Source organism: Asaia astilbis JCM 15831 (genome assembly GCF_000613845.1).
Taxonomy (GTDB): domain Bacteria; phylum Pseudomonadota; class Alphaproteobacteria; order Acetobacterales; family Acetobacteraceae; genus Asaia; species Asaia astilbis.
The window spans coordinates 56,781-112,610 of sequence record NZ_BAJT01000012.1 but is presented as its reverse complement, the minus strand read 5'-3'; the positions used below and the strand labels follow the sequence as shown (position 1 = coordinate 112,610).

The 55,830-nt window shown below is 57.2% G+C and carries 59 protein-coding genes, 1 tRNA gene and 6 pseudogenes (2 of these 66 running past the window's edge); 44 read left to right on the top strand and 22 right to left on the bottom strand.

What is annotated here, in order from left to right; genetic code table 11:
* From JCM15831_RS10395 to JCM15831_RS21520, 12 genes are all read right to left on the bottom strand, one after another.
* On the bottom strand, positions 1-382 hold the beginning of the coding sequence (locus tag JCM15831_RS10395) for a phage major capsid protein (RefSeq protein WP_025824221.1). Its footprint begins 1,556 nt before the window's first position; 382 of the gene's 1,938 nt are visible here — the first part of the coding sequence; it begins with the start codon at positions 380-382; its stop codon lies off the left edge, out of view.
* Positions 379-1,851, bottom strand: coding sequence for a phage portal protein (locus JCM15831_RS10390; RefSeq protein ID WP_269530441.1), 1,473 nt, complete (start codon positions 1,849-1,851; stop codon positions 379-381). Before JCM15831_RS10390 ends, JCM15831_RS10395 begins: the two co-directional genes overlap by 4 nt.
* A 92-nt stretch (positions 1,852-1,943) precedes the next feature.
* Positions 1,944-2,432 (bottom strand): hypothetical protein, encoded by a 489-nt coding sequence (locus JCM15831_RS18275; protein ID WP_025824219.1) that lies wholly within the window; start codon positions 2,430-2,432, stop codon positions 1,944-1,946.
* Positions 2,429-4,348 carry a phage terminase large subunit family protein gene (locus JCM15831_RS10380; protein ID WP_269530440.1) on the bottom strand — a complete coding sequence of 640 codons (1,920 nt, stop codon included), beginning with the start codon at positions 4,346-4,348 and terminating at the stop codon, positions 2,429-2,431. The genes JCM15831_RS18275 and JCM15831_RS10380 overlap by 4 nt, the downstream gene beginning before the upstream one ends.
* Before the next feature lie 40 nt (positions 4,349-4,388).
* Positions 4,389-4,916 (bottom strand): terminase small subunit, encoded by a 528-nt coding sequence (locus JCM15831_RS10375; RefSeq protein WP_025824217.1) that lies wholly within the window; start codon positions 4,914-4,916, stop codon positions 4,389-4,391.
* A 366-nt stretch (positions 4,917-5,282) separates the two neighbouring features.
* Positions 5,283-5,669: a hypothetical protein gene (locus JCM15831_RS10370; RefSeq protein ID WP_025824216.1), complete on the bottom strand. Its 387-nt coding sequence runs from the start codon at positions 5,667-5,669 to the stop codon at positions 5,283-5,285.
* Positions 5,659-5,853, bottom strand: a complete 195-nt coding sequence (locus JCM15831_RS10365; RefSeq protein ID WP_025824215.1) for a hypothetical protein — start codon at positions 5,851-5,853, stop codon at positions 5,659-5,661. Before JCM15831_RS10365 ends, JCM15831_RS10370 begins: the two co-directional genes overlap by 11 nt.
* Positions 5,850-6,032 carry a hypothetical protein gene (locus JCM15831_RS10360; protein WP_025824214.1) on the bottom strand — a complete coding sequence of 61 codons (183 nt, stop codon included), beginning with the start codon at positions 6,030-6,032 and terminating at the stop codon, positions 5,850-5,852. The genes JCM15831_RS10365 and JCM15831_RS10360 overlap by 4 nt, the downstream gene beginning before the upstream one ends.
* Positions 6,033-6,189: 157 nt before the next feature.
* Complete coding sequence (locus JCM15831_RS10350) at positions 6,190-6,669, bottom strand: glycoside hydrolase family 24 protein (RefSeq protein WP_025824213.1); 480 nt, start codon at positions 6,667-6,669, stop codon at positions 6,190-6,192.
* The gene (locus tag JCM15831_RS10345; protein WP_025824212.1) at positions 6,657-6,908 is read right to left on the bottom strand and encodes a hypothetical protein; all 252 of its coding nucleotides are present in this window, start codon (positions 6,906-6,908) and stop codon (positions 6,657-6,659) included. The genes JCM15831_RS10350 and JCM15831_RS10345 overlap by 13 nt, the downstream gene beginning before the upstream one ends.
* Positions 6,905-7,207, bottom strand: coding sequence for a hypothetical protein (locus JCM15831_RS18270; protein ID WP_025824211.1), 303 nt, complete (start codon positions 7,205-7,207; stop codon positions 6,905-6,907). The genes JCM15831_RS10345 and JCM15831_RS18270 overlap by 4 nt, the downstream gene beginning before the upstream one ends.
* Positions 7,204-7,566, bottom strand: a complete 363-nt coding sequence (locus tag JCM15831_RS21520; protein WP_156938826.1) for a helix-turn-helix domain-containing protein — start codon at positions 7,564-7,566, stop codon at positions 7,204-7,206. The genes JCM15831_RS18270 and JCM15831_RS21520 overlap by 4 nt, the downstream gene beginning before the upstream one ends.
* Positions 7,567-7,931: 365 nt before the next feature.
* On the opposite strand from JCM15831_RS21520, the gene JCM15831_RS21045 reads away from it, so the two are divergent.
* From JCM15831_RS21045 to JCM15831_RS22745, 17 genes and pseudogenes are all read left to right on the top strand, one after another.
* Entirely contained in the window at positions 7,932-8,759 is an 828-nt protein-coding gene (locus JCM15831_RS21045; protein ID WP_025824209.1) for a BRO-N domain-containing protein, read from the top strand.
* 172 nt (positions 8,760-8,931) lie between these two features.
* A complete protein-coding gene (locus JCM15831_RS10325) occupies positions 8,932-9,462 on the top strand; it encodes a hypothetical protein (protein WP_035774255.1) in 531 nt (176 codons plus the stop codon).
* Positions 9,463-9,934: 472 nt separating this feature from the next.
* Positions 9,935-10,873: a KilA-N domain-containing protein gene (locus tag JCM15831_RS20285; protein WP_025824206.1), complete on the top strand. Its 939-nt coding sequence runs from the start codon at positions 9,935-9,937 to the stop codon at positions 10,871-10,873.
* A gap of 147 nt (positions 10,874-11,020) precedes the next feature.
* Positions 11,021-11,221: a hypothetical protein gene (locus JCM15831_RS10310; RefSeq protein WP_025824205.1), complete on the top strand. Its 201-nt coding sequence runs from the start codon at positions 11,021-11,023 to the stop codon at positions 11,219-11,221.
* Positions 11,222-11,384: 163 nt separating this feature from the next.
* Positions 11,385-12,092, top strand: a complete 708-nt coding sequence (locus JCM15831_RS20280) for a hypothetical protein (protein ID WP_025824204.1) — start codon at positions 11,385-11,387, stop codon at positions 12,090-12,092.
* A 3-nt stretch (positions 12,093-12,095) separates the two neighbouring features.
* Positions 12,096-12,989 (top strand): ParB/RepB/Spo0J family partition protein, encoded by an 894-nt coding sequence (locus tag JCM15831_RS10295; protein ID WP_025824203.1) that lies wholly within the window; start codon positions 12,096-12,098, stop codon positions 12,987-12,989.
* Positions 12,973-13,392, top strand: a complete 420-nt coding sequence (locus JCM15831_RS18250; RefSeq protein ID WP_025824202.1) for a VRR-NUC domain-containing protein — start codon at positions 12,973-12,975, stop codon at positions 13,390-13,392. Before JCM15831_RS10295 ends, JCM15831_RS18250 begins: the two co-directional genes overlap by 17 nt.
* A complete protein-coding gene (locus tag JCM15831_RS10285; protein WP_232228123.1) occupies positions 13,334-15,928 on the top strand; it encodes a topoisomerase in 2,595 nt (864 codons plus the stop codon). The genes JCM15831_RS18250 and JCM15831_RS10285 overlap by 59 nt, the downstream gene beginning before the upstream one ends.
* A pseudogene (locus tag JCM15831_RS23990) lies at positions 15,904-16,305 on the top strand (DEAD/DEAH box helicase family protein); the annotation flags it as partial. The gene JCM15831_RS10285 and the pseudogene JCM15831_RS23990, both read left to right, overlap by 25 nt.
* A gap of 263 nt (positions 16,306-16,568) precedes the next feature.
* Positions 16,569-16,832 (top strand): annotated as a pseudogene (locus JCM15831_RS23985) (DEAD/DEAH box helicase); the annotation flags it as partial.
* Positions 16,833-17,141: 309 nt separating this feature from the next.
* On the top strand, positions 17,142-17,309 hold the full coding sequence (locus tag JCM15831_RS22755; RefSeq protein WP_232228126.1) for a hypothetical protein: 168 nt from the start codon (positions 17,142-17,144) through the stop codon (positions 17,307-17,309).
* Positions 17,306-17,533, top strand: a complete 228-nt coding sequence (locus JCM15831_RS10275; protein WP_025824200.1) for a hypothetical protein — start codon at positions 17,306-17,308, stop codon at positions 17,531-17,533. Before JCM15831_RS22755 ends, JCM15831_RS10275 begins: the two co-directional genes overlap by 4 nt.
* Positions 17,530-17,997, top strand: coding sequence for a hypothetical protein (locus JCM15831_RS10270; RefSeq protein ID WP_025824199.1), 468 nt, complete (start codon positions 17,530-17,532; stop codon positions 17,995-17,997). Before JCM15831_RS10275 ends, JCM15831_RS10270 begins: the two co-directional genes overlap by 4 nt.
* A gap of 31 nt (positions 17,998-18,028) precedes the next feature.
* The gene (locus JCM15831_RS10265) at positions 18,029-18,352 is read left to right on the top strand and encodes a hypothetical protein (RefSeq protein WP_025824198.1); all 324 of its coding nucleotides are present in this window, start codon (positions 18,029-18,031) and stop codon (positions 18,350-18,352) included.
* Positions 18,353-18,488: 136 nt separating this feature from the next.
* Positions 18,489-18,737, top strand: coding sequence for a helix-turn-helix transcriptional regulator (locus JCM15831_RS10255; RefSeq protein ID WP_025824197.1), 249 nt, complete (start codon positions 18,489-18,491; stop codon positions 18,735-18,737).
* A 284-nt stretch (positions 18,738-19,021) separates the two neighbouring features.
* Positions 19,022-19,591 carry a tyrosine-type recombinase/integrase gene (locus JCM15831_RS22750; protein WP_373277637.1) on the top strand — a complete coding sequence of 190 codons (570 nt, stop codon included), beginning with the start codon at positions 19,022-19,024 and terminating at the stop codon, positions 19,589-19,591.
* On the top strand, positions 19,588-19,782 hold the full coding sequence (locus JCM15831_RS22745; protein WP_232228120.1) for a site-specific integrase: 195 nt from the start codon (positions 19,588-19,590) through the stop codon (positions 19,780-19,782). The genes JCM15831_RS22750 and JCM15831_RS22745 overlap by 4 nt, the downstream gene beginning before the upstream one ends.
* A 34-nt stretch (positions 19,783-19,816) precedes the next feature.
* On the opposite strand, the gene JCM15831_RS10245 is transcribed toward JCM15831_RS22745, so the two are convergent.
* From JCM15831_RS10245 to ssb, 5 genes and pseudogenes are all read right to left on the bottom strand, one after another.
* A tRNA-Lys gene (locus JCM15831_RS10245) sits at positions 19,817-19,892 on the bottom strand.
* Between the two features lie 97 nt (positions 19,893-19,989).
* Positions 19,990-20,462 (bottom strand): annotated as a pseudogene (locus tag JCM15831_RS18235) (peptidylprolyl isomerase).
* Positions 20,463-20,468: 6 nt separating this feature from the next.
* Positions 20,469-21,035: a pantetheine-phosphate adenylyltransferase gene (gene coaD / locus JCM15831_RS18230; protein ID WP_232228119.1), complete on the bottom strand. Its 567-nt coding sequence runs from the start codon at positions 21,033-21,035 to the stop codon at positions 20,469-20,471.
* Positions 21,019-23,858 (bottom strand): annotated as a pseudogene (gene gyrA, locus JCM15831_RS18225) (DNA gyrase subunit A). Before gyrA ends, coaD begins: the two are co-directional and overlap by 17 nt.
* A 68-nt stretch (positions 23,859-23,926) precedes the next feature.
* A complete protein-coding gene (ssb, locus tag JCM15831_RS10225) occupies positions 23,927-24,466 on the bottom strand; it encodes a single-stranded DNA-binding protein (RefSeq protein ID WP_025824196.1) in 540 nt (179 codons plus the stop codon).
* A 170-nt stretch (positions 24,467-24,636) separates the two neighbouring features.
* Here ssb and uvrA point away from each other — a divergent pair.
* Positions 24,637-27,569: pseudogene (gene uvrA / locus JCM15831_RS18220) on the top strand (excinuclease ABC subunit UvrA).
* On the top strand, positions 27,566-28,549 hold the full coding sequence (locus JCM15831_RS18215) for a 2-hydroxyacid dehydrogenase (RefSeq protein WP_198024296.1): 984 nt from the start codon (positions 27,566-27,568) through the stop codon (positions 28,547-28,549). Before uvrA ends, JCM15831_RS18215 begins: the two are co-directional and overlap by 4 nt.
* Positions 28,550-28,583: 34 nt before the next feature.
* Here JCM15831_RS18215 and JCM15831_RS10210 read toward each other — a convergent pair whose 3' ends face one another.
* The 4 genes from JCM15831_RS10210 to JCM15831_RS10195 form a co-directional block, all read right to left on the bottom strand.
* Positions 28,584-30,194, bottom strand: coding sequence for an efflux transporter outer membrane subunit (locus JCM15831_RS10210; RefSeq protein ID WP_025824195.1), 1,611 nt, complete (start codon positions 30,192-30,194; stop codon positions 28,584-28,586).
* The gene (locus JCM15831_RS10205) at positions 30,191-31,372 is read right to left on the bottom strand and encodes an efflux RND transporter periplasmic adaptor subunit (protein WP_025824194.1); all 1,182 of its coding nucleotides are present in this window, start codon (positions 31,370-31,372) and stop codon (positions 30,191-30,193) included. The genes JCM15831_RS10210 and JCM15831_RS10205 overlap by 4 nt, the downstream gene beginning before the upstream one ends.
* Positions 31,372-34,536, bottom strand: coding sequence for an efflux RND transporter permease subunit (locus JCM15831_RS10200; RefSeq protein WP_025824193.1), 3,165 nt, complete (start codon positions 34,534-34,536; stop codon positions 31,372-31,374). The genes JCM15831_RS10205 and JCM15831_RS10200 overlap by 1 nt, the downstream gene beginning before the upstream one ends.
* A gap of 467 nt (positions 34,537-35,003) precedes the next feature.
* Positions 35,004-35,396 (bottom strand): helix-turn-helix domain-containing protein, encoded by a 393-nt coding sequence (locus tag JCM15831_RS10195; protein ID WP_025824192.1) that lies wholly within the window; start codon positions 35,394-35,396, stop codon positions 35,004-35,006.
* A gap of 111 nt (positions 35,397-35,507) precedes the next feature.
* Between JCM15831_RS10195 and JCM15831_RS10190 the strand changes: the two genes are divergently transcribed.
* The 25 genes and pseudogenes from JCM15831_RS10190 to JCM15831_RS10070 all read left to right on the top strand — a co-directional run bounded on the left by JCM15831_RS10190 (position 35,508) and on the right by JCM15831_RS10070 (position 54,903).
* A complete protein-coding gene (locus JCM15831_RS10190; protein ID WP_025824191.1) occupies positions 35,508-35,753 on the top strand; it encodes a hypothetical protein in 246 nt (81 codons plus the stop codon).
* A gap of 197 nt (positions 35,754-35,950) precedes the next feature.
* Positions 35,951-36,352, top strand: coding sequence for a hypothetical protein (locus tag JCM15831_RS18210; protein ID WP_025824190.1), 402 nt, complete (start codon positions 35,951-35,953; stop codon positions 36,350-36,352).
* A gap of 50 nt (positions 36,353-36,402) precedes the next feature.
* On the top strand, positions 36,403-36,756 hold the full coding sequence (locus tag JCM15831_RS10180; protein ID WP_035774253.1) for a hypothetical protein: 354 nt from the start codon (positions 36,403-36,405) through the stop codon (positions 36,754-36,756).
* A 50-nt stretch (positions 36,757-36,806) separates the two neighbouring features.
* On the top strand, positions 36,807-37,244 hold the full coding sequence (locus JCM15831_RS10175) for a hypothetical protein (RefSeq protein ID WP_025824188.1): 438 nt from the start codon (positions 36,807-36,809) through the stop codon (positions 37,242-37,244).
* Positions 37,231-38,555 (top strand): annotated as a pseudogene (locus JCM15831_RS18205) (phage terminase large subunit). The gene JCM15831_RS10175 and the pseudogene JCM15831_RS18205 overlap by 14 nt, the downstream one beginning before the upstream one ends.
* 13 nt (positions 38,556-38,568) lie before the next feature.
* A complete protein-coding gene (locus tag JCM15831_RS23980) occupies positions 38,569-39,978 on the top strand; it encodes a phage portal protein (protein ID WP_035774265.1) in 1,410 nt (469 codons plus the stop codon).
* 25 nt (positions 39,979-40,003) lie between these two features.
* Positions 40,004-40,435 carry a phage scaffolding protein gene (locus JCM15831_RS10160; RefSeq protein ID WP_025824187.1) on the top strand — a complete coding sequence of 144 codons (432 nt, stop codon included), beginning with the start codon at positions 40,004-40,006 and terminating at the stop codon, positions 40,433-40,435.
* A 36-nt stretch (positions 40,436-40,471) separates the two neighbouring features.
* Positions 40,472-41,839 (top strand): hypothetical protein, encoded by a 1,368-nt coding sequence (locus tag JCM15831_RS10155; protein ID WP_025824186.1) that lies wholly within the window; start codon positions 40,472-40,474, stop codon positions 41,837-41,839.
* A complete protein-coding gene (locus JCM15831_RS10150) occupies positions 41,839-42,252 on the top strand; it encodes a hypothetical protein (RefSeq protein WP_025824185.1) in 414 nt (137 codons plus the stop codon). Before JCM15831_RS10155 ends, JCM15831_RS10150 begins: the two co-directional genes overlap by 1 nt.
* Before the next feature lie 15 nt (positions 42,253-42,267).
* Positions 42,268-42,858, top strand: a complete 591-nt coding sequence (locus JCM15831_RS10145) for a hypothetical protein (protein WP_025824184.1) — start codon at positions 42,268-42,270, stop codon at positions 42,856-42,858.
* 585 nt (positions 42,859-43,443) lie between these two features.
* Entirely contained in the window at positions 43,444-43,836 is a 393-nt protein-coding gene (locus tag JCM15831_RS10140) for a hypothetical protein (protein WP_025824183.1), read from the top strand.
* Positions 43,837-43,863: 27 nt separating this feature from the next.
* Complete coding sequence (locus JCM15831_RS23670; RefSeq protein ID WP_306301836.1) at positions 43,864-44,520, top strand: hypothetical protein; 657 nt, start codon at positions 43,864-43,866, stop codon at positions 44,518-44,520.
* A 62-nt stretch (positions 44,521-44,582) separates the two neighbouring features.
* Complete coding sequence (locus JCM15831_RS23665) at positions 44,583-45,353, top strand: phage tail sheath protein (protein WP_306301835.1); 771 nt, start codon at positions 44,583-44,585, stop codon at positions 45,351-45,353.
* A 3-nt stretch (positions 45,354-45,356) separates the two neighbouring features.
* On the top strand, positions 45,357-45,782 hold the full coding sequence (locus JCM15831_RS10130) for a hypothetical protein (RefSeq protein ID WP_025824182.1): 426 nt from the start codon (positions 45,357-45,359) through the stop codon (positions 45,780-45,782).
* Positions 45,779-46,102, top strand: a complete 324-nt coding sequence (locus JCM15831_RS10125) for a hypothetical protein (protein ID WP_025824181.1) — start codon at positions 45,779-45,781, stop codon at positions 46,100-46,102. Before JCM15831_RS10130 ends, JCM15831_RS10125 begins: the two co-directional genes overlap by 4 nt.
* 911 nt (positions 46,103-47,013) lie before the next feature.
* Positions 47,014-47,322 carry a hypothetical protein gene (locus JCM15831_RS21515; protein ID WP_156938823.1) on the top strand — a complete coding sequence of 103 codons (309 nt, stop codon included), beginning with the start codon at positions 47,014-47,016 and terminating at the stop codon, positions 47,320-47,322.
* Positions 47,323-47,334: 12 nt separating this feature from the next.
* Positions 47,335-48,204 carry a hypothetical protein gene (locus JCM15831_RS10110; protein ID WP_025824178.1) on the top strand — a complete coding sequence of 290 codons (870 nt, stop codon included), beginning with the start codon at positions 47,335-47,337 and terminating at the stop codon, positions 48,202-48,204.
* Positions 48,205-48,274: 70 nt separating this feature from the next.
* On the top strand, positions 48,275-48,463 hold the full coding sequence (locus JCM15831_RS10105; protein WP_373277636.1) for a hypothetical protein: 189 nt from the start codon (positions 48,275-48,277) through the stop codon (positions 48,461-48,463).
* The gene (locus tag JCM15831_RS10100; RefSeq protein ID WP_025824176.1) at positions 48,460-49,533 is read left to right on the top strand and encodes a hypothetical protein; all 1,074 of its coding nucleotides are present in this window, start codon (positions 48,460-48,462) and stop codon (positions 49,531-49,533) included. The genes JCM15831_RS10105 and JCM15831_RS10100 overlap by 4 nt, the downstream gene beginning before the upstream one ends.
* 12 nt (positions 49,534-49,545) lie before the next feature.
* Positions 49,546-50,142, top strand: coding sequence for a hypothetical protein (locus JCM15831_RS18185; RefSeq protein WP_025824175.1), 597 nt, complete (start codon positions 49,546-49,548; stop codon positions 50,140-50,142).
* Between the two features lie 54 nt (positions 50,143-50,196).
* Complete coding sequence (locus JCM15831_RS10090) at positions 50,197-50,571, top strand: hypothetical protein (protein ID WP_025824174.1); 375 nt, start codon at positions 50,197-50,199, stop codon at positions 50,569-50,571.
* 39 nt (positions 50,572-50,610) lie between these two features.
* Positions 50,611-51,753 carry a baseplate J/gp47 family protein gene (locus JCM15831_RS10085; protein WP_025824173.1) on the top strand — a complete coding sequence of 381 codons (1,143 nt, stop codon included), beginning with the start codon at positions 50,611-50,613 and terminating at the stop codon, positions 51,751-51,753.
* Entirely contained in the window at positions 51,753-52,988 is a 1,236-nt protein-coding gene (locus JCM15831_RS10080; RefSeq protein WP_025824172.1) for a hypothetical protein, read from the top strand. Before JCM15831_RS10085 ends, JCM15831_RS10080 begins: the two co-directional genes overlap by 1 nt.
* A complete protein-coding gene (locus JCM15831_RS10075) occupies positions 52,988-53,647 on the top strand; it encodes a hypothetical protein (protein ID WP_025824171.1) in 660 nt (219 codons plus the stop codon). Before JCM15831_RS10080 ends, JCM15831_RS10075 begins: the two co-directional genes overlap by 1 nt.
* Entirely contained in the window at positions 53,647-54,903 is a 1,257-nt protein-coding gene (locus JCM15831_RS10070) for a glycine-rich domain-containing protein (protein WP_025824170.1), read from the top strand. The genes JCM15831_RS10075 and JCM15831_RS10070 overlap by 1 nt, the downstream gene beginning before the upstream one ends.
* 17 nt (positions 54,904-54,920) lie before the next feature.
* On the opposite strand, the gene JCM15831_RS10065 is transcribed toward JCM15831_RS10070, so the two are convergent.
* Positions 54,921-55,830: the 3' portion of a c-type cytochrome gene (locus JCM15831_RS10065; RefSeq protein ID WP_232228118.1), read on the bottom strand. Its footprint extends 422 nt past the window's final position; the window shows 910 of its 1,332 coding nt (coding positions 423-1,332); its start codon lies off the right edge, out of view; the stop codon is at positions 54,921-54,923.

The window sequence follows — 55,830 nt, the reverse complement described above, 5'->3', positions numbered from 1 at the left end:
GATAGCCAACGGAGACGTGCTTGCGTATCTGGTCCGCTACGTCATTGAAAATCTGATCTGCTCGGGGCGATCTGCCAAAACGGACAGTTGCGCGACCCTTTCCGTCATTATCGATGCGTGCCGTCCCCGGAACAACGACACCGATCTGATCGCGCGTGTTGTGATCCATGAGGAGAGACGCGCTATCATTAAGTCGGGTCAGATCAGCTTCGCCGGGGTCATGCCCCAGTACTTCACGGCCAAACCAGCGCGGCACTTCTGCGCCTTCGCTTGAAAACGCCAGTTCAACCGTGCGTTCTTCCCGGTTGACACCTTCGACAACCGCAGCACGAACCGAACCGCCATCCTTGTTAAGGCGGGTAATGATGCCTTCGATGTTCACTTGTCTGATTTCCCATTGCCTTCAGACGACGCAGTGCCGTCCGGTTCTTCGTTGATCGCGATCTTGACTTGATCTCCCTGCGCCGCCTGGATCGCTGTTTCGGGGATGCCCTTATCTTTCGCCATCTGGTAAAATTGTGCGATTTCATCCAGCACTTCCTCCGGATCGCCGCCGCGCTCACGGATGATTTCTTGAGGCGATTTGATGAGACTATCGACGGCTTGCCGGTTGGCCGCCGCATCGCTCTTGGGATCAACCCAATCCCAACGTCTTCCGTGGAACGTCGCAGCCCGTTTGATTGCCCGCAGGCGCGTCGCAGGAACCTTGTATCCATCGTCATTGATGACCATACCGCGTAGCAGCGCTTCTGCGATCCAGCGGCGAAATACGGGGATACAGAACCCTTCAATGAGAAGCTTCTGATCTTCCTTCCATAGCTCCCGCTCTTCAATCGTCCCCGCACGGATCGATGAGAAATTGACGCCTTCGAGATCGTTACCCAAGGATGGGTAATTCATACCAAGGCCAGCGCCGACGCCTCGCAAGAGAGACTTCGTGAAGGTGGCGATCACGCCATCCGGAAATGAAGGGTCCCATTTCGACAGGTTCGCGCCCGCTGGCAGTTCTAGGAATGTGCCGCCTTCGGCCGTAATCCGAATTTCTTCATCATCATCCGCCTCAGGTCCGCTGTCCGGGTCCCAAGTGATGAGCCCCATCTTGCCCGCGCCGACTTCGGCATTCATTGCGGCGTTATCTTCAAAGCCCTTCAAGCGCTTGAGGCGAAATAATGCCGACATCGCCCATGGAAAGCCGCGCCGCTGCCCGACCATATCATGACGGTAAACGTGGCACACTTCAGCCGCAGGCACACGCTCGTAGCGCCGACCGTCAAACGCATAATAGTTCGCGTGATCGTCGTCCGACGTGAAGAAGTAGGCTACCGGCTTTTCCACCTGGTCATACTCGATACCGCAGCGGATGAAGGTGCCTTTTCCAGTGTCCGAAAGCTGATAATCAACCGGGCAACGCACGGCATCGATCATCTGCAATTGCAGGCCGAATGGCCCAGACGAAACTGTTTTAACGAAGACCTCGCCGTCAATGGCAAGCGTCGAGGCTGCAAGCAATAGCGTCTGAAGCCACGACTTTGCCCCGGTCACGTCGCAGTTTTCTGCCTCTCCCCAATCCTCCCACGATTGAGCGACAGCCGTGTTCGTTTTGGCGTCGCTCTTTGACGTGCTTGCGATTTTCGTGGCGCAACGCAGTTTCGGACCATGGCCGATGACGTTGGCGCGCACTCCACGCACGAACCGACGCATATACGGGTCGTTGATCGCCATATCTCGCGATCTGGCCTGCAAGATGCGGTGCCAAAGCATGAGCATTTCATCTGGCGTGACGGGCGTTCCGGGCCATGTCTCGGCAAACCGGTCTACACGCGCTGCATCAATGCCACCGACAAGACGCATCGCATTTCTTGCACGGCGTCCAGGAATGGCGGTTCCCGGCATCATGTCCCGTTTTTGTTTCGTATCCCGCTTCAGAAAATCGAATACGCCCATCAGAACGTCACCCGGATTTCACGAATGCCGCCGCGCCCATTTTCAGCGCGGACAAGAGCGGCATAACGCGTTTTCAGCCGCAGAAGATCGGCAAGGGGCGCGCGTTTAAGTTCACGATTGTTAATGCGATAGCTTTCTTGGTCGAGGGAAGCGCGCTTCTCAATGACGGCACAAATCGCGTCGTAGATGCGACGGTTCTGCGTCCTGGTATCTGAGCCAGCCGGAAGCGATGCAATATCCGCAAGGATTTGGATCGTTCCGCTACTAATTTCACTTACATTGCCGGATATATCCAGAAATCTCAGGGAATATGCATAGCTTCCGGCCAGCCAGTTTGCCGTATCGGAGGCCGAGACAGCGATGAAGCCGTCAACGCTTTGCAGGTTTATGGAACCGGGGCCACGCAAATAGAGCGTGACGTTATCTCCCGTCTCAACATGGAAAGTCGTCCCACCTGTAAACGTATCTGGGAGGCGAATTCGCCTCATTGCGGTCTTCTCCACTTTCGTCTCGCCTTGATACGAGGCAACGGTTGCTTATCGCCCGCCTGACTATTGGCCTCCACTGACATATGAGAATTTGTTGTATCTTCAGGGTTCTCATCTGTTTCTGTCGTGGCTTCCTGTTTTTCTTGAGCTACCACGCGTAGTTTGGGGTTCATGATCTTCAGGGCGGCATACGCGTAGACGCGACAGTCCAACGCCTCATTGCGTGTCTTACTCGGGAGCACCCACTCGCGCCTGTTAACGTTCCCTTTGCGGACGACGAGCTTTTCAGCCGTGATTTGTTTGAACCACTCTTCCTCGCGATCCTCTGGTATGTGCATGTAGCCGGGGCCGCCCTGTATGGCAGATGAAACAGTTTGCGCTATGCGCCGCATCACAACCACTTTTGCTTCATCTACAGCGACAGGGAAGATATCGACCTTTCGCGCATTTTTGCCCGATCTACGTCGTTGAGGCGCGGGAACGATGGGATTTCCCCACGATGGGGAATAACCCTTCACGCCGAATATGCGTCTTCCTGTCTTCCCACGTAGCCAATCCCAAGCCGCTTGTGGATAACCGCCCGTGCCTCCCGTATCGAGGCAGGAAGCTGAAATCTTCATGATCGAGCCATCGGAGCGTTCGAAGCGGGTTTCCTTTATGATCCGTTCGAGATCGTCAAATACCTCGCCTGCCAGAGGGTCACCCCACAAAACGCCGTAGGCGAGAGACCATGACTCCCCGTTTTCCCCCCAGCCGACAATCTCATATTCAAGGCGGTCCATCTGCATGTCAGCACCCAGAGTGATGTACAGAACGCCATCAGGCAGGTGATCGGGAAACGTATATCGCACGGCGTAGAGCGTCCCGGCCTCCGCACCGTCGCCTTTAATTTCATAGGTGCGGGATAGTGAGACATTGGCGAACGACTGGAGATCATCGACCTTCAGCTTGTCGAGATAGTCGCGCACGATATCGCCCATCTTGCGGAACGTCGAATAGGCTTCCCAGGCATGATATGACGCGTGGCCTTTAAAGGGTCGCGTTGCTTTCCACCCGCCTCCTACAGCCTCGGCATCCCTAAGCGCTTTGATCCGCTGGCCATCTGACCATAGCGATCCGCAATGCTCGCAGGTGTAGGCGGCGGTGTCAGGCTCGTGATCATCGTGCTCCGCATCTTTTTCTGCATCTGCAAGGTCACTAGACCGTCTGCCTACCCATTGTACGTTCGCCCAGTGCAGCGCCTGTAGTTCACTGCAATCGGGGCAGCGGACTTGGAAGTATCGCTGGTCGCCTGCAAGAAAAGCAGCTTCGATATAGGACGCGTCTTTGATCGTAGGCGTCGAGATTTCGAGTAGGTATCTGTCATCGCCGAAGGTCGCGGAGCGCTGCCACAAAAGCGATACGGGATGCCCCTCATCGGTCGCCCTGTAGCCATCCACTTCGTCACAGACGATGAACGGAGCAGAGCGTCCGCGCATGGTTTTGGTCGAACCGGCCCAGGCGAACATTAGGAAGCCGCCAGGATAGGATTTCATCGACTGGTTATTCACGCCCTCGCGTCCGCGCGGCTTGGCGATCAGGTTCCGTACTTCGTCTGATGCGTCAACCATTGGCTGGAACTTAGTCTCAAGCCAAGTCTTCAGATCGCCTTGGCTCGGCTGCATCATCATCTGGGAGCGCGGCCTTTGCCCAATGGCGTAAGCCTGACAGCCAAGCGCTGACATTGTTTTCCCCACCTGCGCAGACCACATCAGAGAAACGCGACGGCAATCGGGATTGATGAACTGGTCCATCGGCTCGCGCTGGATCGGCGCGTTCATGATCCGGTAGTAGCCGGGAACGGCGTTGCCTTCAGGTATCTTTAGGTTTTGCTCACACCAGGCGGAAGGGGCGAGGTCTGGCGGCGGTCGGAACATTTGAAGCGCGCCGCCAATCGCACGCGCTGCACCGCGCCAATTATTCAGCGCTGCCAGATCGATCTTCATCTAGGGACTCATCAAGTGTCGTAGTGTCGAATTCGGATAGCGCCGTCAGGGCGCGGTCTATTTCTTCTGAGAGTGTCCGCTTGAAAACGCGCTCATCCGTTTCGCCAAGAAGCTGGGACACAGTGCGCCCTGGCAGATTGCGCATTGCGGCTTTGACCTCTGCAAAGACCACAGAGAGGCGACGTTCAAGCTGGTCTAGTGGGACGACGAGTGCGGCTTCAGTGGCGTATTTCAGACGCTCGCGTTCGAGTTTGACGCGAGCAGTCTCTTGCTCAATAGCCTCGATGTCGTCGAGTTTGCCTTCTGCGGCATCCTTCGCACGGTCTTGGCGCCATTGAATGACAGACGCAGTATCGAACTGCCACTCCACACCCCGCCCGCCGCGCCGGACGAACGGCATTTTATCTTTGACCCACGCATCAACCGTAGGCAGGGAAATACCTAAAATCTCCGCTAGTTCGGCGCGATTTACTAATCTACCCTCCGCTTTTCTTGCCACGAGCGCACCGCCTCACAGAAAACATAAAGTCAAGTATTTCCGGGCTCCCACAAACCGAAATCGGGGGGTCGGGGGACTGCGCAAACAGTTTCACCGAGGGAGGACCCAAAATGACTTGTCCACATACTTATCAACAGACATATCCACATAACCAACCAAAATCTGTGGATAACCTAAGGTTTCACGTCAACTCCCTGCAATTCGTGCAGGTATTCCCACAGCCTCGCCTTGTCGGACTGACACCGTGCATCGTGCTCGCTCACTGCAATGTGATTGGCCAGCATGTCCGAGACGCTGCCCGAGGCGAGAGCAGGAACGTCACCATCAGGCCGTGCATATGGCGGGAGAACGAGCGCCGGTCTGACGTTAGTGACCGATGGCGGCGTTGGCACGGTTCCAGAGCTGCACGCCGTTAGCACTGAGACCGCAGCTAACATGAGGAAGAGTTTGCGCGTCATGTGAGATGCCTTTGTATGCAGCGTCGATCTTGTCGCGTGCGTCCTGAGTGTCGGAGAGAGTTTGTGCGAGCGATACGGCGTTAGCTTGAGCATCGACCTGCGCGGCCTGGTAGGCGGTTGCCGTTTCATCGGCTTCCTTGCGCCGATATTCGCTGAATGCAGCTTCGGCGGCGCTTAGCTTGGCGGCCCCTGCATTGGCGGCAACGTGGTGGCCAAACCAGAAGCACAGCCCACAGACTGCGAGAATTGCCAGAAGTTTCGCTGCCGTGATCGATCCCTTGATTTCAGCCAGCATGATCGATCACCAAATATGCGACGGCAAGAAAGAGAGTCGCAATGCAGACAGCCAGGAAGCCATACGGGAAGGACAAGCCGATCCAGACAACCAAGGCACCAATGCCGCCACTCACGATCAACACAGCCGCAATGAACCATACAGTCACCACGAACCATGCGGCGGCGTTAAGAAAGTCGCTCATGCCTTTTGGCCCAAGCGTGTCTTTTCACGCGCGCACAGGGCTGCGAACATTACGATGACGAGGACGGCAAGACCTGCCTCCACGCCAGACCCGCCAAGCCAGCGCGCAATGAAACAAGCCAAGTCCACTGACAATACGATGATGAGCGCGACAACCACGAAATAGAGAAACAGTTTCACGGCGTGTTCTCCCTGCATGAGGTTAGGAGTGCGGATGCACCAAGAAGGAAAAGGGCGAGTCCGGGCCAAGGATTCCAGTGTAGGACGACAGCTTGGGAGAGCCGGATAACCGAGGCGGTGATCAGAAGAAGGCCGGAAAGCCAAAGTATCTTACGCATCACGCAGCCGCCCTCCCATGCGCTTCCTGATAAGCTCTGATCAGGAAATCCATTGCGTGTTCGTTCTGACCGTATCCTGCGCCGGGAAACGACGCCCAGCGTGACCGGGTGAGATGAATGGCTTTTTCGATATCGCCTGCTTCGATTGCAGGCATGGCCTTGCATTCGTTGATCAGGCAAATCGCGATACGATCCTGAGAGGCGGGCGAAAAATCGAGGAGCTGAAGATATTTCTTATAGTAAGCCCAATATCGTCCCATCACCTGATAGGCCCCGGCTGCATCCGATTTAACGGCAGGATTAAACCGCATAGGATGCGTGGCATAGGAGCGGAACAAGTACGGGCGAGCCACTGTCGATCCAACGACGACATTGTATCCCTCGTCCGACACGTCCATGAGCGGGTGGCCAATTTCTGACACGGTTATCATGTGCAGAAATGCAGACTGGTTCGGTGTGAGACCGATCAAGCGTGGCATTTGCGATAAATCCTGAGGGTGTTGTGATAGACGATCAGCAGGGCGCAAGTGGCTTCGAGCGTCGTGTGGCGCATCTCGACAAAGTATGGAGCCATGGACACGGGCCAGAGCATGGCGGCGCATGATGCGGCTGACAGGAAGTAAATGGCTTTACCGATCAGGCCATCCTTATCGGCGGCAAGACGATACACAGCCCATGCCAACATGACCGAAGCTGAAACGATTTGCAGGATGATCATCGTGGACCTCCCAGAAATCCGGTGAGGAAATCACCGACGCGAACGGAAGCGATGAGATTGACGGCTTTCGCGATGACGGAGCCAGCCAGGAGCCCGCAAAGGAAAGCTGCGACAGGCTGAGCTATGGCGAAATGAGCCGCAACCACAGGGCCTAGGTAATAGGACGTTGCAATGCCGGTGAAGAGAAACGTAAAGCGCTGCCTCTTCGTCTTCATCTCGGTATGATACGGGAGCGCGACGACTGCCCCGAGGACGCCTGCCAGCCATAGCGCACCTGTTTCTTTCGCTTCTGAGATCATGCGATTGCAGACGCCTGCTCTGGGCGACGGGCGGCCATTCGGTAGATTGTTGCGCGGCTAATACCGACCTCGCGTGCAATACGCGGGAGGTTCGCGCCTGTTTTGAGCAGTTCGCGCGCTTTTTCGAGAGCCAAGCGGCGCTCTGGGCATCCGAGTGTGATCTGGGTTCCGCCAAAGTGATCGCACAGCTTTCCCATGGCGTCGTAACCGATGCATTCGGTAATAAAGCTAGAGTGTTTTGGTTTGGCCGGTATGTATAAAAAACGGATGCGCCCAACGGGTTTAATACGCCGCGCAAGATTAGTAGCAGCTTCGACGCCGATAAGGCCGCAAACTTCATCTAGGTTATTTGTCGTCATATCGCCATACAGTATATTTATTAGAATGACGATTTATAACATGCGCATACCGGGGCGCTTTACTAACAAATGAGAATAAGTTGTCTGAATGCGATGTTTTACACAGTGCAGTCTAAGTGCCGGGTTTGCCGGGTTTAGACACCTATTTTCTTACTCTAACGCGGGAGAAGAATCTCTACATTACTGTAAGGCAATATAGGAATTTATATCCCAGAGTAGGAGTTGGGAATTTCCGCCTAAACCTGGCAAACCCGGCACTTTACCGGGTTGAGCCACGATCTTTAAAATCTGCGGTCCGCATCTGAGGGTCTGGGAGGATGAGGCGCATGTGGTTATATTATCCACCACCGCAAAGAGACTGAGAAATGACGAAATCTCTAGAGAAATTCAGCTTCGAGGGCGCGCCTGTTCGTGTGATGGAGCGCAACGGAATTACCTGGTGGGTGCTTGCAGACGTGTGCGCGGTCCTGGCAATCCGCAATGCCCGTGATGCAGCGGACCGGCTAGACGATGATGAAAAGGGTGTCGCTACTACCGACACCCTTGGCGGATCCCAGGAGATGACTGTCATCAATGAGAGCGGTCTCTGGTCGCTTGTTCTGACCAGCCGTAAGCCTCAGGCAAAACGCCTCAAGAAGTGGGTGACTGCCGAAGTCCTGCCTTCCATTCGCAAAACCGGCCAATATGGAAGCGCTGTAGGCATCAGTGCAGCCGCTTTAGAGCAGTTCCGCACAGAGGTGATGCGCAACCGCCTGTTGCCTCGGTTTTTTGCTCAAGATCCGGTTGTGGCGGCGAACGAACAAGTCAAACGTGAACACGATGTCGATTTTCTGGCTGCGCTCGGCATTTCAAATCCGGATGGGCGCCTCTTAGCTGCGACAAGCTATGAGGCGGGGCAGATCTCCGCGTTCGTTGAGGCATTCGTTGGTGAATTTGGGGTCGGGGGCGACCACGTGACGCTGGATACGATCATGAAACGTTATTATCGCTCGGCTGAATTGCAGGAATCCGTACCTAAAACGGTTCCTCATGGTGTGGAGGGCAACGTGTTCTCTGACGGTCTCGCAAAATTTCTGACTGCGTATTCGTTTCTCGTCGTCGGAGATTGCTTCATCGAGCCTAAGCCTACCCGTAAAGGTGCTTCAAAATCTTGGCGCGTTAATCGTGTGACGCCTCGTAAGCGCATAAACTAACTCTCCCACTCCCCTGCGCCGCATAAGCGCTGATTTTCCAAAGCGAAATCAGATCGATAAGGTTGAGCTACGCCCTTGCGACATATCGCCATGGCAAATCAACATGGCAAAATGGGTTTCCATGCGCTCCAAGCTTCGTCATATTTCACGAGCGTTTAACGAGGGAGTCGTAATGAAACTGAGATATCTGGCCATAGCTATATTGGCTGCGATGCCGAGGATCGCGAATGCGTCTACACCTGACAACATAGTTGGGGACTGGCTTTTGACGCACATAAGTCAAGATGATGAAATTCATACTCATATGTGCGGGGCGATGACAGTCACCAAAGACAACACAGATTTTTTGCTCCGCGATGATGAGCGACATGCAGAGATCAGGTTGATCAATAACAAATGGAATCTACCTTCGAAAATAGAAGGGATTGTCAGTATAAAATCCGGAAAATATCAACGAGATTTCAAGGCTTTCGGCTCTGACTCAACGATGCTGGATATCGATATTGCAGAGGCCGATTTGAAAGAGCTTGTCGCGGTGCTGAGTTCCGCCCGCTCTGCCTCCATGACATTTGGGAAAAACAAGACGCAAAATATACCGATTTCCGGGTCTGCCGAAATTCTAAACGGTTTTAAAGATTGCGTCCGGCATATCGGTAACATGGATCTAGGCGACCCTGTTGGCCAAACAAACTCCCCCTTCTGATGCCCGTGAATTTCACATCAATGTAATCTTGCCTATCGAAACGAGAACATATAAAGAACGAATCACGGCAAATTGATGCAGAGTCGCATAAAAAACCCGCCGTAAGGCGGGGAGTCAGGAGGCTTTAGGAGCGTGTTCCAAACCGATTTGAATGAGACGCCGTATGGCTTCCGGGCGTGTGACCCCCTCGGCTTTGGCCCAAATTTCAACTGTCTCAGACAGAGGAACAGGCATCGTGAAATGCTGCGCAACGGTGTCCGTGCGCGGCCTTCCTCTCTTTCTGGAATTCTCTGTAGATTTTATCATTGACGTACTCATGGATTTTCTTGTAGACAAAATTCACGAGGCGAGCAAGGGAAACTGAGCTACGCACACACAGATAAGAGCATAGGAAAGCTAGTTTTAAAGGCGATTGGGGGAAGCTTGCACCCTTCCCCCAATCTGCACCTGAAACCATCCCTAGGAGGGGAGCATGGAAACGGCACGACCGGTTGATACCACACGCGCAAACAGTTTCACAACTGTCCCGCATTCTCTCACGATCCTTTCGACGGGCATCCGTCGAGACAATGAGGGTCGCTATTGCCTGAACGACTGCCACAAGGCGTCGGGCGGTGATGCTTCCAAAGCTCCCGGCCAGTGGATGGCCAACAAACAAACTAAGGCGCTGATCGCAGAAATCGAAACTGTGGAAATTCCCACAGTTTCGGAAACTGCCGGAAAGTCGGTAGCTACTCTCGAAGGACGAAACGGCGGCACCTACGTCGCCAAGGAACTGGTCTACGCCTACGCAATGTGGATCAGCCCGCTGTTTCACCTGAAGGTCATCCGGGCGTTCGACGCATTGGTGCAGGGCAACACACACCAGCCCGCCACCGTCATCCCGCCCGAAGCCGTCACCCTCTACCAGACGCTGACAAATGTTGGCATGACGGCGCACGGGATGACGCGCAAGAGAGCGGTGACGTTCGCGAATGAGGCGGTAGCCGAGCGATACGGCATCGACTTCATGGGGATGATGGGCATCCCGAAGGTGGGAGTGTCTGGACGAAAGCGCATTGAGCGTCCAACGGCGGAAGAAGCCAATCCGAAATTCCCTGAGGTTCTGGCTAACCTTGCAGCGGTCTTCGGGGTGGGAAAGCGCCCATTCTCCACAGCCGAGATTATGGCACATCCCAGAGCGTGCGGCGATATCGCGCGGGTGCTTGGCTATCATGTTTGCGATGCTGACGGCGAAATCTCATCGCGCCGTCTGGGCAGATATCTGCTTGCGCATAGCGGAGAGCAGGTGGCTGGCGCGTGTGTAGCTCCATACGGTTACACCAGAGACAAGGTGCGTCTTTGGGCAATCGACCTATCGCTCAGGGAGGTGTGCAATGACACCGAACCTGACACCGCAGCAGCGCATTGAGGAGAGCCGAAAGGCTATCGCATTTCTCAACAATCCGGCCTTTGAACTGCATCTCTCTACGACCCGCACGCGAGTGATCTCGGACCACGAGCGCCGCTTGGCGTCGGACACAGGGCTAGTCATTCCTGCGATGAGGGAGGCACGCTCATGAGCGCGGAATTGAAGCAAGAGCTTACTGAGGCTCTGGAAGCGCTGCTCTCAGACGCAAGAGACCTGCTCGTAGAAGCTGCACGGACACCTGGCCGCAAAAATCTTACCGCCGATGAGCTGGAAGAGCGCGGGATTGCGCCTGAATCGTTCGCCAAGGCTCGCGCGGCTCTCGCTAAGGCTATGGGAGAGAGCTCATGAGCACCATCTTATGCGGCCTCACGGCCTTGGCGGTCGTCGGGTTTGCCTTCGGAGAGATCAGAACATGGGTGCGTTGCTGCGAATTGCAGGCGCAACTTCGGCTGCTCAATAAATTGAAAGCTGCGCATGAGGCCGGACAAGGCCGGAGCGTGGGAGGAAGATAATGACCATGACCAGTGCAGCAATAATCACGCTTCTTCGCATTCGTGAATGGGGAGCGTGCAGCGATGGGGGCGACTGGTTCCGGGAGAAATTCCCGCAGGGCGGGGACTACGGCACTGTTATGACGGCTCTGCACGAAGATCGCCGCCTCGCAGATGCAACGTGGCTCGCGGACAAGGCATTTTCTGAGGCGGCAAACGTGTCCGCATTAGTGCGGAGCGAAATTACCGCAGTGCAGTCTGCAACCAAGGATAAAGACCATAGCGGAAACTACGCCCGGATCGGGTGTAGCGGAGCCAACGCTCTGATTGGGAGCAGCGGAGCCAACGCCCGGATCGGGAGCAGCGGAGCCTATGCCCACATCGGGAGCAGCGGAAACGATGCCCGGATCGGGAGCAGCGGAAACTACGCCCGGATCGGGAGCAGCGGAAACGATGCCCGGATCGGGAGTAGCGGATACTACGCCCGGATCGGAAGCAGCGGAAACGATGCCCGAATTAAGTGCGAGGGGAAGAACGCGGTGGTTGCGTCTGCGGGGATTGGTGCAAACGTCACCCTTGGCAAAGGTGGCTGCGCGTCTCTCGTCTGGCATGATGGAACCCGCTCTCGCTTCACTCACCTGTATGTAGGTGAAGACGGCATTGAGGCAGGCGTTGCCTATCGCCTGGATGATGCCGGGAAGCCTGTTCGTGTCGATGGGGAGGACTGATGTATGACTGAGTCATTCAAGAGCCTCACTGAAAAAGGCGTGTTCAAGCGTAACAAGCTGTTCTCCATCCAGATCGAGAACCTGCATGTTCAATCGGGCTTCAACCTTCGTGAAAATGACGAAGACCTGAAGTCGCACATCTCGGACATTGCGGATTACATCGCGAAGGGTGGCCAGCTTCCGCCTTTGCTGATCCGTATTGCCGAGGATGGCCGTGTGATGATCGTTGACGGGCATTGCCGTCATGCCGGTTACACACTTGCGAAAGAGCGAGGTCACGCGGTCGATTGGATCGATGTGCTGCCATTTCGTGGCGACGATAACGATGCAGTCGCGATGATCATGCACAGCGCAAGCGGGAAGCCGCTTACGCCGCTCGAAACCGCAGAGGGATACAAACGACTCAATGATGCGGGCATGTCGTCTACGCAGATTGCGGAGCGGTTCGGAAAGACGCGTCAGAGCGTTGATGGTTTGCTCTTGGTCTCGAATGCGCATCCCAAGCTCAAGGAGCTGATCCGTACCGGCGTCGTGTCGGCAGCAATAGCTGCCACAGCGATAAGGCAGCATGGAGAAGACGCCTACGCATGGTTGATGACGCAACACGAGGCCGCCACAAGCCAAGGGAAGTCAAAAATCACCCAAGGCACAATAGCGGCAAACGATAGCGGGATCATCAAAGACGCTGCGCAGACCGATCTAGAGGACCTGACCGGCAAGCCTGGGAAAACGTCTGTGAAATCGTTGCGTGCAGGGATTGCGACGTTTCTTGAGAGCGTTGGAAAGTCTCATCTGTCAGTGGACGGTAATAAGACAGTTTCCGTATCGGTGGACGCCATAGCTGCGCTCAAGCGGCTTTTGCCACCCGATATGCGGATGAATGACGGACCACACTGACGAACGGAGCGTACAAACCGGGATCAGGAACGATCTGGCCGGGACCTGCCTTGCTTACCGCGCCAATGTCGGCACGGGTTGGACAGGAACCGGCCCCCCTCTGGTGGTTGACCGCAAGATGGTCGTTTCAGTTTCCCCCGGTGACGTTGTGTTGCGTAAGGCGCGGCGGTTTTCAACCGGCTTGCCGCGAGGGTTCAGTGATCTGTTCGGTGGCGTACCGATAAAGATCACGCAAGAAATGGTTGGGCGAACGTTTCTACAGTTTTTCGCTATCGAAGTGAAAGACGACAAGGGGCGAGCGTCAACAGAACAGAATGCGTTTTTAAAGGCAGTAAAACGCTTTGGTGGTCGCTCCGGTGTTGCACGCACCGTCGAGGACGCCAGGCGGATTATCGCAAGTTAGGACTGGCGTGAAAAACGTATCGTTTGAAAAGATCAACGCTGTCGCACTTCCGCTCTTGCGGTCGCTTGTGACTGAGTGGGTGCCTGGTGGAAAATTCCGGGGCAAAGAATACGTTGCCGGGAGTATTCGTGGTGGGAAAGGTGAGTCATTTTCTGTCAACGTCACTAACGGAAAGTGGGCTGATTTCAGCAGTAACGGCACTGATCGCGGCGGTGACGCTATCAGCCTCTATGCCGCTGTATTCACCAGTGACGATCAGAAGCGCGCCGCAGACGAACTGGCCACGCGCCTGGCTATCAGCGATGAGACGCCGCTACCGGAATCACCCCGTAACCAGCCTAAAGACTGGGAACAGGTTGCACCCGATGCCAATACGCTAGAACCAAATCTGAGCCGTTGGGAGCGTGCGTGGCCATATCACAACCATGAAGGACGCATCACGCACTACGTGGTTCGGAAGGGAAACGGAAAAGACAAGATCATCCTCGCCCTGACATGGGGCAGGAAAATGGACGAGAAAACAGGCGAGCTGGTTTTGGGATGGCATCTCAAACAGCCTAAAGCCCCGCGTCCTCTGTATCGCCTGAACGGGATTGCGAAGGCGAAGAGCGTCATAATATGCGAGGGCGAAAAAGCCGCCGACGCGGCGCAACTGATGTTCCCGCGCATTCTCTGCACTACGTGGATGGCCGGAACGAACAATGTCGCGAATGCCGACTGGTCGCCATTGTCCGGCAAGAAGGTGTTGATCTGGCCAGATAATGATGAGCCCGGTCACAAAGCTGCGGACGAGATTGCCTCAATTCTCTCCGGAATTGCCGCCTCCGTTAGCAAGCTTGAAGTGTCCGATCTGCCTGAAAAAGCAGACGCAGCAGATGTAAAACTAGAAAACCCAGCGGAATGGCTGAAGAAACGCGCTGGTTCGGTGATTGGCGGTAAGGAAAAGCAGGTTCGGCAACCTCAGGTTCCGCCAGAAGTGAAGGGGCGCCGTTCGGCAAACCTGGACCCGATCCAAGTGGTGACTGGCGATATCGATCTGGCCGCGAAGCAGGGTGCGGAGGCGTTGATAAAATCCGGTTATGTGATTTTCAGGCGTGGGAAAGATCTGGTTAAGCCAGGCAAGACGAAAGTCAGTGCGGCGGATGGCCGTGAAACAGTTTCTGCGTACTTCCAGATGGTCAACGCATCGATGATGATAGCAGCGCTGTCGCATACGGTGGCGTGGGTGAAATATAATAAAAAAGCGGGAGATGTGGTCCCAATAGACCCCCCGCCAGCCGTCGCAAATATTATACTGTCTGATGCGTCCGAGCATGATTACCGTGTTGTTTCGGGGATTATCACAGCCCCGACGCTCCGACCGGACGGTAGTGTTCTGATTGATCCCGGTTATGACGCAGCCACGAAAACATACTATGATCCAGACGATGCACTGAAAGTCGTATTGCCCGAGCCGACATACGCGGCGGCAGACGATGCACTAAACCTGCTTGATGGGCTACTTGAAGAGTTTCCGTTTAAGACGAAGGTAGATCGTTCGGTAGCACTGGCAGCAATTCTGACATCGGTCGTGCGCAGCGCCATACCGGTTGCCCCGTTATTTGCGTTCAGTGCGACCACGCCAGGGTCTGGGAAATCATTCCTGGTGGATGTTGCCAGCGTCATCGCGACTGGGCGTCCATGCCCTGTCACGTCAGCAGCGAAAGACGACGACAAGGAAACTGAGAAGCGGCTTGCAGGTCTCCTGATGAGCGGAGCGCAAATCATGTCGCTCGATAACGTCAATGGAGAGCTGGGCGGTGATCTGCTCTGCCAAGCGGTAGAGCGACCGATCCTCTCGATACGCCCCCTCGGCTCGTCAGATCATATCGAGGTGGAAAACCGCGCGGTTATGTTCGCAACCGGAAATGGTTTGCGGGTGAAGGGCGACATGACCCGGCGTGCCGTGATGTGCAATCTTGACGCGGGTGTAGAACAGCCAGAGTTACGACGTTTCTCGTTCAACCCGATCAAACGCGTGATGCAGGATCGCGGCAAATATGTTGCTGCATGTCTGACTGTTGTGCAGGCGTGGATGCAGAGTGGCGACAGCGTCGATATTCCCCCCTTGGCCTCATTTGAGGGATGGAGCGGCACAGTTCGCGGCGCGCTCGTTTGGCTTGGTCATGTGGACCCGTGTGCCAGCATGGCAGATGCGCGCGCGGACGATCCTGAAATGGATGAAATGCGTAGCCTCATTGGAGCACTTGGCAATGCCATGGGCATAGGTCGCGTGCACGCCAAGCCGCTGAGTGAAATCGAACGTCTATCGAATTCGCACTTCACTGGGCTTGAAAGCGGTGATGGGCTGAAGTTTCCAGAACTGCATGACGCAATTGGACGCATAGCGGGAACGCCAGCCGGGAAGATCAACACACGCACGCTCGGGCGCTGGTTCATGCACAAGAAGGGGCGCATCGTTGACGGCCTGCGCATCGCGGATTGCGGTTTGAACCGGAAAATGGTCCGACTATGGGCAGTGGAGGCGATATCGTGAACGCCCTTCGCTCATATCAGAAGAAGTGCGTGACTGAGGTCGGACAGCAGTTTCGCCTAGGGCATCGCGCCGTGCTTATGGTGGCACCTACCGGCGCGGGTAAGACGGTGATGTTTTCCCACATGGCCGATACGTTCAGGTCGCGAGGGAAACGCGTTCTGATTGTCGCGCATCGAAAAGAGCTGATCAAACAAGCATCAAGCAAGCTTCGCGCCGCAGGGATACAGCACGGCATTATCGCGCCGTGGGCTGAGCAGGTGCCGGAACTGGTCCAGGTGGGTTCAGTCCAAACGCTCAGAGGGCGGCTCGGCAGATTGCCACGCTTCGATCTGATTGTGATCGATGAAGCGCACCACTCAGTAGCGGGAGACTGGGCGCGGCTTATCGCGTCTCAGCCTCAATCGCTGATCTGCGGTGTAACCGCATCGCCGCAGCGCATGGACGGTAAAGCATTGGGCGTGTCCGAAGGTGGCGTGTTTGAAACGATGGTCCTCGGTCCGACGATTGCCGAATTGATCGACCTTGGTTTTCTCACGCCGTCAAAGGTATTCGCTCCGAGCATCCCGGACATGATCGGTATCCGTACCAGGAAGGGCGATTTCGATACCACTCAACTGGCGAAGCTCATGGCTAAGCCGGAATGCATAGGCAATGTGTCGAACACTATCAGCGTCATGCAAGCGGGCTGCCGACGATTTGTTTCTGCCCCTCAGTCGAGGTTGCGGAAGGATATGCCGCAGCGTTTCGTGCCGCTGGATATCGATCCGTTGCCGCTCACGGCGAAATGGAAGCGGATGATCGCTCAGAGGCGCTGTCCGGATTGGAAACGGGAGCCGTCCAGATCGTCACGGCCTGCGACCTGATTTCGGAGGGCGTGGACGTGCCATGCGTGGCCTGCGTGATCCTCTGTCGTCCCACGAAATCCCTTGGACTGCACATTCAACAGGTCGGGCGCGGATTGCGTCCGATGGAGGGAAAGACATGCCTCATCATACTGGATTTTTCGGGGAACACGCTGCGCTTCGGCCTCCCTGATACCGATCACGGATGGAGCCTGGACGCGCCTGCAAACGACACCAAGAGGCGCGCATCATCGAGAGGATGGCTCTGCGAATGCGGCGTAGTGCATGCGGCCCGAGCGGGTTCTTGCGCGGAATGTGGTCGAGAGAGACCCGCCGTCAGCGGGCGGAAAGAAAAAGACGAGTTGCAGCCAGTGGGGCTCGAAGAATTCGATAAGACGAAAGAACGGGCGTGGCGCGAAATGGCGTACGGAGACCTGATTAAGGTCGCAAAAACTGAGGAAGATTTGCGCGATATTGCAAAAGCGCGGGGATACAAGACCGGATGGGTAAGTAAAGCGATGAAGGAAATTGCAGCATGACCAGCAGCACGAATTATCATGATGCCTGCAAGCCGGGTGTCGAAGTTGGCTTCAAGCGGAAGGTTCACGCGCATCTCTCACCGGGTGCTTCTTATGAAGTCATGTGCCTCACGACGCGCGGAAGTCCGATGATCGAAGATGACGCCGGAAATATCGGATTTATCAGCAACGAATTTTGGAATGATGGCGGTGGCTTCGTTATCGGCAGTGGAGACCCAGCATGACCCAAGAACAGAAGCCGGAAAGCGCGGAGTTTCGGACGCGGGAGGAGCGGATTGACGGGCAGATCGAGGATATTTTCGAGATACATGAGGCCGAGGACGCCGAACGAGTTATTTCCAAAGGTGACCTGCGCCTGATGATCGAAGCAGCGCATAAATCAGCCGAGGCCCGAGGCGCAGCAGAGCAGAGCCGGAAGGATGCAGAGGGGCAGGAGCCTGTGGGATACGTTGTGGCACGTCTTCAGGAATTATTCACAAAACCAGATAACCCGCTTGTAGCTGCAATGATTTTTTCCAGTATTGACGCCCCGCACATTCAACCCCTCTACGACCGCCCCGCCAACATCGCCGCGCTTGAGGCTCGGGTGAAGGAGTTGGAGGCCCAGATCGGGGCAATGCAGTACGGGACTGTTCGGCAGGTAATCCACTCACCGTTGCGTCATTTCAAGCCGGAGGACCGCTCATGATCCTAGAACCGACAGCTATCACCACAGGTTGGTGAACGATGAAGAGGGCCTGATCGCGTCAGAGCGCCTAACGCTGTCGCCGAGGTTCCCGGTTCATATTGGGGAATTCGATAACCGCGATGGTTCGAGCCGCGAGACTGAACCGTTGGTGCCGCTCGCCAAGGCCTTGGACTATGCCGCCGCACTCGTAACGGCGGAGAGGGAGCGGTGCGCGAACAGGCTGGCTGACGTGGCGAAAAATCTCGGACGTCATTGGGGATCACATCTCACGGAGGAAGGCATTGCCATCAAGGAAGCGTGCGCCGCCCGCGTCGAGCAGGAAGCCGCAGCCATCCGCGAGGGAGGCGAGGGATGAACTTGCGAGCGATTACAGCCGCCCTTGAAACAGTTTTACACTACGCGAGGATCGGTGCGTCAGCGAACGAAGCGAGCCGCAAGGAATGCGACGACGCAACCACAATCTTGCGCGGCATCATGGGGATGCTTCCAGTATGAGCGCGAAAATTCAGCCCCGTCTTTTGCGCACGGAAGACGCAGCGGAGTATTGCGCGGTGTCCGTATCGGCATTCAACAAAGACGTTGCGCCGCATTGCCGAAAGCTCAATCCCTCTGGCGTTCGCGTGGCGTGGTTGCGCGATGATCTTGATGCATGGATTGATTGGCTGGCAGGAATGAAAGCCGGGGACATCAAGCCCGCTCCTCAGGTTCCGCCGATTAACCCGTTGGATGAATATCTATGAGCGTCATACGCCTTCGATACATCCAAAGGTTTAAGGATCGTCATGGCAAGCTTCGGGTCTACTACCGTAAGCCAGGGAATAAGCGTATCCCGCTGCCTGACGAACGCGACCCCGGTTTTTTCGAGGCGTATCAGCGCGCCGCATCGACACACGCAGTGCCGAAACCTGCGCCTCCACCTCGGTTCAAATCATTCGCTGATCTGATACGGGTTTGGATGGAGAGCGCACGGTTTAAGCAGCTAAGGCCATCGACGCAGGAAACGTATCGCAGGATTCTGTATCGAATGCAGAGAGAGGGTTGGTCTGCTTACCCCGTCTCAGACTTCAGACAGCCCCATATCAGAAAGTTCGTTTCTAAGCTTTCAGACAGACCGTCAGCGGCGAATCATTGGCTCAAGCTCTTCAGGCTTCTCTTTGACCACGCGGTCGAGGATGGCTGGTGTGAGGTCAACCCGGCGAAAGACGTAAAGCGTCTTCGCGAAAAAGCTGAGGGCGTCGAATCCTGGACAGACGAGCAGATCGAGCAGTTCGAGGCCCGCTGGCCGGTCGGGTCGCAGCCGAGACGCGCCCTGTCACTGCTTCTTTATACCGGCCAGCGCCGCAGTGATGTGGTGAGAATGGGCCGCGTTCACGTCAGGGGGGATCTGATAGAGGTTCAGCAGCAGAAAACGGGCGCACGTTTGCTTATTCCTATCCATCCTTTCTTGCACGTTGAGATCGCCGCAGCTCCTGAGGCTGGCACGTTCCTTCAAACGCCAAGCGGCAATGCTTACACCCCAAATGGTTTCTACATGCGGTTTAAAGATTGGCGAGAAGCGGCGGGGCTCCCTGACGGGTTGAGCCTCACGGCTTGAGAAAAGCAGCCGCCCGCCGACTCGCAGAAGCAGGGTGTTCGACACACCAGATTGCCGCGATCACCGGTCATGCGACTCTATCTGAGGTTCAGAGATATACGCGCGCCGTCGATCAGGAAAAGCTTGCTCGTGAAGCAATGCGGCGCATGGAGAGTGTCAAACCGAAACCGGCGATTGTCAAACCGCTATAAAAAATGGCGGATTTCGGCGAATTTTCATGTGGAGTGGTGAACCGGGTGGGACTCGAACCCACGACCATTCGATTAAAAGTCGAATGCTCTACCGGCTGAGCTACCGGTTCACATGAGGCGACTGGCTACATTATGAGCCAGAAGCGTCAACCGACTGAATCGGGTTCAGTCGGTTTTCATGCGGCTTTTGAGGCCGTAGCTGATGGATCAGGCTTCGGGACGCATGGAAATGATGGTGTCGGGATCCTTCACCATGCCCGACGAACCAGCGCCACGCTTGATCTGGTCGATATGCTCCATGCCGGACACGACCTGACCTGCAATGGTGTACTGGCCATCGAGGGACGGCGTGGGCTGGAACATGATGAAGAACTGGCTGTTGGCCGAGTTCGGGTTCATGGTGCGCGCCATGCCGAGTGTGCCGCGTTCGAACTTCGCTTCGCGCGTGAACTCAGCCTTGAGGTCGGGAAGGTCGCTGCCGCCCGAGCCGTGCCGGTCGGGTCGCCGCCCTGAGCCATGAAGCCTTCGATCACGCGATGGAATTTCACGTCGTCGTAGAAGCCCTGCTCGGAGAGGGTACGCAGGCGCTCTGAGGCCAGCGGAGCGAGGTCGGGGCGAAGTTCGATCACGACATCGCCGGTCTTGAGCTTCATGACGAGGCGATTATTGGTCTCGGACATTGAATCTTATCCTTGTGTTTGCAGAGGCCTGAGGAGGCCACGCGGCCTATGTCGGCTTCTCTGCCTCATTGGGCAAGAGACGCCGGGCGATATTCTCGGGCACGTAGGGGCGGATATCGCTCCATAGGCCAGAAGCTCACGCACGAGGCTGGAGGCAATCAGTCGATGCTCTTCGCGTGCGGTGAGAAACAGGGTTTCGAGTTCGGGTGCGAGCCGATGATTGATGGCTGCCATCGGCATCTCGCTGGTCAGATCTGACTCGGAGCGCAGGCCGCGAATAACGTAATGGGCACCGTGCGCACGAGCCGCTTCGATCATCAGTGTCTCGAACGGAGCGACGCTTACGGCGGACAGACCTTCCAAGGCGAAGGTCTCGGCAATGGCGGCACAACGCTCGTCAAGCTGCAGACGGGGCACCTTGCCGGGGTTGAGGGCAACACCGATGACGAGACGATCGACGATGCCGAGGGCGCGGCGCGCGATATCGAGATGACCGACAGTGAACGGGTCGAATGTGCCGGGATAAAACCCGACACGTGACCCGTCCAGGGAGAGATCAGTTTGCACTGTCATCCGGCGTTGCTTCATCGGACGCCGTGCTCTCTGGTGCCGGGGTATCCTGGGCACCCGAGGCTGCGGCATCGGACTCTTCGAGCGACGTCTCGGCGTCGTCGGCATCCGTGCCTTCGGACTCCGCAACCGGGAAGATGCTGGTGACGCGTTCCTCGGCGCCGACGCGGAACAGGGTAACGCCGCTGGCCTGACGGGCCATGACGCGAACCTGCGATACAGGCACTCGGATAAGGCGGCCGACATCGGTGACCATCATGACGTCAGTACCATCGAGTGTCGGCAAGGTCGCGACGACCTCGCGACCGCGCTTGGGATTGGTCAGCGTCATATTGGCAATGCCCTGACCGCCGCGGCCGCTCACACGATACTCATACGCCGAAGAACGACGGCCGAAACCGGCATCGGTGACAGTGAGCAGGATTTCTTCCTGCGCTGCGAGTTCGTCGAAGCGTTCCTGCGTCAGATCGCCAGCGTCAATGGCCTCATCGGCATCGTCGGAAGCGATCTCTTCGATCTCTTCCTCAGTGCCTGCGGCATTGGCAGCGGCTTCGGCACGACGTTTGGCGTTGGCTGCGCGCAGATAAGCAGAGCGTTCTTCCACGCTCGCATCGACATGGGTCAGAACGCAGAGCGAATTGACTTCGTCGCCCGTTGCCAGACGAATGCCGCGCACGCCGGAGCTGTCACGCCCGGCGAAGACGCGCAGCGTGTCTTCGGTAATCTGGAAGCGGATCGAGCGCGCCTTGCGGGTGGCAAGAAACACGTCCTGACCTTCGCGGCAGGTGGCAACGCCAACGAGGCTGTCGCCTTCATCGAGCTTCATGGCGATCAGGCCGGAGGCACGGATGTTCTTGAAATCGCTCAGGCGGTTTCGTCGAACATTGCCGCTCGCGGTTGCGAAGACGAGGTGCAGATCTTCCCACTGCTCCTCTTCCTGCGGCAGGGCGAGGATTGCCGTAATGGAGTCCGAGCCAGATCGGGGAGAAGATTGACGAGCGCGCGCCCCTTGGCCGTTGGGGAGGCCTCGGGCAGACGCCAGACCTTTTCCCGGTAAGCCTTGCCACCGGATGAGAAGAACATGACCCATTGATGCGTATGGGCATTGAAGCTGTTGACGATCACATCGTCGCCACGGCGTCCGGAGGCCGTGCGACCGCGTCCGCCGCGGTTCTGGGCGCGGAAGACTTCGAGAGGGGTCCGCTTGATGAAGCCGTCACGAGTGATGGTGACGACCATCTGGCCGGGTTCGATCAGGCTCTCATCCGACTGGTCACCCAGTGCGTCCGAGATCTCGGTCATGCGCGGCGTGGCAATTTCGGCGCGGGCCAGAAGCAGCTCGTGACGCATCACCTCCATCCGGCGGATATGGCTGCCGATGATGTCGAGCAGATCGTTGATCTTGGTGGCGACTTCGCTGAGTTCGCCCTGGATCTTGTCGCGTTCCAGACCGGTCAGGCGCTGCAGGCGGAGTTCGAGAATGCCGCGTGCCTGAACTTCGGTCAGGTGCACCTTGCCGTCGAAGATAACGTTACCATCGTCGTGGATCAGTTCGATGAGTGGCTGCACATCGGCGGCGTTCCAAGCGCGGGCCATCAGGGATTCGCGGGCTGTCGCGGCATCGGGAGCGCTACGAATGAGGGCGATGACCTCATCGATATTGGCAACCGCGATGACCAGACCGACAAGGAGATGGCCGCGGTCGCGCACCTTGTTGAGATCAAAGCGCGAGCGGCGAAGAATGACGTCCTCACGGAAGCGAATAAACGCTTCCAGGACATCTTTCAGCCCCATGGTGCGGGGCTTGCCATCGTCGAGTGCCAGGCAGTTGACGCTGAACGAGGTCTGAAGCTGGGTAAAACGATAGAGCTGATTCAGAACGACTTCTGGCGTTGCGTCACGCTTGAGCTCGATGACGATCCGCATGCCCGAGCGATCGCTCTCGTCGCGGATATCGGAGACGCCTTCGATTTCCTTGGCGCGGACGAGATCGGCAATCTTCTCCTGAAGCGTTGCCTTGTTCACCTGATACGGGATCTCGGTAATGATGATCGCCTGACGGTCCTTGCGGATGTCTTCGATCTCGGCCCGCGCCCGCATGGGGACAGAGCCGCGACCTGTCTCGAAGGCCTGGCGGATGCCGCGACGGCCCATGATGATGCCGCCGGTCGGGAAATCGGGGCCGGGGATGATCTTCATCAGATCATCGAGTGTTGCCTCGGGGTTTTCGATCAGCGCGAGCGTGGCGTCGATAACCTCACCGGGATTATGGGTCGGGATGTTGGTCGCCATGCCGACCGCGATACCCGAGGCGCCGTTGACCAGAAGGTTCGGGAAGGTGGCGGGCAGAACCTTAGGCTCGCTCTCGCTCTCATCGTAGTTCGGCTGGAAATCGACCGTATCGCGGTCGATGTCGTCGAGCAGGAAGGAGGCGGATTTGGCAAGACGCGCTTCGGTGTAACGCATGGCCGCAGGGCTATCGCCATCGACCGAGCCGAAATTGCCCTGACCGTCGATGAGGCGAACGCGCATCGACCAGGACTGAGCCATACGGACCATGGCGTCGTAGATCGAGCTGTCGCCATGCGGATGGTATTTACCCATGACGTCACCGACCGCACGGGCCGATTTGCGATAGGGCTTGTCAGACGTGAAGCCGCTCTCACGCATGGCGTAGAGAATGCGACGATGGACCGGCTTGAGACCGTCACGCACATCTGGCAGCGCGCGCGACACAATGACCGACATGGCATAGGCGAGATAGGAGGAGCGCATTTCCTCCTCAATGGTCACCGGGATCTGGTCAGTGGGCGCGGATGGCGGCATCAGGTCGGTCAAGGCAGGTCCGTCTTGTTGTCTTGGAGGGCAGGGCGAGGAAGGTCAGTCTTGGCCAATCAGAACGGGATCTCGTCGTCCAGATCGCCACCCGGCGCGTCCCAGCCGCCGGTATTACCGCCTGAATTCCGGGCGGGTTGCTGGTTCATACCACCACTGCTGCCGCTGCTGCGAGCAGGCGTGTTGCCGCCGCCATAGGAGCGTGCCGGAGCGTTGTCATAGCCGCCGCCCGAAGAGTCGCCATCACGATTGCTGTCGAGCAGGACCAGTTCGCCACGGAAGCGGTCGAGAACGATCTCGGTCGTATAGCGTTCCTGGCCGGACTGATCGGTCCATTTGCGTGTCTGAAGCTGGCCTTCAAGATAGACCTTGCGGCCCTTGCGCAGAAAGCGCTCGGCAACATCGGCCAGACGTTCGTTGAAGATCACGACGCGGTGCCACTCGGTGCGCTCCTTGCGCTCGCCAGAGGCACGGTCGTTCCAGCTTTCAGAGGTCGCAATGGTCAGGTTGACGATCTTGGCGCCTGACTGGGCATTCCGTGTTTCCGGGTCTCGGCCCAGATTTCCCACCAGAATGACTTTGTTCACACTTCCTGCCATCGACCCGACCTTTACGCTGTAAAACGCGTCATCCTACCGCACGATGGCGCTGCCGTCACGCCCATGAGGCCGGGCAGCTCTACTTTAATCCGTCGACAGGCAATCCTACATAGGTCTCGAAACGTTCTCGTTCAGAGACCCTCCCTTCCGATTTCCTCCACGTGGTGCCGATGTCCGATCTGCCGTACAACCAGTCCATTCGTGTGCGCGGTGCTCGCGTGCATAATCTGAAGAATATCGATGCTGACATTCCCCGGGATCAGCTGACAGTCATTACGGGTCTCTCGGGCTCCGGAAAATCATCGCTGGCATTCGATACGATCTATGCTGAAGGACAGAGGCGTTACGTCGAAAGTCTCTCAGCCTACGCGCGTCAGTTTCTGGAGCTGATGGGCAAGCCGGACGTGGACTCGATCGAGGGCTTGTCCCCTGCGATCTCGATCGAGCAGAAGACCACGTCGAAAAATCCGCGCTCGACTGTCGGCACGATTACCGAAATCCACGATTATATGCGCCTGCTGTGGGCGCGTGCCGGTGTCCCTTACTCGCCTGCGACGGGTCTGCCGATCGAGGCCCAGACCGTCAGCCAGATGGTCGATCGCGTCATGGCGATGCCGGAAGGCACGCGCCTCATGTTGCTGGCGCCGGTTATTCGCGACCGGAAAGGGGAGTATCGCAAGGAACTGGCAGAGCTTCAGCGCAAAGGCTTTACCCGCGTCAAGGTCGATGGGGAGACCTATGAGATTGCCGAAGCGCCCCATCTGAACCGCAAACTGCGGCATACGGTCGAGGTCGTTGTCGATCGCGTTGTGGTCAAGGCGGGGATTGAGTCCCGTCTGGCAGACAGTTTTGAGACCGCGTTGGCTCTGGCCGATGGCGTGGCGTATGCCGAGCAGGTGCAGCGCAGCGGCGAAGAGGGCGCGGCCGAGCATATCGTTTTTTCGGCCAAATTCGCCTGCCCGGTGAGCGGTTTCACATTGGAGGAAATAGAGCCCCGGCTCTTTTCGTTCAATGCTCCGATGGGGGCGTGCCCGGTCTGCGACGGGATCGGAACGGAAACGCATTTCGATGCCCGGATGGTTGTGCCGGATGTCTCTCTTTCACTTGCAGAAGGAGCGATTGCGCCTTGGCGTGACGCCAAGACGCCCTGGTACGACCAGACACTCGAGCGCTGGCGCGCCACTACAAAGAGAAAATGACAACCCCGTGGAAGAAGCTTGGGGAAGGCTTTCGTGAGGCTTTGCTCCATGGCAGCGATGACTCTGTGCTGTTCACCTACAAGGACGACAGACGCGCTTACGAGCTTAGTAAGCCTTTCGAGGGCGTGATGCATAATCTGCAGCGTCGCCTTGCCGAAACGGACAGCATGTGGGTGCGTGAGGAGCTGTCGCGTTACCAGTCCGCTGTGCCCTGTCATGCGTGCCATGGTGCGCGTTTGAAGCCTGAAGCCCTTTGCGTGAAGATCGATCAGCTCAATATTGCCCAGGCTTCGGATCTGACAATCCGACGGGCGCTGGAGTGGTTCGGGGGTGTCGAAGCATCGCTGACGCCCCAGCGTGCGGAGATCGCGCGGCGTATTCTGCGCGAAATTCTCGACAGATTGCGGTTTCTGGACGATGTGGGGCTCGATTATCTGACCCTTTCCCGTGGGTCAGCAACGCTGTCAGGCGGCGAAAGTCAGCGTATTCGCCTGGCAAGTCAGATCGGTTCCGGGCTTACGGGGGTTCTGTACGTTCTCGATGAACCCTCCATTGGACTGCATCAGCGCGATAATGAGCGCCTGCTCGGTACGCTCGAACGTCTGAAAAAGCTTGGGAATACGGTCATTGTCGTCGAGCATGACGAGGATGCTATTCGTGCAGCTGACTGGTTGATCGATATGGGGCCGGGCGCGGGCGCGCTCGGCGGGACCGTTGTTGCCTGCGGCACGCCTGACGAAGTGGCAAAGAATGAGGACAGCGTTACCGGGGACTACCTGTCTGGCAGACGGTCCATTGCCGTGCCGGAGAAGCGTCGTGCCTACGACAAGAAACGCATGCTGACTCTGGTGGGTGCCACCGGCAATAATCTGCATGATGTGACAGCGCGTTTCCCGCTTGGCTGCTTTGTGGCGGTCACGGGCGTGTCTGGCGGAGGGAAATCGACGCTCGTGGTCGATACGCTTTACAAGGCGCTTTCGCGGGAGCTGATGGGGTCAGGACAATCTCCTTTACCTTACCGGTCGCTTGAGGGGATCGAGCAGCTCGACAAGATTATCGACATCGATCAGTCGCCGATCGGTCGCACGCCACGCTCCAACCCTGCGACCTATACGGATCTGTTTACGCCGATACGCGACTGGTTTGCGGAGCTGCCTGAAGCGAAGGCGCGTGGCTACAAGCCAGGGCGTTTCTCGTTCAACGTCAAGGGTGGGCGATGCGAGGCCTGCCAGGGTGATGGCGTGCTGAAGATCGAGATGCATTTTCTGCCCGATGTCTTCGTGACCTGCGATAGCTGCAAGGGACAGCGCTATAATCGCGAAACGCTGGACGTGAAATTCAGAGGCAAATCCATTGCCGATGTGCTCGCCATGACGGTCGATGAGGCGCTTCCCTTCTTCCATGCTGTGCCGCGCATTCGTGACCGTCTCGCGATCCTGCAGCAGGTAGGGCTCGGTTATGTGGCTCTGGGTCAGCAGGCCACGACTCTTTCCGGAGGCGAGGCGCAGCGCGTCAAGCTCTCCAAGGAACTCGCACGCCGTGCGACAGGGCGGACATTTTATATCCTCGATGAACCGACCACAGGTCTCCATACGGAAGACGTGCGTAAGCTGCTTGAGGTGCTGCATGCGCTGGTCGATCAGGGGAATACTGTTCTTGTGATCGAGCATAATCTGGATGTGATCAAAACGGCCGACTGGCTGATTGATATCGGGCCAGAAGGCGGAGATGGTGGCGGACGGATTGTGGCCGAAGGGCCGCCTGAAGTCATCGCAGCAACCCCGGAAAGTCATACGGGACGCTTTTTGAAACCACTCCTGCCTTCGCACGCTGCGCCGGTCAGCGCGGCAGCCAAGAAAAAGAAGGCCGGACCCGAGCCTCGACGAAAGACGCGCGCCTCATGACGATATTGGTGCCTTTTTGCGGTCGCATCACAGCGAGAGAACGTCAGGAGAGTCTGGACGCGATCAATGCGGGTCTCAATAATATACGCGTTCTGCCTTTCGCGGATCTGACTGAGGGTGAACGCCGCACGGCGCGGATGGCTGTCGTGGCCAATCCGGACCCGGCCGAGCTTGCAGAGTTACCCATGCTGGAATGGGTGCAGAGCCTCTGGGCAGGAGTGGAGCGTCTTGTTGAGGAGATGCCGAACGAGACAGTACGTATTGTTAGAATGGTCGATCCCCAGCTTGCTGCCACAATGTCGGAAGCAGTTCTGGCGTGGACCCTTTACCTGCATAGGGAGATGCCAGCTTACCGCGAGCAGCAGGAGAAAAAGCAATGGCTGCAGCGCCCGTTGGTTCTCCCTGAGCAGCGTCTGGTCGGTATTCTGGGGATGGGCAATCTCGGTCGGGCGGCGGCTCATCGACTCAAGGAAAATGGTTTTCCTGTCATGGGCTGGAGCCGCAGTCCTTGGGCGAAAGCCGATATTCCGATGAAATATGGCCCATCCGGACTTGAAGCGCTGCTTCGGCAGAGCCGGATTGTTGTCGTTTTGCTGCCATTGACCCCGCAGACCCGTGGACTTCTCGATGACTGGCGTCTTGGTCAGATGCAGGAGGGGGCGGCTCTGATCAATTTTGCCAGAGGGCCGATTATCGATCAGGAGGCACTGGTGAGAGCCCTTGATCGTGGGCTTCTGGATCATGCCGTGCTGGACGTCTTCAATCAGGAGCCTCTGCCCGGGGGAAGTCCTCTTTGGGAACATCCCAGGATAACGATCCTTCCGCATATTTCGGCGCGACCCAGACGGGAACGGCGTCTGCGCTGGCAGCAAGAAATATTCAGACCTATCATGACGACGGGCGTATTCCCGAGAGCGTCAACAGGGATCGCGGTTACTGAGCGGTTGTCACGATTCCGCAGGACAATATCCCTGTCATGAAGGCAGTTTCTTCATGACAGGGGGGAGTGTTTCTCTATTGCGGGTCGATTGATTTCAGCGTTTTTCCAGTCGCGGCAGCCGGAGCGTGCGGGGCTGCGCTGGAGAGGTTTTCGAAATCCTCGGGATGTTGCGAGATGTCGACACCCCCGACCGGTTGGGGATGATGGAGCGCATCGTACTGAAGTGGCGCGATCGACAGAGTCTGATCCATGGTAGGCAAGAGCTTGACGTTCCAGCCGCCGCCCAGAGCGCGGATCAGACCGATATCTGCCTGGTAAAGACGAGTGGCCACTTCGATTTGATGGATACGTGTGTCGAGTGTCTGGACCTGAGCGAAAATGGCTTCAAGATAGGTGCCCACACCGCCTTGATAGAGCGTCATGGTCATGTTCTGGGTTGCCAGCGTGGCATCCACCGCTTTTTCGAGCGTGCGGTTTTCCTGATCGAGGCGGTTCGTCCGGGAAAGTCCGTCTTCGACCTCGCGGAAGGTATCAAGGACTTTGCTGCGGTAATTATCGCGTGTTTCGCGATAGGCAGACCAAGCGTGTTGAAGTTCAGCGCGTCTTAGACCGCCCTCGAAAATAGGTAGCTCGAATGACGCTCCGTAGGACCAGAGCGAATTAGCCAGATTGGCGAGGTCGAAGCCATTCTGGGCAAAGCCGCCACCAGCCTGAAGGGAGATATGCGGGTAAAAGGCTGCGCGGGCGATGCCAATCTCGCGATTGGCCTGAGCCATTTCACGCTCTGAACTGGCTACGTCCGGGCGACGCTGGAGCAGTTCTGATGGGACGCCTGCCGGTATGGTGGGCTGATGAAACCCCATGACCTGCGTCGGAACGATGTGGAAAGACGAGGGTGAGGCGTTGGTCAGAATGGCGATGGCGTGCTCGGTCACTTCACGCGCAGCTTGCACGTCCAGTTCAGCGGCTTGCGTTGAGTAGAGCTGGGCCTGGGCGCGGGCGACGTCGAGACGGGGAGCCGCCTGATTCAGGAGCTGATTCTGGGTAATCTGCAGCGCTTTCCGATAATAGCCGATCGACTGGTTATAGATGGCGATCTGGGCATCGTAGCCGCGCAGCTGCACATAACTGGAGGCGAGTTCAGCCTGAAGGCTCAGACGGGACATCGCGAAATCGGCGGCTTTTTCCTGCGCGAACTGTTTTTGAGCGCGGACATGGTTGCGAATGGCGGACCAGAAGTCGGGCTCCCATGACGCAAGGCCATGATATTCTTCGTCCGTTTCGGTGATGTTGCCCTTGTAGCGGAAGAGGCGGTCCTCGGATTGCTTGTTATCGAAAGCCCCCGCACCGATTGCGAGATGGGGGAGAAGCTCGGATCGTGCCTGTACGACGAGGGCTCGCGCCTGAATGAAGCGCTCGGCTGCAGCCTGGAGATCCGGGTTGGAGGCCGTCAATGTCGCTTCCATTTCATTGAGAAGCGGGTCGTTGAGGAGCGTCCACCAGTTCGTTGGGAGCATCGTGTCGGCTGGGGTCGCCGTCGCGAATGCGCCCTGACCGTGCCAGTTGGCGGGCACGATGAAGGTGGCAGGTTTGTAGGTCGGAGCGAGGTCACAGGCTGACAGAGCGAAGGCTGTCAGAACCGTGCCGCAGGCCAGAGCCAGTTTCTTGAATGGAAATGTCGTCATTCGGAAGCCCCAAAACCGGACTGGTTGTAGCCGCGCTGTGGCTGGGTGACGGTCACCTTGTCTCCCTCAAGCAGATCGGCTGGCGGGTTGGCGATGATACGATCGGTGGGCAAAACGCCTGCCTGGATCTCGGTCGAGGTATCGGCCATACGGCCAACGACGACTTTCTTGTAATGGACTGTGTTGTCGTCGTTCACGACCACGACCTGCATGCCTTTTTCTTCGAAGACCAGGGCGGATGTCGGCACTTCGTAAAGATGGGCCATCTGGTTGTGAGCCTTGAGCTGAACCGAGGCAAAGGTGCCCGGCCACAGAACTTCGTTCGGATTTTCCATGGTGAATTCGGACGTTGCGGTCCGGGTGTTCGGGTCATAGCCGCCTGCCGTCGTCAGGAAGGTGGCGTGGAATTTTCTGTCCTTGAACTGGGGCACGCTGACATCGGCGGTCACGTCGGATTGCAGGATATAGGAGAAGACCTCTGGCACGGACACGAAGAGGCGCAGCTTGTGCACGTCAGCGACCGTAAAGAGCTCCGAAGCGCCGCCTGTGCTGTTGAGATTGCCGCCGCCATCGTGAACGTAATCGCCGACGTTGATGCTGCGCGCCGTCACGACGCCATCGAAGGGGGCGACGATCGTCTTGAATTTTTCGAGTGCGGCAAAATGATCGACATTGCGTTGCGCTGCGTCGACCTCTGCCCGGGCGGATTGCTCGTTCGCATTGGACACGGAGACAGACTGTCCGGAAACGGATTGCGATTGACCCATAGCCCGCCAGCGTTCTGCCGTGACAGCCGCAAGGTGATATTTGGCGAGAACCGCATTCAGATCGGCCTGGGCCTGCGCAAATTGAGCATCGAGTGCCGGGGCGTTGATTTCTGCCAGAGCGTCGCCTGCTTTGACATGGGCGCCATAGTCCTTGAACCACATTTTCACGTAGCCAGAGACCTGAGGGTAGATCGGGGCCTGATACCAGGCATCGATATTACCGGGCAGGGTGAGCGCCACCTTTTCCGGTGACTGGATCGGATTGAGGACAGCCACGTTGGGGATGGCGTTTGCCGAGGTCTCGGTTGCCAGAGCGTGCGTGTGATGGACGCGACCGACAACGAGGGCGCCGACCCAGAGCGCGAGGACGCATCCTCCCGCAATGGCGATGATTTTGGGGGAGGTGGCCATTAGACGATTTCCTTCTGGCGGTCAGAGCGGTTGTGCAGGATCGCGTAAACGCAGGGAACGAAAAGCAGGGTCGAGATGGTGGCGACGATGAGACCGCCGATGACGGCGCGACCCAGCGGGGCGTTGGTGGAGTTCGAAGTCGCCATCGGGATCATGCCGACGATCATGGCCAGAGCTGTCATGAGTACCGGGCGGATACGGCCATAACCGGCCTCGATGGCGGCCCGGATTGCATCGCCGTGCACTTCGAGGCGTTCACGGGCAAAGGAAACGACCAGAATCGAGTTGGCTGTGGCCGTGCCCATGCACATGATTGCGCCCGTCAATGCCGGAACCGAAAGTCGGGTGCCAGTCAGGAACAGGGCCCAGGCGATACCGCCCAGCGCGCCGGGGAGAGCCGTGATGATGATGAACGGATCGAGCCAGGATTGGAAGTTGACGACGATCAGAAGATAGATGAGCACGACCGAGACACAGAGGCCGAAGACGAGCTGCACATAAGCGCCGTGCATGGTGGTGGCTTGACCGTGGACATCGACGACTGTCGTGCGCGGCAGGTTAGGAGCGTCACGGGCGATCGTCTTGTTGACCGCGTCAAGAACCGAGCCGAGGTCTGTGCCTTCGACATTCACGTAAATGTCGATCTCGGACATTGAGTTGTAATGCGAGACCTCTCCCGGAGTGCCCGTGGCGACGATATCCGCAACGGCGCCCAGAAGCTGTGTCTGATCGTTGGGATCGCCATCACCCTTGTCGATGGGCACAGTCAGAAGGTCGTTGAGATGGGTAAGCTGGTCCTGCGATGTGTAGACGTTGAGGGGGAAGGTGACGTTGTCGACTGGATCGAGCCAGAATTGCGGGTCGACAACACCGGAGCCAGCCAGCGTCAGAAGCTCGTTGGTTGCGAGGTCGTTTTCACTCAGACCTGTGGCCTGGCTGAAGGTTCGGTTGCCATTGACCATGAGTGTCGGGGTCGACATGGTTTGCTGGATAACCACATCGGCCGTGCCCGGAACCTGGCGGATCTTGCTGATCAGGTGTTTGGCGTAATTATAGTTATCCGAAACACTCGGTCCGGAAAGCTGGATATCGATCGGTGCGGCAGAACCGAAATTCAGGATCTTGTCTGTCAGATCGGCAGGCTGGAACGTGAAGACGGTCCCCGGAAAACGGGCTGACAGATCCTTGCGGAGCAGGGCGCGATAATCCCAGACGGGAGATTGTTCATCTTTGAGAGCGATCGTGAGATCGCAATCCTGCGTGCCGACGCTGGGAGTAGGAATGAAGGCCTGATTATGCGGACCTTCCGGCAGACCGCAATTGGAGATGATGTTCTCGACCTTGCCCGGCAAGAGCTGGTTGATGCGGTCGTCGACCAGAGCGGCGATACGTCCGGCGACCTCGATGCGCGTGCCCAGCGGCGCGCGCATATGCATCTGAAGGGTGCCCGATTTGATTTCCGGGAAGAAGTCGCGGCCTGCAACTGCGTAGAGGCCCATTGAGGCGATGGACACAAGCATGAACACGCCCACAAAGGCGCCACGTCGGGATACGCAGCGTGTGAGGAGTGTGTTGTAGCCCTCCCGGAAGGTGTTGAACCGATGCTCGAAGCCACGTTGGAAGCGTCCGAAAAAGCCCCTCGGTGCTGGTGCGTGATCGTCATGTCCGTGCGCATGATGAACCTGACCCGCGAGCAGGAACTTGGCCATGGTCGGGACCAAGGTGCGAGACAGGATAAACGACGCGATCATGGCGAAAATGATGGCGAGCGCCATCGGCATGAACAGATAGCCCGCAACTCCTGAAAGCTCGAACAGCGGCAGCCAGACAATGCAGATGCAGGTGGTCGAGACGAAGGTCGGGATGACGATCTGGTTGGCGGCATCGATGATCGCGAGTTCGAGATCCTTGCCCATCTCGAGATGGGTGTCGATGTTTTCGATCATGACCGTTGCATCGTCGACGAGAATGCCGACGGCAAGAGCGAGCCCGCCCAGGGTCATAATGTTGATGGATTGTCCCGCCCAGCCGAGTGCGATGATCGAGCACAGGATGGCGAGGGGAATCGATGTGGCGATGATGACGGTAGAGCGCCACGACCCCAGGAAAAGAAGGACGACAATGCCGGTCAGGATAGAGGCCGTGACCATTTCACGGACAACATCGATGATCTGTTCTTTCACCATGACCGACGCATCGGCAAGGATCGAGACGTTTACGTCTGGTGGCAGAATGGCACGGAGGCGCGGTAGGAGTGCCTTCGTGGCGGCGACCACGTCGAGCGTTGAGGCTGTGCCGCCCTTCTGGGTAATCATCTCTACAGCCTGGCGGCCTTTGACGAGCACCAGATTGGTTTGAGGGTGGCCACCGCGATAGACGTCGGCGACGTCGCGGATGTAGATGACGGCGTTACCGACGCGTTTGACCGGAATATTGGCAATGTCGTCCATGGATTCCGGAGCGGCATTGGTCTGCACCATCCAGTCCGTTGCGTCTATTTTCTGATCGCCGGCAGGAAGAACGATGTTCTGGGCGGTCAGCGCGGCCTGAACGTCTGCGGCTGACAGATGGTGGGCACGGAGCTGCTCCTGATTGAGCGACACCATGACGAAGCTGTCCATGCCGCCATAAGGATGAGCGACGACTGCACCCGGGACGGTTGCGAGAAGCGGACGCACGCGGATGACACCGAGTTTGAACAGATCGGAAGGCGTCTGCTTTTCAGACGTGATCTGGAGCGCGATGACAGGGACCTGCGACGGGTCGAGCGCCACGATCATCGGGGCTGGCACCTTGGGGGGCAGGCCGAGGAGGATCGTCTGGGAAATGGCTGTCACTTCTGCTTCAGCCGTGCCGACAGGGGTGCCGGGCTGGAAGTAGATATTGACGATCGAACGTCCATAATAGGAGTTCGACTCCATATGCTCGATATTCTGGACCGTCGTTGTGACTGCCAGTTCGAAATTATAGGTGATTCGCCCGGCGAACTCATTCGGGAGCAGGCCCGGATAGGTCCAGATGACCGAGACGACAGGCACCTTGATTTCGGGGAAAACGTCGGTCGGCGTCTTGAAGATCGACATGATTCCGAACATCAGAATCAGGATCGAAAAGACGACGAATGTCAGGGGCCGCCTTAAGGCAGTTACGACGATGGCGTTCATGAACTCATGCGCTCTCTTCTCGTACGAAGGAAGGTTGCCTTACGGCAGTTTATTCTGTTTAGTTAATCCGATTTAATATTAAGAAAATGAAATCAACGGTTCTGCTGCTCATTACTTGCTCGGATTACTCTTCTCCGGATCCTAAAGGCGCAGACATAAAATGTCGCATAAATGTTGTTTTAGGGAGCCGCCCTCAGAGGGGGCGATAGAAGTAAAGTGGCATTGAGCCACAATCTATTCTTGACTTTATGGCTAAATGCCATTAATAAGACGTTAATCGTCCAGAAGTCAGGTTGGCTTCAAGGTGCAGTTGGCCGGTTTGAGCTAATCATAACGCGGCGGCGTGAGGCGCAGGGAATAGTTTTGAGTGCGCTTGTTCACTCTTTGTTCTTGCTGTGCCCCGCTTCAAGCGCTATGCCTGCGAATGAAGAAGGCTGTTTTCTGGATGAGTGATGAGAACAAGGATCTTAAAAATGATCTCCGTCTGGTCTCCTGGGCATCTCTGGCATGTCGTAAGGCGTGTTTCTGTCCGTGCGAAACACCGTGTCCTGCTGCTGGAGCACCAACTCTGGGTGCAGAGCCGCAAGGCGGAGAGCCATCTCTCCATCTGTGCGCCCGTTCAGAACGCCTTTCAGTAGAAAGTCGGTCGAGACACGCAGACGATTGGAAAGAGACATGATGAGGAACACGCTTGGCGCGCGATCTCCCTTTTCAATCTTGTTCAGTGTCGAGGCATCGACGCCCAGAAGGCGAGCGCATTCGCTCTGATTGGGAAAGACGAGCTCTCTTGCCCAGGTGATGCGTGTCCCGATAGCGCGCTGAACGATTGCGAGTGAATCGGGGCGTTTGTTTTTGGCCATGGGACATTCATAGCAATGGCTCATTGCCAAATCCAGTGCAGAATTGAGCGCGTTTTTCTTCGTCTTAATCAGTGGCATTTAGCCATCAGTCATCCTGAGGATGGAGGCAGAATGAAAATTTCCCGAGAGAGCGGTCGGCGTGCAGCAACGGGCGAGGCACTTGAGAAAGCTCTTGCAGCGCTCCGTGGTCCCGATGTGACCTCTCTGCCTCCGAAAAGTCTTTCTACCAGCTTGAGCGATGAACGAGACGATTCCGGGGCTCTGCCTGCCGGGCATGCCGTAACCTGGCGTGCCCTCTGGGATGATGCGGATCCCCCCTCTTATTTCGAATCGCTGAGCAAGACTCGGGGGCCTTGATCGCCTTGGACCTTATCTCGAGCGCTGTGACGCGTAGCACAAGGATAGCGGAGGGCATTTTTATGGCTGAAGAATTACGTCGAGTGGCAGCTGGCAGGCAGGAACGAGAGAAGACTGCGAAAGCCAAAGGTAGGGAAGCGTGTCTTCCGACGCCAGAACGCATGGCACGAAGCCGTTTTTGTCGGGACGGAGAGGCGTTGAAAGTCCTGTCGACCGTCGCCTGGCTGTTTAATGCTGGTGATATTGGGGATGATGAAGTCGCAGCAGCTCAGCGGTGGCGCAAGGAATATGATTACGCTGAGCTGGGCGTCGTTGAGGAATCGAGTTCGGCGGTCACCGCTGACAAGGGTGATGTTCATACCTGGATGCTCGGACGCGGAAAATGCGCGCAACGCTTGAGTCAGATCAGAAAGGCGCTGGGACCGAGCCTTTATGTCCGTATCGAGATGATGCTGGTGCGGGAAATGAGTTTTCCTGACATGGCACGTCTCATTTTCCCGGATGGCCCAAGGGCGCAGGCGCGCACAAAAACAGCAGCGCAATGTGCTCTTACTTTGGATCGTTTAAGTGAATATTACAAAAATATCTTGCGTAATTAATATTATTATAGTATAAATAAATTACTATATAAATAGTTAAGGTTAGCAACGTGTACAGCCTGAAGGTTGGGGACGTTGTGGTGAGTAAGCGAAGCTTTTTTCTTGTTGTAGAAATGATCTCATGCGAGGTCGTGCTCTGCCCTTTCATACCTTCTTCGGAATTACGCCACCGGGCCGATCTTGAACTGACCTGGGGCGACCTGAATCGTGCCAACTTGCCTTTTCCCGACATGCGCCTGCGTGCCATCCCCTCTCGGTGGCAGCGTCAAAAAATCAACGCGATCGGCACAATGCGTGCTGAGTTTGTCGCGCGCGTTATTGAAATGATTTCCAAAGAAATCAGGCGTGGCGATTGCCCTTTATCAGGTCAGAAAATCCGGGGTCGGTCCGGACGTGACAGGTAGAAAGCCGCTTACAAGCTAAGCGCATCCCTTAGATGAAATGGTGTCGTCAAATGAAACAGAGGCCGGTTAAGCGTGAGCGAGCGCAAGGCAAAACACTGAAGACCTTGTTTCTGGATCAACTCAGAAAGACGGGAAATGCTTCGGAAGCGGCACGCGCTGCAGGGATTGACCGCAAAACCGCCTATAACTGGCGGAAAAACGATGAACAATTCAGCGATCACTGGACACAGGCACTCGAGGAGGCAACGGATCTTCTCGAAGCTGAAGCGCGCCGTCGGGCGATCGAGGGGTACGATGAACCCGTGCTCTATGCAGGGCGCCTGATCTGCGACGCAGAGGGACGCCCGGTGACCCGTAAACGTTACAGTGATGGCTTGCTGCGTATGTTGTTACGCGCAAACCGACCCTCAAATTATGCCGAGGTGCAAAGCTGCTCTGAAGCGCCCGGGGCGGAATTTTCCCTGACCGAGGGCGATGAGGCGCTCTAGGACAGAGTTCTCCCTTACATCGGTGCAAAAGCAGGCGAATAGCCTTCTTGGTGGGAGTGCACGCCATATTTTTTTGCGTGGTGGGTCTCGTTCGGGGAAGACATTTGTTCTGCTCAGGGCTCTTATTGTTCGAGCGCTTAAGGCTCCAAATTCCAGACACGGCGTTTTCCGGTACCGACAGATCGCGTTAAGAGCCAGCGTTATTCAGGATACGTTCCCGAAGGTGATGCAATGCTGTTTTCCGCAGGTGCGATATAAATGGGACGGGCGAAGCAATCGGATCCTGTTCGCGAATGGATCATCGATTTTGTTCGGGGGGCTGGATGATTCCAGACGCACTGAAAAAATTCTCGGACTCGAATTTGCGACGATTTACCTGAACGAGGCGAGTCAGATCAGTTATGGCGCGCGGAACATGTTGTTGACGCGTCTTGCGCAACGCTGCGCGTTGACGGTTCGGGAATATATCGATGCTAACCCGCCGCCGACGGATCATTGGCTTTACGCTTTGTTCGAGGCAGGTATCGAGCCCCGCTCGGGGCTGCGTCACGCAGCTCCCTCTCTTTACGCGTCGATGGTCATGAATCCTGACCAGAACCGCGATAATCTGAGCGATGTGTATTTGCAGCAACTTGAGGCTTTGCCGGAGCGTGAGAGACGGCGATTTCTCTTAGGCGAATATCAAACTGTCATCGAGGGAGCTCTCTGGCGTCTAGAGATGTTTCAACGAGAGCCGGAAGTGCTTGAAACGAGTCGTGAGCAGGTCATCGAGCGAATGCGTCGTGTTGTGGTTGCTGTGGATCCCTCAGGCGCTTCCGGTCCGTCAGATCTGAAAGCCGATGAGATCGGAATTGTGGTGGCGGGGATCGATCATGGGGGAACGGGGCACGTTCTTGAGGATTGTTCGCTGCGCGAAACGCCGATGGTCTGGGCACGTCGTGTCATCCAGGCCGCGAGGTTCTGGTGCGCCGACCGGATTATCGCTGAGCGGAATTTCGGTGGCGCACTGGTCGAAGCGACACTGCGAAGTGTCGATCCCTCAGCGTCGTTGAAGATGGTGACGGCTTCCAAAGGAAAGGCTGTACGAGCCGAGCCAATCGCGGCGCTCTATGAGCAGGGACGCGTGGTGCATCACGGGTGCTTTGCCGATCTGGAGTCACAGCTTTGTCTCTTTTCCGTGCACGGCTTTGGGGGGGCAGGCTCCCCTGATCGGGCTGATGCGCTCATCTGGGCTCTGAGCGAGTTGATGATCGAACCGCAAGCGGCTCGAGGGCGCTGGCAAGACCAGGATGGTTCAGTCTCTCACGTTGAAAAAGGAGGTTGCATGGACTGGATCGCGCTTCAGGATCGCTATGATATGCCTTCCGGGGTGGCGCCTCGCACGAAACGCTTGTTGGCGCTCCAGAAGGTCCTTGAGGGTACGCAGTATGATATTCTGCCCTATCCTTTTGCGACTGAAAGAAATGTGGCGGGTGAATATATCCCGATTTCTCAACGACGCCCCTCGGTCAGAACGCATTTATGCCGCACGGCTGTCGATGAGGCCGTCTCGCTTTTGTTTGGCAATACACATTGGCCGCAAGCTGTTGCCCGAAACGTGCAGACTACCGAAGCGATGAATTGCTTCGCTGCACAGGCAGGGCTTCCCGCGTTGATGATGCAGGCCGCGACGCGTGGTTCGGTGGGCTCGGTCGCAATCCGGGTTGACCTTCACGGATCCGGATTACGCCTGTCGCTTCTGGAGACCGCATATCTGACGCCCGAATGGGATCATACCGGCATGCTGATAGCCGTGACGGAGAAGTTCATGGTGGCCGGACGTGAGTTGGAAGCAAGCGGCTACAGCATCGATCGTGACAAGCGCGGCGCCCGCTTCTGGTGGCAGCGTCGCTGGACGCGAAACGCTCTGGACGTGTTTATGCCTCTTCCTGTCGAAGACGAACGTGAACTGGTCCGGGATGAGCGGCGCTCATCGCATCATGCACTTGGCTTTGTGCCGATTATCTGGATCAAAAACCTGCCGGGTTTGGCGGATCGTGATCCTGACGGCGAGTGTAGTTTCGAAAAAGCGATCGATACCGTTATCGAGGCCGATTATCTGCTGTCGCAGGCTGGACGTGGTCTCAAATACGGCTCTGATCCAACACTTGTCTTGAAGACGCCGGAGCTCATCGAGGGGGCAGTAAGGCAGGGGGGAGCGGCCTCTGCTTTGACATTGCCCCCAGAGGGAGATGCCAAGCTTCTGGAAATCAACGGTGCCGCAGCGGGAGCCGTTCTGTCGCATTATCGGGAGCTGAGGCAGCTCGTGCTCGAGCAATTGCACGGAAACCGGGCACATGGCGACCGTCTGGGAGCCCCACAATCGGGCCGAGCCATGGAGTTGATGTGTCAGCCCCTGATCTGGATGGCGGAGCGCCTGCGCGGAAGCTACGGCGATCAGGGTGTCCTGTCGCTATACCGTATGATTTGCCGCTTCTCGTCGGTTTTGCCTGAGGGCGTGATGATTGGCGGGACGCTTTACAGAAATCTGGATCCTGCCGGCCTCTCCTTGCACTGGCCTGCCTGGTTTCCCGCAGAAGAGGCGGAGCTGCTTCCGATGGCGCAGGGTCTGGGCGCCGCGGTGACGTCTGGCCTGCTGAGCGCTGAGACGGCGTCCCGGCTTTATGCCAGCGCAGCAGGAGTGACCGATCCCGCTGCAGAATGGACGAAAATAATGGCTGCACAAGCAGCCTGAGAGAGCCCCTTGGGGAGAATAGGATATGGCTGATGAGATCGAGACGCTTCGTGTTTCTCTTGCTGAACTTGTTGCTGAACGGGATTCCCTTCTTCAGAAACATGAAAAAGAACTGGCCCAGGTAAAAGAAGAGGCGCGAGAAACCGCGCTTCTTTCCGCGCTGCGCGCTGAGGCGATCCGTCTTGGCGCTCATGACCCCGAGGCTGTCATCGCGCTTATGGATCGTTCTGGCATCGGCTGGTCAGATCAAGGGCAGATGACCGGCCTTGAAGAGGCTGTAGCGCAGACAAGGCAAAAAAGCGGCTTTCTCTTTCGGGATTATGGGGCGCCGGGAGAGGGGCCCGGTCAGGGGGGTGTGACGCCTCGACCATGCCCGGCTCCCGCGCAAAGCGCGCGACACCTGCCCGAGCAAGATTACGCAGCGCGACGGCGGCAATTTCTGGCGGGTGTTCTCTGAGGGACGGGTCTGATGACGGATCTGGGGTGAAAACGAATGGGTATTGAGAATTTTCCCGAGCAGCTTCGGGCTGCCATTCAACAGGGTTTTCTGGCGCGTGAGTTTGAAACGGGGCTGCAGGCCCGGCTTGGGTTTCGGGCCGTTGCCGATCGTGAGGTTTTTCCAAATGCGATCGGTGAGACGCTGACCAAGACGCGCAAGAGCCTTAAGGCACCGGTAACGGAGCCTCTTTTGCCGACAGGAAATACGAATTTCGATAACGGGCTATCACCCAGCGGATGGTCGGTCGAGCAATATACGCTTAGTATCAATCAATATGGCGATACGATCGATCTGAATATGGTCACGACCGGTGTCGGGATTGCCTCGCAGTTTCTGGCCAATGCGCAGACGAACGGCTTGCAGGCCATGCAGTCTCTCGACCGTCTAGCGCGGAATGCGCTTTTTGCCGGGGTGCCTGGCGGTGTTGGGGGATATCTAGGGGGGAATACCCGAGTGACCGCCACTGCGACCGCAAAAGCGACAACGGTCGTGGTGGATGATATTCGCGGGTTTCAGTTCGTGATTGCCGGGGGGCAGGTGCGACCGGTCAGCGCGAACCCAGGCATGACGGTGACAATCGGGAGCGGCGTTTATACACTGGTTTCGGCTGTTGCAGATCCGCACAACATCTCGACCGCACCCGGAGGCATTTCGGGCCAGTTACAGCTTTCTGGCAGTGTTGCGGTTTCTGATGCGACCGCAGGCAATGCGGTTATTGCCGCGGTTGCGCCGTTGGTGTTGAGGCCTAATGGCAAGAAGACCACTGCCGAGTTGCGACAGGCCGATGGCGACACCTTGGGCATTCAGCATGTGCTCGCAGGCGTTGCGTCTTTGCGGCGTAATAATGTGCCGATGATTGGCGGCGCCTATCACTGCTATCTGGACGATCTCCAGCTTTTATCGCTGTTTCGCGACCCGGACTTCAAATACCTCTACCGAGGGGCCTATGGCTCTGAAGAGTATCGCTCGGGGCAGGTCATTGAGCTGCTGGGTGTGCGTTTTGTGCCGACAACGGAAGCGCCCCAACAGGTGTCTCTCGGAGGCGGGCCAATCCACAGGGCGCTCCTTCTGGGTCAGGGCGCGCTGATCGAGGGAGACTGCGCTTGTATCGGTCATTCGGATATTCCGGATGCTGAGAGAGCACTCATTGACATGATCGATGGCGTCGCGATGGTTACGCGTGAACCGTTGGATCGCCTAAAGCAGATTATTGCTCAATCCTGGTACTGGATCGGCGGCTTTGCCTTGCCGACCGATGTCACAGCCGATGTCTCGATTATCCCGACAGCGACCAATGCCTATCTTAAACGGGGTGTGGTGATTGAAAGTCTTGGCACCGATGCAGCCGGTTTTGGCGTGTGATGGAGCGTGCAGCCGGCTCGTGCGGACCCGTATCGAGTGAGGGGCTGACCGATGCAGAGAAGACGGAAGTCAGACGGTATTGCGGGTATGCAGCTTTGGGGGATCGGGCCAGTGGTGAGAGCTCTTGGCGTTTTTTCCAGAGCGGAGGGACGCTCGAATGGCGGCTCAAGACACTTGCGGCGCCCGAACGTCAGCGGTTGCGATCTTTTCTAGCGATCCTTGCGGACATGGAGTGCGCTGTTCAGGGCGCGTCAGAGACGCTTGACACGAGTGCAGCCTCTGTCTGGACACGAAACCCGCGCGAGTTACCGGAGCGAGTTCGTCTTTTAGACTGGTGGCGTCGTCGGGTCTGCAGCTTTCTGGGCGTGAGACCCGGGCCGGATCTTCAGGGTTCAGGTTCGATTGTCATGTAGCGGCGGGAGGCATCCATGCAAGAGATCCAAAAGCGGGTGCATTTCGGTTTTGCCAGAGCGGCGCGACGTCTGGGAACCATTGGACGTCATTATCGAGTGATCGATTTGCGGAGCCCTTTGAGTAACCCATTGGGTCGTCCGTATTTATGTTTCGATCAGAATTCTGGCTTTCAGATGGTCAAGCCCCGCATGTGGGCGCGACCGATGGTTTATCTGCTTTGCGATGTGCCTTGTCTGAGCATTGGTGATTTCCTACAGATAGGCGACCGTTTTTATTTTGTTGTAGAAATTGAATCGTATCGTCCACCGCTTTGCGTTGCCTGCAACAGTGCCATTGCGATTTCCGGCATGAGGGGCGCGCCCCATCGTTACGTTGAAAATTGCCCCGCCAGTATTACTCTGACCGGGAAGGGAGAGGACCAGCGCAGTGGAATGCCGGGTTCTGTGCCTGCGGGAAGCTACTTGTTGCACCTTCCTGTTCTGCCAGGTTTTTCCTTGATGCCCTACATGCATGTCACTGATGCGAGCGGTGCCAGCTATGTCGTTGAGTCGGTCGAAATCTCGCAGAATGGAACGCGCGCCATTCTCTCTGTGCTGCAGATCTGATCATGAGTGGTTTCTCTCATGTGACGCGTGGGTTGGCGCTTTGCGCTGCTAGCCGCTTTGCTCAACTGACTCGGGACTCTGCTTTCTGGAGCGATCAGAAGGTCATTTTTCGGGCAGGTCCCTGATGCCTTCGGATCATTTTATTTCGCCTTCGCTGCGTGAGACGGTCTGCTACGTCACCATCGCGCCGCTCTCGGGCAGTTACAATGCGCTTGCCGCGCCTCTTGGGCGAGAATGGGTGGAGACTCTGAAGTTTCCTCCGGTTATCGCCGTCGATATCAGACAGGCGGGAGTGAAAATATGTGTGTCCTCGCCGAGGCTGGCTCCGGGCATTGTAGCCCTTCTCTGGAGGAGGGATGACGGAGGATGCGCCACGGCTCGACATGTTGTGCGGGAGCAAGAGGCGGCGGCATCGATCGCGCAGAATCTTGCAGTGCAGCTCAAGGCCGCATGGGTTGAGGGAGATGTCCTTAGCGTCAAAGAGGGAAGTCTGGAGGTAGCCACTGGCGGATACGGACGATCGACCGCCTTAAGGGGCGACAAAGTCAGATTTTCCGGATTTCGGTCTGGTCGACCGACAGCACCATGCGCGCGGCTGTCGGTGATGTGCTGGTCTCACGCCTTTTACCGCAGGACTGGTTGGCTCTGCCTGACGGAACAATGGCTCAGGTCATTTTCGAAGGGGATGCAGATCAGGATTCGATGCAGACCCGGAATCTCTTTCGTCGTGATGTCGATCTGAAAATTGTTTTCGATCGGTTCGAAACAGTGTGGACGCCGCAGATGGTTGCGGGTGGTGGCTGGGCGCAGCTGCGAGACGAAGTTGTTTCATTCGGTGCGATACCGGATCAGCTTTCTGCGGAAATCCCGCGTGACGCACTCGAGGCCCTAGCGTCTTCGCAGGAGACGCCAACAGCATATCGCGGCTGGCACACAGATCGCGATGGGACCGTTCGGGCTGGCCCCGAGCCGGTTTAGGTCACTTCCAGACAAGAAGGATCATTCATGCCCCAACTTATCCAGAATGGTGCGCTGAATACGGCTGCGTTGCCTGTGCCCGATCTCTATGTCCAGATCGCTCAGCCAGAGACGTTACTGATTTCGGGCGTTTCGTCAGCGTTACTCGGCTTTATTGGCACAGCGTCGTGGGGGCCGGTCGATACGCCAACAATTATCGGGAGCGTTGTGCAGTTTCGCCAGATATTTGCTGGCAAGCGTGCCTGGTCATCGAACCTCAATATTGCGGTCGATGTCGCGGTGCATCAGGGGGCCAGTCAGTTTTGTCTGGTGCGCGTGACTGACGGGAACGATGTTGCAGCCCATGCCACTCTTGGAGCGGCTCAGCTGAAGGCGCGGTATACTGGTACGGCTGGCAACGCCTTGACCGTCAGTGTGATGTCGCAAAGCTTTCGCGACGGTCAGTTTGTTCTGACAGTCGCCCATGCCGAGCTCGGAACGACGACCTATGGCGGGGCTAACTGGACAGCACTACAGGACGCTCTGGCGGCCGATAATCAGGCTCTTATCCGGATCGACCTGACGGGCGACGCAACAATTGCGGAAGCCGGATCGGTTCAGCTCTCGGGAGGAGAGGATGGGGCGGAGCGGCATCTGACCGTTTTATTGGCGTCGCGGAGACCAAGACAGGGCTTCACGCACTGACAAGTCAGGGATGCAGCGTCGCGGCTCTGGCTGGAATTGGCGATACGTCTGCAATGATCCCGATGGTGGCCTTCGGTCGAGACGAGGCTGTCTACATGATTGCAGCGGGGCCGAAGGGGGAAACCGTGGCAGAGGCTGTCCGCAGCAAGGCGGCTCTGGGCATCGAAACTCATGCACTCAAATACATGCACGGAGACTGGCTTTGGTGGAATGACGATGCTCTTGGCCTGAGATTGGTCAGCCCCGCTCTTTTTGCGGCAGGAAAACTGGCAGCCCTCTCCCCGGAGCAGTCAGGCCTGAATAAAGCGTTGGCAGGCATTGTCGGAAGCCAGAAGAACGGTCTTGATGGGACTCGTTTTGGATACACGCTGGCAGAGTTAGGTGCGCTGATCGAGAACGGTATCGACGTTATTTGTAACCCTTCTCCGGGTGGTCAGTACTGGGCACTCCGTAGTGGCCATAATACGTCGCAACGGGTGGCGGTGCAGAGTGATGCTTATACCCGACTGACCAATTATTTGGCGCGCTCCCTCGAAGGGACGTTGGGTCAGTATGTTGGAAGCGTTATCAACGACACCTTGTTCGGCAATATCAGGGCGTCGATCCTGGGTTTTTTGTCGGCGTTGCTGTCTCAGGGAATTCTTGGGGAAAACGGCGGCCGCCTGCCCTATGCCGTGGTGTGCGATAGCACGAATAACCCGCTTCAGCGGGTGGCGACGGGGTACGTCCAGGCAGATGTTCAGGTCCAGTACCAAGGGATCAATGAGAAATTCATCATCAACCTGCAGGGGGGCGCCTCGGTAAGCGTCAGTACTGCCAGCGGGAGCGTCTGATCCATGGTGAACCCCTATAGCATCGGGCGGGATTGCCGAATAACGCTGCTCTGGAATGGTTCGCGCATCGATCTTCGTGATGTGACGGGATTTCAGTCCGAGCAGCATACGATTATCCAGCGTGCGACCCCGCTTAATGGTCTTCCCGTCGAGTTCAATACTCCGAGCGGATGGCGTGGCGTTTTTACGATCGCACGCGCCAATGCCAATCTCGATAGTCTTGTTGCTGCGATCGAGTCCGCGTTCTGGAATGCGGGCAGTATCGGAAGCGGAACGCTCTATCAGTACATTCGTGAGCCCGATGGAACGACGACGACTTGGGAATATTCCGGCGTGTCCCTCTCGTTGAAGACAGATCGTTGGCAGGCGGAAGGCATGATTCATCAGCATGTGCAGTTTTATGCGTCTCTGAGGAGCAAGATTTCATGACGGCATTGCCTGAGCAGATTGATTTTGGACAAGGGCGGCATCTTGCTCTGCGCGAGTTGGACCCTGGGGATATGCTCGATCTGATCGAGGCAGCCGGGAGTGCCCTTTCAGGGGCTGCTGCTTCAGCCTGGCTCTCATACGCACAGATGGTCTGTGCTGTGCGGGCCGTAGATGGTGTCCCTGTGCAAATGCCGGCGACGAAGGACGACATTCGCGATCTTGCTCGACGGATTGGAAATGAAGGGATTGCCGTGCTGCAACCCTATTTTCTCGCCTCTGATGAGCAGGAGGAGGAAGCGCTAGCGATTGCAAAAAACTGACCGGGCACCCAGGTTTTCGGGAAATGATTTATCTCCTGAAAATGGGGTGCCTTGGTCTGTCGTTATGGGCTGGTCGCAAGCGCGACGGAGAGCGGCCTGCGTCGTCCTGGCGGAGATGGAAGGTTTTTCCTTCAATTGGGAGCACTGCCGGTTTCATCGGGAATAGGGTCTGATGCAGGAAACGGTGTTTCAGAATGCGGGCGTGCAAAAAAGGTTCTGGTTCGCGCGTAACTCGGATCGCACGGCCAGGCTTGCAGCGTGTTTTGTCCCTCCTGCGATTGCCAAGCTGATGCGACAGCGAAAAACTGTCGAGGCGCTTAGTCAAGAGCATGGTTTTGTCAGCAAAAATGCGAAAAAGAGAGCTCGTCTCTCGATCAGGTCAATGAGGGCTGAGGCGTATTTTATACGACAGGCTCTACCCAAGTCCTCGGCGTCCACTAGCGCGGGCGGCAGAGGCTGACCTGAAAAAGCCCGGAATAGCCAACTTATCCGATCAAGTGGTGAGAGCGGTTCAGAGTTTATCGTCTCGGCGTAGTGTTCTTGTCTTACCGAAAGGGATGCGGTCCGAAGGCGGGGATACAAAGCGAGAGTCCAGCTTCCTTGGGCTGCTTGAAGTTCGCACGCCGACCAGATTTTTTGGCGAAGCAAGACATTCCCGTCAGATGTTTTCTGTTGATCGGTCGTTTGGAGTGATGTCTTTGAGCCGGGGAAATATTCCCATGTCGCAACCGGACGGTAGGTCCGAGAGTAGATTATCACCTGATATTGCGAGTTTTTTTTCACGTAAGCTCGCCCCGCACGCGGCGCTTCCTGTCAACCGTTTACAGCGCAAAGAGACGTTTAGTGAACGCAATACAGAGCTTTTGCGACGTGGTCCGCAATCCGCGATGGCACACGGGCGAATTAATGCCGTGGGCAGATTTGCACATGTCTTGACGGATGGCTCAGCGCCGTTTCAACGGGCTCGGATTCCTGACTTTCTCGATGCGCGTCGGCGCGCGCATGTGTCGCAGCCATTTGGCGCGATCGAAGCACTCGAACCATTGGACGCCGGTCCGTCAGAGAGCTCCTTCTCCGAAAACGGCATGGAGCATCGCACCAATGCCGTTCAGCCTTTGGCACAGGAAATTCATGGCGTTTCGGCTCTGCGTTCCAGAAGCGCCATGATCGATGAAATTGCCTCGCCGCAATATCCAAATATGAGTTTTGGCTTCATGTAGGGAGAGAGGCCGATGAGCCTGTCGCTTTCTGATGTGGAAAATGCGCTTGGCGCGGTGGGGCAGCTCGAGCGCGCGGCCCCTGTGATGCTCGGCGGACTGGTCTTGAGTGGTCCGGAAGTGCCTGATGAGCTTATCATTGGAGGCCGTCAGATTCTGGTCATTCACCGCCTTCTGGGGGGTGGGCGCGTTATCGACTCAGTCGGCAATGACGCGGCGCAGCTGGTGTTGACGGGCCGGTTTGTGGGTCCGGCTGCCACCCGGCGTGCGCGACGTGTGGAAGCGATGCGCGAGGCGGCGCAGATTTTAGCGTTCTCCGTGGCCGATCTCAGCGCCCGGGTCTGGATCTCAGAATTTTCGTGGTCGTATCAGGCGCGTGGAACAATTTGTCCCTATCGTCTCGTGCTGGAACGCGAGGCTCTACCGCCGACCCGGTTTCCGAGTTCCGTTGAGAGTGCGGGTTTGGACATTATGTCAGGTCTCTCAACTATTTCGACCTTCCTTGAGACGATGACGGAGGCTGGCTGGGTTGGTTCAACCATGATTTCCACGGCCACGGGTCAGATCACGCCCGTCGCGCATGCTCTGGGCGCCAGTGGCGCTGTTTCGCGGGCGCAGGCTTCCCTCAGTAAGGCAAACGCGCTCTGGCAAAGCGGTATGAGTGTCTCGCATATTCCGAGTTCGGTCGTCGCTTACGGTGCTGACCTTTCGCTGGCCGAAAGCAATCTGCTGGATGTCGAGAGAGAGGCGGGTTCTGAACTTGAACGAAGCCGAGTTGAAAACACAGCTGATCTTATTGCGCTTTCCCGGCACGCCGGGGCGGTAGCGCTGAGTGTCGAAACCGGAAGCTACACGCGTCGGGCGCGTAACCAGATGGCTATCTGAGTCAGGATGTGGCTGGCCTCATGCCGGCGAGCTCATGAATGATTATTGGAGGTATGACGTGAGGATACAGGTGGACTCGAATGATGTGTCGCTGTTCCACCTTGCTGTGCGTCACTTTGGTGATGCCATGCAATGGTGGCGTATCGCCGAGATGAACGCTTTGGATGATCCCGATCTGACAGGTTTCGACGTGCCCGTGCAGCTTGTAATCCCGGATGAAAGCCGGGGAGATGAGAGGCGGGGATTGCCACCCTCATGACAGAAGCGATGAGGAGCTGGCAGGCCAGAATTTTGATCGATGGCGAGGGAAAAGACGGTCTTTATCTTTCGGGATTTTTTCTTGAGTCTACGCGCTATGAGCGCTGCGATACGGCGCGAATACAGGTCGTCGTGCAGGACAAGGCCGTGCTCGCCTCTGAGATCGAGGGGCGGACGGGCTTTGATCGCCCGGACGTGATTCTTCAGGTCAGGCTGAGTCAGAGTTCTGCGGACTCATGGACGATCGTTTTTCGCGGCGTACTCGATGCAGTGACCCGCGGCGCCGAACCCTCTTTATTCGTTCTGGAATGTCGCGATTATCTGGCGTTTCTTCTTGATACGCGGCTCGCCTCGTCCTGGAGTAACCAGACTGCGCTTGAGCTGGTGCAGAAAGCCGTTGAGCATGCAGGGTTACAGTTCGAAAGCGGAGGAGCTCCGTTTGACGCTGAGGCATCACGGTATTGCGGGCAGTTCTGGCAACTCGAGCACAGGCGTCTCGCAACGACGACCCGGCATCGATACCAGACGGCTTTCGATATCGCTTTTTCTCTGGCGCGCGATCATGGTTACGAATGTCATGCGAGCGGTAAATCGATCTGCATTCATGAGCCTCACGCTGTTGGGGAGGGGAACACCCGCGTATTTACACCTCATGGAGTGAGCCTGCAGTCGTTTCGCCATGATCTGGGTCTTGCGGAGAATGTCGTTGTCGGCGTGCAGTCCTGGGACTCACGCCAGCGTGCGCGCAGCGAAATCTTTTATGATGGTCAGGATTTTTCGACGCGCCCTCCGGGTGCGGGGGCAGCCCTCTATACTTTTCGGGTCCCGGGGCAGCGTCTGGACGATATCAGGCGGCTCGCAAAAGGGAAATATTGCCGCATCGTCTCGCACGCCTCGGAGGTGACGCTCTCTCTTCCGGCGATGCTCGGGCTGGCACCCCGTCATTTCATGAAAGTGGATGAAGTGCTTCCAGGCGGAAGAACGGTTTTTTCGGTCGATGCGGTCAGACATTCATTCGATCTCGCCCATGGATACAGGCAGGAGGTCACCTTGAGAGACCGTGTTTTTTGACGGAGGCAGGTAGTGGATGGTTCCTCATGGGCTGCGGCCCATCAAACAAGGACCGCACACGCGATCCACGGCATTGTCTCGGCGATTGATCCGGGCAGTCATGCTGTCAAGGTAAGGTTGCAGCCAGACGATATCGAGACGGGGTGGTTGCCTGATGCTGCCATGACACAGGTGGGCGATCTGCGCATCGCCTGCCCGTGTGAGTTGGGCGCGCATGTCCTGCTGTTGCCTGTAGAAGGAGATGGCGAGAATTACGTGATTATTTCGGTGATTTTCGATGTTGTGGCGGGCCCTGCTCAGTCACCCCATAGCGGGACGGTCGCGCAGCCTGGTGAATTGCTTATTCGTGCTGGATGCGGAGGCCCGTCAGCAGAAAAATACCGGCAGGAGAGCGAGGCGGCAGCCTGGCTGCATCTTGGGCGTGATGGCCTTTTTCTCGGAGCGGGCGAGACGCGATGCGAGCTGAGAGGGTCATCGATCGTCTTCAGGGTCGGCCCAGTGAGCCTGACTCTCGATTCACAAGGCGTTTCAGTTTCCGGGGGGGGGAGTCGAGGTTTCAGGAGGCGGGGTTGCTGTCTCCGGAGGAGATATTTACACCGACCTGCTTAGTCTAGGTAGCCATGTGCATCCCTACGTCAATGGCGTCACTGGAAAGGCCATGGGATGACCGATTTCTACCATGATTTCGGTGAGGATCTTCAGCTCGATCCCGAGGGGGCATTGCTGGATGTTTCAGGAGGGCCTGCAACGCAGCAGGCGATTTTGCGGCGGCTCTGTACGAACCCGCAAGGCTATCTCTTTCATGTCGATTACGGAGCCGGTCTCCCTGCACGAATAGGGACGCCAATCAGGGAGGGAGAAACGCGAGGTTTGATTGTCAGTCAGCTCGCTCTTGAGGCGGGTATCGATCAGGGACAGCCGGTGACGGTAGCCCTGACCTCTCTCGCTGCAAGTACCTTTCGCTGCACGCTTTCCTACACCGATCGGGACGAGAGAGTTGAGCGGCGTCTCACCTTTAATCAGGACGGCACGATCTGAGCCACGCTCTCCTCCTGCCAACAAGGTATCGGAGAGTCCATGTCGTTTTCTCTGCGTTCCTTCTCATCTCTGGTGCAGACGGCCATTGTCACAGCGCAGGCGCATTGCGGAAAAAAGCTGACGCTGGAGATCGGCACACCCGGCAGGGCCATGATCGAGAGCGTTTCGGCTCTCGGGCTATGGCTGCAATACGCCTTGATGCAGATCTTGTGTCGAACGCGTCTTGCGACCTCTGTGGGGGCTGATTGCGATAGCTTTGTCGGGGATTTCGGCATGACCCGCCTCCCCGGCGTCAAGTCTCTCGGGTCGGTCACAATGACCTGCTTTTCCTACGATAACGTCTCGGCGGTTGTGCGTCCCGGCGTGACGGTACGCACGGCTTCGGCCCTGACCTTTCAGGTCGTTATCGATCGAACGCATGAATGCTGGTCGACGGATACGGGAGGCTATGTGCGGCCCGTCGGGATGCCCTCCCTGACCGTGCCGGTTGAGGCTTTGAGTGAGGGTATTCAGGGCAATGTCGCTATTGGGGCGATCTCGCTCATGGGCACGTCTGTTGCCGGAATCGATATTGTGACCAATCTGAAGGCTTTCGCTAACGGGTCGGATCGGGAGACGGACGCGCAATTGCGACAGCGTTTCCCACTCTGGCTTGCGTCGAAAGCGAGCGCATCGCGCTCAGCCGTGGAAAACAGCATCGCGGAGACACAGAACAATCTGAGCTACGCCGTGTTTGACGGTCAGACAGCCAATGGTGTGACGCGGGCAGGTTATTTCACCGTTGTTGTCGATGATGGCAGCGATCATGTGCCGGAACAGGTGATCCAACGCGTTTATACGAGTGTCGAGGCGAACAAGGCTCTGGGGGTCGGCTTCACGGTCCAGAGACCTGTCATTCTGACGGTTGATATCTCCATGACGGTTCTGATTGCATCCGATGGAGATGTCGAGGCGGCGAGAGTTGCACTCACGCGCGCCCTCAGCGCGGATATCAAGGCTGCGCAGATTGGCGCCTCCTATCCGTTCAGTCGTCTCTCTTACGTTGCCTATGTCGGAGCCGGGGTCCCCGTTCTGTCAGTGACGCATATTCTGCTCAATGGGCGACAGGATGATATTCCCGCTCAGGCCAGTCAGTCGCTTTTCCCAGGCACGATCTCCGTTCAGATCGTTCAGGAGGGATAATGCCGAAATTCAATACGTATTTCCGGATCCCTTCTGTCGAAGGGCCAGAAATTCTGGTCATCGCGACCCCGAACGGTGTCGAGACGCTTAACGCGACAGCGAGTCAGATTGCCGGCGCTCCGGCGGACTCTCCCCCGAGTGGCGAGTTCTTCGCAGAAGAAGGCGCGAAGGTCAGTCGTTATGGAGATCGGTTCTTCATCGGAGGCGCGTCTGATTACCCGGCCCTGAATACGCGCGACGTCGATCGGCAGGACTGGCTGTCTGCGCTGATGGCGACAACGTCAATTGGCCCCTGGGCACTGGAAAATGCGCAGGCGGCCTGCCTCTCCCGCTTTGGGAACAGCGCTTTCGTGGCAGGCTCACGCACATCTGATGCTCTGAAATGGCGTGACAAGCTGGGTCATGTTCCAAGCACGATCGGCGTGGCTTCCTGGGGTATCGCTGACGAGACAACCAATCCCACGCTCGCCACAGCCTATGCTTATTATGGTGAAGTGTGGCGTATGCCGGGCGTCAATTATCAGCCCAGTTTCGTGATGGAGCTGGAAGTGGTGAATCACGGGGGTCCCGCCCACGGCGTGTCGACGCCCTATCATCCAAATTGCGGTGGCGGCACGTATGCCATCCAGATTGGCGCAGGGGGTGGACAGACCGAAGGCACGACCGATGGTGAAGCCGGGATCGTGTTTGTGAGCAATCCCGACTCATGGAAAACGGGGATCCTGTTCTCCAATACGTCTCTGGCTGGCACGAATGGTGACGATGGCGGCTATGGCAACGCGATTTCAATGGCGCGCAATCAGGGCATCGAGTGGCGGACACCAGAAAAACGCGAGCAGGTTCAGGGGCTCGACGCAGGAGCCATGTTGTTTTCGACGGTCGCTAAAACAGTGAATGGGCAGCGCCTTCAGTTCTCGGATGACGGATTGCTGGTGACCAATGTGGCGGGAAATCTTCTTTTTTCCATCTCACCGAATTCGGCACCGACGAACACACTGAATATTCAGGCAGGCGAGGGTCTTGCCGCGGCAGGGCTATACGTTCAGCGGGGCGAAAACGGCTCGTCCAATCTGGGCCTCTATCCTGCCGAGGGCGGAGAAATTCAGCTGTCGTCGCCTGTCGCAAGTCCCGACGGCGTTGTTCCGACACAGGCTGAAGGCGGTTTTCTGCACCTTAATGTCAACGGCAAGGATTACCGCGTCCCTCTTTTTACCCCTGAACAGGTGGGTGGCTGATGGCAATTATGAGAGATCGCGATGTGTCACCTTTGCAGGCGACAGATCGTAAGACCCTTTTCGATACCGGGATCGCTTTTGGAACTGCCCGTGACTTTGCGCGGCGTCTGCGCCTGCTTCTCCCGTCTGGCTGGTTTCCTGTCTATCAGGGAGATGAGGTTGAGGACGCTCCCGTATTACAGGCGTTATTGACCGGGTTTGGGTCAGTGCTGGCTCATGTCTGGAACCTCCGGTCTTTTGCGCGGCGACAGACACGCCTTGGTACGACGGAGAACGCTTTTCTTGACATGGCTGCGACCGATTTTTTCGGTCCGGCAGGGTTGAGCCGTCTGCACCAGGAAAAAGATAGTCATTTTCGCAGACGTCTTGTCAGTTCTCTTGTGGCACCACGTAATACGCGTGTGGCGGTGTCAGAAGCCGTACGAAGAATTTCGGGTGCTGCGCCGCGACTTATCGAGCCGGATACGGTCCGCGATTGCGGTGCGTGGAATTTTTCTGGCGGATATGGCTCGGGACGTAGTCGTTACGGCACGCCTGTCGGGGGGCAGTTCTTCGTCGAGGTTTATCCGAAGCTCCCGATCGAACAGCGTGTGCTCCATGGAACGCTCAGGGCGACAAAAGCTGCGGGTGTGATCGCCTGGGTGAGGATGCTGGCGTGATGGATCGTCCGATCATCTATGCGGGCGCGGTACCCTTCGATACCGATCTTCTCCGTCTGGGCCGCTATGCGAAAGAAAGTCTCGGGCGGCTTGCGGAAGTCGTGGTGGGTCCTGAGACAATCGTGGCCTCAGGCTTCGCCTGTCAGCCTTCTGCCATCGATCTTTCACTGACGATCGGGCCCGGCACGATTATCGCACCAGCAGCGCTGGACGCGACCCGGATCGGGAGCTCTTCCGCAGGGATGGAGGCGGATTATGCCGTGACGCAATGTCTGTTTCGTAACGCCACAACGCAGCAGATCACCGTGCCGCTCACCGGTGCTGTAGTGACGCTTTTCGGTGTGTGCCAGGAGGCAGACGATCAGTTTGATGTGCTGCCATTTTATAATGCGGAAAAGCCCGATCAGACCATGGCCGGGCCGGATAATCGCGGTACGGCGCTCCCAACCCGACGCCGAGGCAATGTGAGCTTTATGATGGCGACGAGCGTGCCGTCTGTCTCCGGGGCGGTTGTCGTGCCCCTTTATGCTTTGTCGGTTCCTTCAGGGGCGGGGACGTTGGGCGATGTCGTGCCTCAAAAAAGCGCGGCGTTCAAACCGGCTATGTCCGAACTGGCGACAATGCATTTTGCGCAGCAGATCAGCCAGCCTCACGCAATCTGCGAGTCCAGCCGTATTCTGAATGCGCCCGCTTGGGCAAAGCGCGTGGAATTGCGCGTTATTGGCGGCGGTGGAGGGGGCGCGTCGAGCACCGCTCTCTCTCCGGATGTCGGTTCCTTCTCTGGCGCCGGGGGCGGGGCCGGGGGGGATTGCTGGGGCGTCTATCCGATCGATCCTGAGCGCGATGCTGTGCTGTCTGTTACGGTCGGAACGGGGGGTGAATCAGACCGACGGGGCGGACCAAGCTTTGTCACTTATGGCGCTCAGCCCCTGCTGACATCCGATGGTGGGAGCCCCGGTTATTTTGCGACACCACAGAACTCCGTTGGAGGGCGTGGCGGCGGAACCGGAGGGGGATCTCTGTGGAACCAGTCTGGAGGCGGAGGGAGCGACGGTCAAAACGGCATTTATGTCTTTGCCGGTAATGGCGCTGCTGGCCCCTGGGGTGGTGGCGGTCCTGCGGGCTATCTCCGTGGGGTGGCAGCGACCAGATACGGTGCAGGAGGCGGGGGTGCCTACGCAATTCCTGCAGAAGGGCTGAAAGCTGAGGGCGGACGCGGCTATCAGGGAGTGGTCATTTATCGGTTCCTCCACTGAAGGAGGAACCGGATATCTCAGTTGAGCGGGTTGGATGTTGCTTCGTTGATCCATTCTGAATTGCGGCCGCGGAATGCATGAACATCTGCTGCGGTCACTGCGCTGGCGGCATTTCCCCAGCTCTGACGGATGAATGTCACAACGTCGGCCACTTCCTGGTCAGACAGAACATGCGCAAAGGCCGGCATGGTCAGTGATGAGGGCGCCTTGTCTGTCGCGGGAACAGCAGCTCCCTTGAGAACGATCAGAATGAGCGAGCCCGGATCTCTGTCCATGACGACGGGATTGCCAGCCAGAGGAGGGAAGGCCGGGGCATAGCCATGGCCATCGGTCCGGTGACAGGCGGCACAGCGATCAACATAGGTTTTTGCGCCCGCGTCTGGAAGTTTTTCCTTATGCAGGATTTCAGTCACGCTTGTGTCGAGCTGCCACGGTTTTTCGTTCTTCCGTGCCGGAAGAGACGTCTTGAGGTAGCGCGCGATGGCGTGCAGGTCGGCATCGTTCAGATGTTGTGTGCCATGGGCGATGGCGTCGCTCATACCCCCGAAGGCGGATCCCTTCAGATTGCGTCCTGTGGCGAGGAAGGTGACGATATCGTCTTCGCTCCAGCGCCCGAGACCCGTTCGATCATCCTGACGCAGATTGACAGGGTTCCATCCATCTACAGGCGAGCCGCCAGAGAGGAAAACATCGCTCTGATCGCTCGAGAGCGCTTTTTCCTGCATCGTGATGGCGCGCGGAGAATGGCAGGCGCCACAATGACCGGGACCTTCGACCAGATAAGCGCCACGTGCGATTTCTGCTGAATCGAAAGAGCGATTGGCATTTGCCAGAGCTGTCTGCGGTGTGGGCGCGAAAGCCCAGCGCCACAGCGTCATGGGCCAGCGCATGGAGAGCGGCCACGTGATTTTATTGGTGGGAGGCGCT

Excerpts from the sequence above, each read along its gene's own strand:
- ssb (WP_025824196.1), bottom strand. The coding sequence starts at position 24,466 with ATGGCAGGAAGTGTGAACAAAGTCATTCTGGTGGGAAATCTGGGCCGA.
- JCM15831_RS10195 (WP_025824192.1), bottom strand. The coding sequence starts at position 35,396 with ATGGCCAAAAACAAACGCCCCGATTCACTCGCAATCGTTCAGCGCGCT.
- JCM15831_RS22750 (WP_373277637.1), top strand. The coding sequence starts at position 19,022 with ATGCAGAGAGAGGGTTGGTCTGCTTACCCCGTCTCAGACTTCAGACAG.
- JCM15831_RS10080 (WP_025824172.1), top strand. The coding sequence starts at position 51,753 with ATGCCGAAATTCAATACGTATTTCCGGATCCCTTCTGTCGAAGGGCCA.
- JCM15831_RS10155 (WP_025824186.1), top strand. The coding sequence starts at position 40,472 with ATGGGTATTGAGAATTTTCCCGAGCAGCTTCGGGCTGCCATTCAACAG.
- JCM15831_RS10325 (WP_035774255.1), top strand. The coding sequence starts at position 8,932 with ATGAAACTGAGATATCTGGCCATAGCTATATTGGCTGCGATGCCGAGG.
- JCM15831_RS10210 (WP_025824195.1), bottom strand. The coding sequence starts at position 30,194 with ATGACGACATTTCCATTCAAGAAACTGGCTCTGGCCTGCGGCACGGTT.
- JCM15831_RS10070 (WP_025824170.1), top strand. The coding sequence starts at position 53,647 with ATGGATCGTCCGATCATCTATGCGGGCGCGGTACCCTTCGATACCGAT.
- JCM15831_RS10345 (WP_025824212.1), bottom strand. The coding sequence starts at position 6,908 with ATGATCATCCTGCAAATCGTTTCAGCTTCGGTCATGTTGGCATGGGCT.
- JCM15831_RS18215 (WP_198024296.1), top strand. The coding sequence starts at position 27,566 with ATGACGATATTGGTGCCTTTTTGCGGTCGCATCACAGCGAGAGAACGT.
- JCM15831_RS23670 (WP_306301836.1), top strand. The coding sequence starts at position 43,864 with ATGCCCCAACTTATCCAGAATGGTGCGCTGAATACGGCTGCGTTGCCT.
- JCM15831_RS10140 (WP_025824183.1), top strand. The coding sequence starts at position 43,444 with ATGCGCGCGGCTGTCGGTGATGTGCTGGTCTCACGCCTTTTACCGCAG.
- coaD (WP_232228119.1), bottom strand. The coding sequence starts at position 21,035 with ATGACAGTGCAAACTGATCTCTCCCTGGACGGGTCACGTGTCGGGTTT.
- JCM15831_RS20285 (WP_025824206.1), top strand. The coding sequence starts at position 9,935 with ATGGAAACGGCACGACCGGTTGATACCACACGCGCAAACAGTTTCACA.
- JCM15831_RS10270 (WP_025824199.1), top strand. The coding sequence starts at position 17,530 with ATGACCCAAGAACAGAAGCCGGAAAGCGCGGAGTTTCGGACGCGGGAG.
- JCM15831_RS10310 (WP_025824205.1), top strand. The coding sequence starts at position 11,021 with ATGAGCGCGGAATTGAAGCAAGAGCTTACTGAGGCTCTGGAAGCGCTG.
- JCM15831_RS10175 (WP_025824188.1), top strand. The coding sequence starts at position 36,807 with ATGAAACAGAGGCCGGTTAAGCGTGAGCGAGCGCAAGGCAAAACACTG.
- JCM15831_RS10130 (WP_025824182.1), top strand. The coding sequence starts at position 45,357 with ATGGTGAACCCCTATAGCATCGGGCGGGATTGCCGAATAACGCTGCTC.
- JCM15831_RS10145 (WP_025824184.1), top strand. The coding sequence starts at position 42,268 with ATGCAAGAGATCCAAAAGCGGGTGCATTTCGGTTTTGCCAGAGCGGCG.
- JCM15831_RS10380 (WP_269530440.1), bottom strand. The coding sequence starts at position 4,348 with ATGTTCCGACCGCCGCCAGACCTCGCCCCTTCCGCCTGGTGTGAGCAA.
- JCM15831_RS10150 (WP_025824185.1), top strand. The coding sequence starts at position 41,839 with ATGGAGCGTGCAGCCGGCTCGTGCGGACCCGTATCGAGTGAGGGGCTG.
- JCM15831_RS10295 (WP_025824203.1), top strand. The coding sequence starts at position 12,096 with ATGACTGAGTCATTCAAGAGCCTCACTGAAAAAGGCGTGTTCAAGCGT.
- JCM15831_RS10370 (WP_025824216.1), bottom strand. The coding sequence starts at position 5,669 with ATGCTGGCTGAAATCAAGGGATCGATCACGGCAGCGAAACTTCTGGCA.
- JCM15831_RS10205 (WP_025824194.1), bottom strand. The coding sequence starts at position 31,372 with ATGGCCACCTCCCCCAAAATCATCGCCATTGCGGGAGGATGCGTCCTC.
- JCM15831_RS10075 (WP_025824171.1), top strand. The coding sequence starts at position 52,988 with ATGGCAATTATGAGAGATCGCGATGTGTCACCTTTGCAGGCGACAGAT.
- JCM15831_RS10365 (WP_025824215.1), bottom strand. The coding sequence starts at position 5,853 with ATGAGCGACTTTCTTAACGCCGCCGCATGGTTCGTGGTGACTGTATGG.
- JCM15831_RS20280 (WP_025824204.1), top strand. The coding sequence starts at position 11,385 with ATGACCATGACCAGTGCAGCAATAATCACGCTTCTTCGCATTCGTGAA.
- JCM15831_RS10160 (WP_025824187.1), top strand. The coding sequence starts at position 40,004 with ATGGCTGATGAGATCGAGACGCTTCGTGTTTCTCTTGCTGAACTTGTT.
- JCM15831_RS10390 (WP_269530441.1), bottom strand. The coding sequence starts at position 1,851 with ATGCGTCTTGTCGGTGGCATTGATGCAGCGCGTGTAGACCGGTTTGCC.
- JCM15831_RS18275 (WP_025824219.1), bottom strand. The coding sequence starts at position 2,432 with ATGAGGCGAATTCGCCTCCCAGATACGTTTACAGGTGGGACGACTTTC.
- JCM15831_RS10090 (WP_025824174.1), top strand. The coding sequence starts at position 50,197 with ATGACCGATTTCTACCATGATTTCGGTGAGGATCTTCAGCTCGATCCC.
- JCM15831_RS10255 (WP_025824197.1), top strand. The coding sequence starts at position 18,489 with ATGAGCGCGAAAATTCAGCCCCGTCTTTTGCGCACGGAAGACGCAGCG.
- JCM15831_RS23980 (WP_035774265.1), top strand. The coding sequence starts at position 38,569 with ATGGACTGGATCGCGCTTCAGGATCGCTATGATATGCCTTCCGGGGTG.
- JCM15831_RS18250 (WP_025824202.1), top strand. The coding sequence starts at position 12,973 with ATGACGGACCACACTGACGAACGGAGCGTACAAACCGGGATCAGGAAC.
- JCM15831_RS21520 (WP_156938826.1), bottom strand. The coding sequence starts at position 7,566 with ATGACGACAAATAACCTAGATGAAGTTTGCGGCCTTATCGGCGTCGAA.
- JCM15831_RS23665 (WP_306301835.1), top strand. The coding sequence starts at position 44,583 with ATGGTGGCCTTCGGTCGAGACGAGGCTGTCTACATGATTGCAGCGGGG.
- JCM15831_RS10085 (WP_025824173.1), top strand. The coding sequence starts at position 50,611 with ATGTCGTTTTCTCTGCGTTCCTTCTCATCTCTGGTGCAGACGGCCATT.
- JCM15831_RS10110 (WP_025824178.1), top strand. The coding sequence starts at position 47,335 with ATGAGCCTGTCGCTTTCTGATGTGGAAAATGCGCTTGGCGCGGTGGGG.
- JCM15831_RS10125 (WP_025824181.1), top strand. The coding sequence starts at position 45,779 with ATGACGGCATTGCCTGAGCAGATTGATTTTGGACAAGGGCGGCATCTT.
- JCM15831_RS10190 (WP_025824191.1), top strand. The coding sequence starts at position 35,508 with ATGAAAATTTCCCGAGAGAGCGGTCGGCGTGCAGCAACGGGCGAGGCA.
- JCM15831_RS10350 (WP_025824213.1), bottom strand. The coding sequence starts at position 6,669 with ATGCCACGCTTGATCGGTCTCACACCGAACCAGTCTGCATTTCTGCAC.
- JCM15831_RS21045 (WP_025824209.1), top strand. The coding sequence starts at position 7,932 with ATGACGAAATCTCTAGAGAAATTCAGCTTCGAGGGCGCGCCTGTTCGT.
- JCM15831_RS18270 (WP_025824211.1), bottom strand. The coding sequence starts at position 7,207 with ATGATCTCAGAAGCGAAAGAAACAGGTGCGCTATGGCTGGCAGGCGTC.
- JCM15831_RS10275 (WP_025824200.1), top strand. The coding sequence starts at position 17,306 with ATGACCAGCAGCACGAATTATCATGATGCCTGCAAGCCGGGTGTCGAA.
- JCM15831_RS10100 (WP_025824176.1), top strand. The coding sequence starts at position 48,460 with ATGACAGAAGCGATGAGGAGCTGGCAGGCCAGAATTTTGATCGATGGC.
- JCM15831_RS10200 (WP_025824193.1), bottom strand. The coding sequence starts at position 34,536 with ATGAACGCCATCGTCGTAACTGCCTTAAGGCGGCCCCTGACATTCGTC.